We start from the raw sequence: 57671 nt of genomic DNA, 5'->3' as shown, positions 1-57671 counted from the left end.
TGGAGGACGTCCAGGATCGCCTTGACCCGCTCCTCGCCGTTGGCCTTCATCTCGATCTTCTCGCCCGACCGGCTGATCTCGCCGCCGACGCCCTTGAAGTCGAAGCGCGTGGCGATCTCGCGGGAGGTCTGGTTGATCGCGTTGTCGACCTCCTGCCACTCGACCTTCGAGACGATGTCGAAACTGGAGTCGGCCATTTGTGTTGGTCTCCTTGGGTACTGGCTGCACGGTCACTGCCCGGCCGTACGGCACGGGCGCCGCCCAAGCCTATCCAGCGCGGCCCGGCACCGCCCCGTCCGCCGCGGCCGGCCCGTGATCACGGCCCCGGCAACCGAGTGGCGAACCACCCCCATCCATCAGGTATTGTTTACCGCGTCGAACGGGGCAGCGCCCCGGGGGACGCCATCCTGGCTGGTTGCCCGAGCGGCCAAAGGGAGCAGACTGTAAATCTGTCGCGCAAGCTACGCAGGTTCGAACCCTGCACCAGCCACAGGATAGAAAACAGCCCCTGATCTGCGGAAACGCAGGTCGGGGGCTGTTTCGTTGTCGGCCGCCGGCGGCTCAGTGCCCGACGTCCACGCCCTTGGCGGACACCAGGTCGAGCCGGTCGACCTCGGTGGCGGAGAGGTACTGCTCCCGCTCGGCCAGGAAGGCCCTCACGTGGTCCTGCGACTCGTGCTCGTCGAAGGCGGCGCGGTCGCGGTAGAGCTCGTAGAAGATCCGCTCCAGCGGGCGCCCGTCCACGCGGTGGACGGCGTAGACCAGCGTGCCCGGTTCGCCGGCCCGGATCAGTGCGCCCGTCCGCCCGACCAGGTCGTCGAACGCGGCCGCCGAGGGCTCGTCCTTGCAGGTGAAGCGGACCATCAGACCGAACATGCCTCGTCCTTCCCCGTCGCCCAGGTGGCTGCGGCACCGGTGCCGCAGCCACGGAACGAAGATACGGCCCGCCACCCGGAGCGGGCCGGGGCGTTGACGGCGTGCTCGGCCGTTGCCGATCCGGTGTTCATCCCCCACCCCCCTCACCCACGGGGAGCGGGGCCTCGGCCGCGGCGTCTGGACGGCGCAGCCGCCCGTCCGGATCTACGACCAGGGGACGGGCGGCTGGTCGTCCGAGTCGAACGCCTTCGCCACCGGCACCGAGGGCTACGCCCGGTTCTTCCCGGAGAACCGCGCGAACCCGGTGCTGAACGGCCGCCTGGTCCGGGTGCACCGGAACGACCCGTACGTCGGCTCCAACTCGTACGACTCCACGGGGACGGACCTGAAGTTCTACGTCTCGAAGAGCGGTGGTTCGGGCAACAACGCGAGCGTCCAGTTCTCGGCCCGGGGCCGCTGACGCGAGCTCACCCGAGGGCGCGGCACGGGGGAGCCGCGCGGGCGGGCCGGGCACGGGGGTGCGGCCCGCCCGCGCGGCGTGCCCGGCATGCCGCGTGCCCGGTGGTCAGTCCTCCGGGAGGGGCTGCCGGGGCAGCGCCAGCGCCACGGTGTCGGCGAACTCGCGGACGGCGCTGGTGCGGGAGACCACCCGGCCGCGGTGGACCACCACCCGGCTGTGCCCGCCGGCCAGCACCCCGGCGAGCCCGTCGCCGCGGACCGCCAACAGCTCGGCGGGAAAGCCGGCGTCCACCCGGACGGGCGGCAGCCCCAGCACGGCCCGGGCCCGGCCGGCGACCGCGTCGTACGCCTCCTCCGGGCCCAGCGCGCCCGAGGACGCCAGCAGGAAGGCGGCCTCCAGCGGATCGGCCCGTCCGACCGGCGCCGCCAGATCCCGCAGCGCCCCGCTGCCCGCCGCCAGCGGCACCCGGGCCCGCGTCAACTCCCGCACCACGGAGGGCGGCAGACCGCCGGGCGGCCGCTCGACGCCGGCGCAGCCGCCGAACTGCGGCAGGCAGACCACCCGGACGCCCGCGTTCGCCAGCACGGTGGACGCGCCCGGCGCCAGTGCGTCGCACGGGCCCATCGTCACCCTCGGCCGCAACGGCGCGAGGACGCCCGCCATCCGGGCGAGCCGGCCCGGGTCTGCGCCCGAGCAGTGCAGGTCGACCGGGCGGTCCGCCCCGCGTGCGGCCTCCAGCAGCACCTGCACGTACCCGACCGGGTCGGGGTCGAGTTCCGGGCAGCCGCCCACCGCCGCGGCGCCGAGCCGGAGCGCCTCGCGCAGCTGCGCCCGGCCGTCCGCGCCGGCCCGGCCGGTGAGCAGCCGGGGCATGGCGACGGCCTGGAGTTCCACCAACCCGTGCAGCGCCCGTGCCGCGGTCAGGACCGCCTCCAGCCGGCCGAGCCCGTGCGCGTCGCCGATCCGCACGTGGGTGCGCTGGGCGGTGGCGCCGTAGGCGAGTGCGGTGAGGGCGGCCTCGGTGACCCGGCGGACGAGTTCCGGCGGGCCGTCCGGCGGCGGGCCGGGCAGGGCGGCGGAGAAGGCGGTGTCGTAGTGGGCGTGCGGCTCGGCCGGGGCGGGCAGCAGCAGGTAGCCCGCGAGGTCGATCCGTGTTCCGGCGGTGCCGCCCGCCGGGCCCGCCGCCGACGGCAGCGGGCCGAGCCCGCCCGGGGTGCCCACCGCCTGGATGCGCTCCCCGGAGATCCGGACGTCCACCAGCCGGCCGTCGGCGAGCCGGGCGCCGGTGAGCAGCAGGACGGGTTCCCGGCCGGGCGGCCCGCCGGCGGGTGCGTCTGCCCCGGTCATCCGCGTCCTCCAGACTCCGTGCCGGCCGCTGTCCGCCGCGGGCCGTGCCGCCCGGCCGGGGCGGACACGCGCGGGGCGGCCCCGCGCGGCCCGGGGTGTCCGGGGCCGCCGAGGCCTGCTGCTGGTCGAGCCTAGGACGCAGGCGCACGGTCGCCGCGGAGGCGGGGGAAAGTCGTATCGGTCGGGCCGTCGGGATGCGCGGCGCCTCGAACGGCCGCACGTCCGGCGGGCGTCCGTGCGGCCCGCCCCACCTGGGCTCTTCCGCGCCGGATACGGATTTCACCTCTGGCCCGGAACCGTGTAATCTCTTCCTCGTTCGCCCCTATAGCTCAGTCGGTAGAGCGTCTCCATGGTAAGGAGAAGGTCTGCGGTTCGATTCCGCATGGGGGCTCTGGTGAAAGTCCCTCCGCTCCGGCGGATGGTCGCTCATCAAAGCGGTGTAGCTCAGTTGGTAGAGCAAGCGGCTCATAATCGCTGTGTCACCGGTTCAAGTCCGGTCACCGCTACCCCGCGTAGTCGATCGGGGGGTCATCCTCCCGATCGGCTACACTTGTCTGTGTTCTTATTCGTTGTCCCAGGAAGGCACTCCCGTGGCTGCCACCGACGTCCGCCCGAAGATCACGCTGGCCTGCGTGGAGTGCAAGGAGCGGAACTACATCACCAAGAAGAACCGGCGCAACGACCCGGACCGTCTTGAGATGAAGAAGCACTGCCCGCGCTGCAACGCCCACACGGCGCACCGCGAGACCCGCTGACTTTGCCTCGACTCCAGGCCGCTCCCCCTCGCGGGGCGCGGCCTGGAGTCATTTCTGCATGTCTGCATGACGGTTGATCAGAGGAGTTGCCCATGCCGCTCGACCCCTCCTTCATCGGGCGGACCTACCCGCCCACTGCGCCGTACGAGGTCGGCCGGGAGAAGATCCGCGAGTTCGCCGTCGCCGTCGGCGACGCCAATCCCGCGTACACCGACCCGGAGGCCGCCAAGGCGTTCGGCCACCCGGACGTGATCGCGCCGCCGACCTTCCCGTTCGTCATCACCTACGCCGCCGCCGCACAGGTCGTGACCGACCCGGAACTCGGCCTGGACTACAGCCGGGTGGTGCACGGCGACCAGAAGTTCGCGTACACCCGCCCGGTGCGGGCCGGTGACCGGCTGACCGTCACCGTGACGATCGACTCGATCAAGTCGCTGGCCGGCAACGACGTGCTGTCGGTGCGCGGCGAGGTCGCCGACGAGTCCGGCGAGCACGTGGTGACGTCGATCATGACCCTGGTCGCGCGTGCGGCCGACGAGGCGGGGGAGTGAACCCGATGGCGATCAGCTTCGACGAGGTCGAGGTCGGTACCGAGCTGCCGGCGCAGTCCTTCCCGGTGACGCGCGCCACGCTGGTGCAGTACGCGGGCGCCTCCGGCGACTTCAACCCGATCCACTGGAACGAGAAGTTCGCGCTGGAGGTCGGCCTGCCGGACGTCATCGCCCACGGCATGTTCACCATGGCCGAGGCGGTCCGGGTCGTCACCGACTGGGTCGGCGACCCGGCCGCGGTGGTCGAGTACGGCGTGCGGTTCACCAAGCCGGTGCCGGTGCCGAACGACGGCGTCGGCGCGGTGATCGAGGTGTCCGGCAAGGTCGCGGCGCTGCTGGACGGCCGCCGGGTGCGCGTCGACCTGCTGGCGACCAGCGGCGGCCAGAAGGTGCTCGGCATGTCCCGCGCCGTGGTGCAGCTGGGCTGAGAGCGTGTCGGAGGGGCGGGCCTTGCCGGGCGGCGGGCCCGCCCCTCGTCGTTCGCCGCCACGGGAGTTCGGTCCGAGGGCCGTCGCCCGACGGCCGTTTCCGTTGCCAGTCCGCGGACATGACGTCCTCGATCCCCCTCCGTGCGGTGGTCGGCGCACAGCCGCGGGGTCGCCGCGGCGCGCTGACGTGACCATAACCAGGCGCCGGAGCGGGCGGCAAGGGGTCGTTGAACTCTGGACCATGTCGGCGGTGCCGGCCGTCCGGGCCGCCGTCCGCCCGCCGGCCGGACGCGCCAAGGCGCGTGCGTATTCGAAGCACGGGCCGGACGGCGCATCAATTTTCTTTTTACGGGCAGAGTTTCGGACCGATATTCCGTCCGGTCAGTACATTTCCTCGGCGTTGCAACCGCGTTGATTTACGCGGAGTTGGTTGCATGCGTGAATGCCACTCGCGTACGGTCCTGACCCGGGACGCGGCGGAACTGCCCGCTGCGCTCTCTCCGTCACCACTCAACCACTGAACGACCGCCCGCCGTACCGGAGTTGTCGCAGGCAGAGGCCTGTCGTCCGCCGGTCGCGGCCGGTCGCGCCATCGTGTGAAGAGCCCGGATTCCGTGTCTGCCGCGCGCCGTCGGCGCGTGATTCGGGCTGCCTTCCCGCAGTATCGGCTTTGCCGCCGATTTACCTGCGGGTGGCTCTCGGAAAATGTTCCGACCGGACGAAATCACCGTACCCTGGGGAAGGACCGACCGTGCCTGTCGTGACCGCCGTTGAGGCCCAGCAGTGGCTGATCGAGAAGATCGCCCACCGGCTCTCAGTGCCCTCGGAGGACGTTCCGCCGGAGACGTACTTCGACGAGCTCGACCTCGACTCGACCGAGGCGCTCATCCTCGCCGGGGAGATGGAGAACTGGCTCGGCTTCGAACTCGGGACCACCACCCTCTGGTACCACCCGAGCATCAAGGACCTGGCCGAGTACATCGCGGAGGAGTCCGCCGCACGCGCCGGGGAGAACCATGCGGCCTCGGCATGACGCCGGCCCCGCCGTCGTCCACCGGCTGACCGAGGCCGGCGACGGCCTCGGCACGGTCTTCCTCGTCCACCCCGGCGCACTCGCCGCCGGCGTCCACCGCACCCTCGCCGAGGCGCTGCCGCCCGGCACCGGACTGACCGTCCTCGACCTGTCGGGGCACCCCGCCTACTGGGAGGCCGCCCTCACCGGCGGCCGCGCCGACACCACCGTCGAGGAACTCGCCGACCGTATCGGCGGGGAACTCGAAGCCCTCGACGACGGCGGCCCGCGGACCCTGGCCGGCTGGTCCTTCGGCGGCGTGGTCGCCCAGGCCCTGGTCGAGCGGATGCCCGTCGGGCGGCGGCCCGACCGGCTCGTCCTGCTCGACAGCATCGCGCCCACCCCGGAGTACCAGCAGCCCGACGACGCCCTCGAACCGGCACTGCTGCTCGGCTGGTTCGCCATGTACCTGGGCGCCAAGCGCGGCCGGCCGGTCGACGTCGACCCACAGCTGCTCGCCGGCGGCGGCACCGAGGACGGCCTGCGCCACGTCCTCGCGGCCGCCGCGGCCGGCGGCGCCCTGCCCGCCGACACCGCACCGGCCGGCCTGCGCAAGCTCTACGACACCTACGTGGACGGGCTGCTGCGCAACAACCGGCTCACCGCCCCCTACACCGCCCGGCCCGCCACCGTGCCGCTGGTGCTCGTCACCGCCGAACGCAGCCTGCTGCCCGGCGACCGCACCCTCGGCTGGGAGCCGCTCGCCCCGCACGGGCTGGAGGTGCACCGCAGCCCCGGCGACCACTACACCATGCTCAGCCGGCCGGACGCCGCCGCCGTGATCGCGCGCCTGGTCCGCCCCGCCGCCGCACGGCGCGCACCCGCAACGAAGGTCTGACGCAGGCCCGTCCGTACGGGCCCGGCCGCCCGCAAGCCCAGGCCGGCGCCCGGCCCTCCGAGCCCGAGAGAGCCCTGCCGTGAACACCTCGAAGCCCACCAGCCCCCTGCCCGACGCGGATCTCGGCCGCCGGCTCGCGGACGAGCCGATCGCCATCGTCGGCCTCTCCGCGCTCTTCCCCAAGTCCCGCGACCTGCGGGAGTTCTGGGGCAACGTGATGTCCGCCGCCGACTGCATCGAGGACGTGCCGAGCACCCACTGGGACGTCTCCGAGCACTACGACCCGGACCCGTCCGCGCCCGACAAGACCTACGCCAGACGGGGCGGCTTCATGCCCACCGTCCCGTTCAACCCGATGGAGTTCGGGCTGCCGCCGACCACCCTGGAGGTCACCGACGTCCTCCAGCTGCTCAGCCTCGTCGTCGCCCGCGACGTGCTGCGCGACGCCGGCGCCGACCGGCCCTGGTACAAGCCCGACCGCACCGGCGTGGTGCTCGGCATCACCGGCGCCAACCAGCTCACCCAGCCGCTCTCCGCCCGGCTGCAGACCCCCGTGCTCAAGGAGGTCGTCCGCAGCTGCGGCCTCAGCGAGCGTGACGCCGAGGAGATCGCCGAGAAGTTCAAGCTCGCCTTCGCCCCCTGGGAGGAGAACTCCTTCCCCGGCATGCTCGGCAACGTCGTCGCCGGCCGGATCGCCAACCGGCTCGACCTCGGCGGCACCAACATGACCATCGACGCCGCCTGCGCCAGCTCGCTCGCCGCCACCAAGGCCGCCGTCAGCGAACTGCTGGAGCACCGCGCCGACACGATGATCGCCGGCGGCTGCGACGCCGAGAACACGATCTTCATGTACCTCTGCTTCAGCAAGACCCCCGCCTTCTCCAAGGCCGGCCGGATCCGCCCCTTCGACAAGGACGCCGACGGCACCCTGATCGGCGAGGGCATCGGCATGTTCGCGCTGCGCCGCCTCGCCGACGCCGAACGCGACGGCAACGAGGTCTACGCCGTCATCCGCGGCATCGGCTCCTCCAGCGACGGCCGCTTCAAGTCCATCTACGCCCCGCGCAAGGAGGGCCAGGCGGTCGCCCTGCGCCGCGCGTACGAGGACGCCCGCTGCACCCCCGACAGCGTCGAGCTCTTCGAGGCGCACGGCACCGGCACCGCCGTCGGCGACGCCACCGAACTCTCCGCCCTCGCCGCCGTCGTCGCCGACACCACCGGGGAGCGGCAGTACGCCGCGGTCGGCAGCGTGAAGTCCCAGATCGGCCACACCAAGGCCGCGGCCGGCGCCGCCGGCATGATCAAGCTGGCGCTCGCCCTGCACCACAAGGTGCTCCCGCCCACCATCAACGTCGACGAGCCCAACCCCGCGATCGACTTCACCGCCGGCCCGTTCTACGTCAACACCGAGAGCCGGCCCTGGATCAAGGACCCGCGGCGCACCGACCGCCGCGCCGCCATCTCCTCCTTCGGCTTCGGCGGCACCAACTTCCACTTCGTGCTCCAGGAGCACGGCGACGGCGATGACCTCAAGGTGATGTTCCCCGTCGCCCGGGTCCACCTCTGGCACGCCGCCGACCCGGCCGCCCTCGCAGCCCGGCTCGCCGACGGCGCCCCCGCCGCCGAGGGCCCCGCCCCCGCCGACCACGCCCGGCTCGCCCTCGCCGCCCGCGACGAGACCGAACTCGCCGAGCTGCGCGCCCTCGCCGCCGCCGAGCTGCGCGCCAAACCCGACGCAGCCGACTGGGCCCACCCCCGCGGACTCTGGTACCGCCGCCGGGCCGCCGACACCGGCAAGGTCGGCGCCCTCTACGCCGGCCAGGGCAGCCAGTACGTCAACCCCGGCCACCGCGCCGTCCTCGCCCTGCCGCCGCTGCGCGCCGCCTTCGACCGCGCCAACCGCGAGTTCGACGGCGCCGAACTGCTCTCCCGGGTGGCCTTCCCGCCGCCCGCCTTCTCCACCGCGGCCCGCACCGCCCAGGAGGAGTCGCTGCGCCGCACCGCGTACGCGCAGCCCGCGATCGGCGCGCTCGCCGCCGGCCAGTACCGCTACCTCGGCGAACTCGGCTTCGCCGCGGACGGCCACCTCGGCCACAGCTTCGGCGAGCTGACCGCCCTCTGGGCGGCCGGCGCCCTCACCGACGACGCCTACTTCGCCCTCGCCCGGGCCCGCGGCGCCGCCATGGCCCCGCCCACCGACCCCGGCTTCGACGCCGGCGCGATGGCCGCCGTCAGCGCCCCCGAGGCGAAGGTCGCCGAACTGCTCGCCGACCACCCCGAACTGGTGGTGTGCAACCGCAACGCGGCCGACCAGATCGTCGTCGGCGGCCCGACCGCCGCGGTGGAACGGCTGGTCGCCTCGGCGGCCGGAGCCGGGCTGCGGATCTCCCGGCTGCCGGTCTCCGCCGCCTTCCACACCCCCTTCGTCGGCCACGCCGTCGAGGCCTTCCGCGCCGCCGTCGACCAGGTGGAGGTCCGCCCGCCGCTGCGGCCCGTCTACGCCAACACCCCCGGCGGCCGCTACGGCGACGACCCCGCGGCCAACGCCGCCCTGCTCGCCGAGCAGCTGATCAACCCGGTGCACTTCGCCGACCGGGTCGAGGAGATGTACGCGGCCGGATTCCGCACCTTCGTCGAGTTCGGCCCCAAGGGCGTCCTCACCCAGCTGGTCGCCCGCATCCTCGGCGACCGCCCGCACCACGCCGTCCGGCTGGACGGCGGACCGGGCGCCGACGCCGACCTCGCCCTCAAGCGGGCCGTCGCCCAACTCGCCGTCCTCGGACTCCCGGTGTCCGTCGCCGACCGCTACACCGCGGCCGCGCCGGAGGCCGTCCCGAGCAAGGGCATGACGGTGCCGCTGAACGGCATCAACCACGTCTCGGACGCCCGCAAGGCCGCCTACCGCGAGGCCCTGGAGAACGGCTACCGGGTCACCCCGGCCACGGCTCCCGTGCCCGAGGTGACTGCTCCGGTCATGGGGCCCGTGGCCCCCGCTCCGGTCGCCGGGCCCGTGATCCCCGCCCCGACGGCAGTGGCGCCGCCCGCACCGCTGCCCGAGGCCCTGCCGCCGGAGCCCGCACCCGTCCCCCTCCCCGCGAGGAACGCCGTCCAGGAGAACGCACCCGTGGACCACGACCAGGCCGCCGCCGCGGCGTCCGACCGACTGCCCGAGCTGATCGCCGACCACCTCGCGCTCCACGACGACTACCTCAACGGCCAGCTGCAGAGCGCCCAGCGGCTCGCCGGCCTGCTGGAGAACGCCGCCGGACAGGGCCGGGTCGACGAGGTGCTCGCCGGCGTCACCGCCGTCAAGGAGCACGGCCTCGCCATCGGCCGCACCCACCTGCGGGCCAACGAGATCCTCCGCGACCTCGCCGCCCTGGAACTCGGCGGCGCACCGGCCGCGCCCGCCGGGCCCACCGCACCGAGCGCGCCCGCGCAGCCGCAGGCAGCGGTGGCGGCTCCGCCGGTCGCCGCCCCCGCACTGCCGGCCGCTGCCCCGGTCGCCGCCCCCGCACTGCCGGCCGCTGCCCCGGTCGCCGAGTTCGTGCCGGTGCCCGCCGCCGAAGCCCCCGTCGCACCGGCTCTGCGCGCTGTTGGAGGTGGTGGCGCAGAAGACCGGTTATCCGGCGGAGATGCTGGAACTGGGCATGGACGTGGAGGCGGATCTGGGGATCGACTCGATCAAGCGGGTCGAGATCCTCGGTGTCCTCTCGGAGCGGTTCCCGAGTGAGGTGCCGGTGGGTCCGGAGCAGTTGGGTGAGCTGCGGACGCTGGGGCAGAGATGCTGGAACTGGGCATGGACGTGGAGGCGGATCTGGGGATCGACTCGATCAAGCGGGTCGAGATCCTCGGTGTCCTCTCGGAGCGGTTCCCCAGTGAGGTGGCCGTCGGCCCCGAGCAGCTCGGCGAACTGCGCACCCTCGGCCAGATCGTCGACTTCATGACCGGCGCGATCGGCGGCAACGACACGCCCCCCGCCACCCCCGCCGTCACTGCCGTCACTGCCGCGCCCGAGGCGTCCGCCGCTCCCGCGCCCCGTCCGGAGCCCGCCGCGCCGAAAGCCGGAGCGATAGGCCGGGCGCAGGCCGCGCTCCTCGAACTCCCCTCCCCGGACGTGCTGGTGGACGCCTACCCGCAGGGCGCTGCGGCACTGCTCGTGGACGACGGCGGGGAGCTCGTGCCGCTGGTCGCCGAGCGGCTGCTGGCGCAGGGCCGGGCCGTCCGGGTGCTGCGGCTGCCGTCCGTCGCCCGCCGGATCGACGGCGTCGAGGACCACGCGCTCTCCGGCTGGGGCCCGACCGAACTCGCCGAGCGCACCGAGCAGACGCTGGAGGGGCCGGTCGCGCTGGCGGTGGTCTTCGACACCCGCCGGGACACCGAGTGGGCGGACGGCGTCCGCCGGCTCTCGCACGGGCTGCTGGTCGCCAAGCACCTGGTCGAGCCGCTGACCCGGGCCGCCTCGGCCGGCCGGGCGGGCTTCGTCACGGTGACCCGGCTGGACGGGGCCTTCGGCCTCACCGGCGTCGCCGAGGACCTCGTCCCCGCCGGCGGCTACGGCGGCCTGGTGAAGACGCTGGCGGTGGAGGCCCCCGAGCTGTTCTGCCGGGCCGTCGACCTGGCGCCCGGTGTCGCCGACCGCACGGCCGCGGAGCTGCTGCTCGCGGAGGTCTCCGACGCCTCGGCCGAGCCGGTGCAGGTGGGCCTGGACGGCCGCCGCCGGGTCGCCCTGACGCTCGCGGAGCGGCCCACCGGCCTGGCCTCCGAACCCGGTTCCGCCACCGCGGCCGAGCTCGGCCCGGACGACCTGCTGGTGGTCACCGGCGGCGGACGCGGCATCACCGCCCGCTGCGTCGCCGACCTGGCCCGTGCGCACCGTCCCGGCCTGCTGCTGCTCGGCCGGACCGAACTCGGCGAGGAGCCGGACTGGGCGGCCGGGGTGACCGGTACCGCCGAGCTGAAGGCCGCTGCTGTCGACCGGCTCAGGGCGGAGGGGGAGAAGCCCACCCCCAGGCGCGTCGAGCAGCTGTACCGGGCGGTGGTCGGCGAGCGGGAGGTCCGCGAGACCCTCGCCGAGCTGAAGGCCGCCGGCTCCGAGGCCGAGTACCTGGCGGTGGACATCACCGACGCCGCCGCCACCGCCGCCGCACTGGCCCCGTACGCCGGCCGGGTCACCGGTCTGGTGCACGGCGCCGGGGTGCTGGCCGACCAGTTGATCGCCAACAAGCGGGCCTCCGAGGTCGAGCGGGTCTTCGCGCCGAAGCTCGGCGGGCTGCGCGCGGTGGTGGAGGCGCTGCCGGCCGACCGGCTGCGGCACGTGGTGCTGTTCTCCTCGGTGGCCGGGTTCTTCGGCAACCAGGGGCAGTCGGACTACGCGATGGCGAACGAGGTGCTCAACGCCTGGGCGTCCTCGTTCCGGCGGCGGCACCCCGCGGCCCGGGTCAGCTCGCTCAACTGGGGTGCCTGGGACAGCGGGATGGTCTCGCCGCAGATCAAGGCGGTGTTCCAGGAGCGCGGCATCACGCTGATCCCGGTGGAGACCGGAACGGCCCTGTTCACCGGCCAGTTCGCGGCCGGGCGGACCGAGGACACCGTCACCGTGCTCGGCCCGACCACCCCGCTGTCGGTGCGCGAGCCGGCGGGGCCCGCCGCCGCGGTGGTGCTGGAGCGCCCGGCGGCCGCGCTGGCCGGCGAGCCGATCGTCGCCGACCACGTGATCGGCGGGGTACCGGTGCTGCCCGCGGCGCTCGCCCTCGGCTGGGCGGTCGGCGCGGTGGAGCGGCTCAGCGGCGGAACCGTCCGCCAGGTGCGGGACTTCGCGGTGCACAAGGGTGTCCTCTTCGACGAGGCGCTGCCGGAGCGGCTGCAGCTGGCGGCCACCCCGGCGGGCGACCGGGCCAGCACCGAGGTGGTGATCCGCTCGGTCGCCGCGGACGGCACCGTCCGCCCGCACTACGCGGCGACGGTGGTGCTCGGCAACGACCCGGCGACGGAGCTCAACCACCCGACCCTGGCCGGGCTGCCGGCCGCGGGCGGCGGACGCGACGCCGGCGGGTTCTACGCCGACGGCACGCTCTTCCACGGCGCCGCCCTGCAGGGCGTCCGGCGGGTGCTGGCCGAGGACGAGTCCCGGCTGGTGCTGGAGTGCGCGCTGCCCGAACCGGCCGCGGCCGCAGGGGCGTTCGCCGGTTCGCTGTACCGGCCCGGCACGACCGACCTGCTGCTGCAGGCGGGCCTGGTCTGGATGCGGCTGTTCCGCGCCACGGCGAGCCTGCCGCTCTCGGTGGCCCGCGCCGAACTGCACCGGGCACCCGCCGACGGCGAGACCTTCCTCGCCGTGGTCGAACCGGCCTCGGTGAACGGCACCTCGGCCAGCCTGACGGTCACCGCCGTCGGCCACGGCGGGCGCGTCCTCGCCCGGCTGAGCGGGGTCAGCCTCGTGTCGACCCCGCAGCTGGCCGCGAAGTTCGCCCGCAGCTGACGCACCCGACCCGGCAGGTCCGGCCGGCCGCACCCCAGCAGGCCGGCCGGACCGCCGCACGGACCGGAGGGACCACCGCTTCCATGAGCACGTACGCCATCGTCGGCCTGTCCTGCCTGTTCCCCGGCGCCGAGACGCCGGACCGGTTCTGGCAGAACCTCGTCAGCGGGACGGACAGCCGGGCCGAGGGCGGCCCGGAGGTCTTCGGACCGCCCGCCGACCCCCGCGACCTCGACCCGCAGCACCGCATCACCTGCACCCGCGGCGGCTTCGTCCGCGGCTTCGCCTTCGACCCGACCGGCTACCGGATCGCCGCCGAGCGCCTCGCCGGCCTCGACCGGGTCTTCCACTGGTCGCTGCACACCGCCCGCGAGGCGCTGCGCACCGGCGGCCACCTCGACCGCCCCGAGCTGCTCGCCCGGACGGGCCTGGTGCTCGGCAACTACTCGTTCCCGACGCCCGGTTCGGCCGACCTCAGCCTGCCGCTGGTCGAGCAGGCCGTCCGCACCGGCCTGCGCCGGGCCGGCCTCGACCTGCCCGGCCGCCCCGACACCGCCCTGCACCGCGACCCCGCCGACGCCCGGGTCAGCGGCGCCCCCGCCCGGATCGTCGGCGCCGCCCTCGGCCTCGGCGGCCCCCGCTACGCCCTGGACGCCGCCTGCTCCTCCGCGCTGTACGCGCTGAAGCTTGCCTGCGACCACCTCGCCACCGGCCAGGCCGACCTGGTGCTCGCCGGCGGCGTCTGCGCCCCCGACCCGACCCTGATCCACCTCTGCTTCTCCGACCTGCACGCCTACCCCGAGAACGGGTTCAGCCAGCCCTTCGACGCCCGCTCGGCCGGCATCCTCACCGGCCAGGGCGCCGGCATGGTCGCCGTCCGCCGGCTGGAGGACGCGCTGCGCGAGGGCGACCGCATCCACGCCGTCGTCGACGGCATCGGCCTCTCCAACGACGGTGGCGGCCGCCACCTGCTGGTGCCGGACGAGGCCGGCCAGCACCGCGCCTACGAACTGGCATACCGCGCATCGGGCCTCTCGCCCGCCGAGGTCGACTACCTGGAGTGCCACGCCACCGGCACCCCGATCGGCGACACCACCGAGGCCGCCTCGGTCGCCGGCTTCTTCGGCGCGCACGGCGAACTGCCGCTGCTCGGCTCGGTGAAGGGCAACATCGGCCATCTGCTGACCGTCGCCGGCCTGAGCAGCCTGCTCAAGGTGGTGCTCGCCATGGAGCACGGCCACCTGCCGCCGACCGTCGGCGTCACCGAGCCGGTGCCCGGGCCCGGCGGGGCGGCCGCGACCGCCCTGGTCCGCACCGGACGGGACTGGCCCGCCGCGGCCGGCGCCCGCCGGGCCGCCGTCTCCGCCTTCGGCTTCGGCGGGACCAACGCGCACGTGGTGCTCTCCGACGCCGTTCCGGCGCAGGCCGCCGACCGGGAGCCGACCGTGCTGCCGGCGCCCGACATCGTCGGCCTCGGCGCGCACTTCGGCGCCTTCGAGTCGGCCACCGCCTTCGAACGGGCCGTGCACGACGGGCTGGACTCCTTCCGCCCGCTGCCCGAACGCCGCTGGCGCGGACTGGAGGAGAGCACCGACGGCACCCTCGCCGCGGCCGGGGTCGGCCCCGGCACCCCGCCGGTCGGCGCCTTCGTCGACACCGTCGGCCTCGACCCGGTCGACCACCGGATCCCGCCCGCCGACCTGCGCAACTACAACCTGCAGCACGCGCTGATGTCCAAGGTCGCCGACGAGGCGCTCGGCGACGCCGGGTACAGCCGCACACCCGCCCCCGGCACCTCCGCACCCGAGGCCCGCCGGATCGCCGTCGTCATCGCCATGGAGATCGAACCCTCCGCCCACCTGCACCTGGCCCGCCACCGGATCGGCGCCCAGCTGCGCGAGCTGCTCGCCGGCACCGACCTGACGGACGCGCAGCGCGAGCGGCTCACCGCGATCGCCCGCGACGGCGTGCACGAGCCGATCGTCGCCAACGAGGTGCTCAGCTACATCGGCAACATCATGGCCAGCCGGATCTCCTCGCTGTGGAACCTCACCGGCCCGTCCTTCACCGTCTCCGCCGAGGGCGCCGGCACCGCGCAGGCCCTGGACACCGCCCGGCTGCTGCTGCTCGACGACAGCGTCGAGGCCGTCCTGGTCGGCGCCGTCGACCTCGCCGGCTCGCCGGAGAACCTGGTGCAGCGCACCGCCGCCCACGGCGCCCCCGCCACCGGCCCCGGCCTCGCCTTCGGCGCGGGCACCGGCGGCTGGCGGATCGGCGAGGGCGCCGGAGCGGTCGTCCTCACCCGCTCCGGCGAGGGCCGCAGACCCGCCTACGCCCGGCTGGACGCCGTCGCCGTCCGGCACGCCGCCCCCGTCGGGGGCGAACTGCCCCGGGCCGACGCCGGCGCGCTCGCCGAGGCCGCCGCCCTCGCCCACGACGCCGCCGGGATCACCGCCGCCGACATCGGCTACCTGGAGGCGCACGCGGCCGGCACCGCCGCCGAGGACGCCGCCGAACTCACCGCGCTGGCCGCCGTCCACCCCGCCGGCGCCCCCGGCCCGGCGCTCGGCAGCGCCCGCGCCCACATCGGCGACGCCCAGGGCGCCGCCGCGATGGCCGGCCTGCTGCGGGCCGTCCTCGCCGTCCACCACGGCTACCTGCCGGGCGTCCCCGGCTGGCAGCGGCCCGCCCCCGAACTCGCGGACCGGCTCGCCGCCACCGGCTGCCACCTCGCCGGCACCTCCCGCCCCTGGCTGCGCACCGAGCGGACCGGACGACGGCACGCCGCCGTCTCGTTCATCGCCGAGGGCGGCGCGCACGGCCGACTGGTGGTCTCCGCGGCGGCCACCAGCGGCGCCGTCGAGGAACGGGCCTGGCAGCGGGCCGGCGGCCCGGTGCTGCTCGCCCTCGGCGCGGACGACCCGGCCGAACTGCTCGCCTCGGTCGAACGCCACCGCGGCCTGCTCGCCGACGGCGCCGACCCGTACGCGCTCGCCCGGGCCGCCGCCGAGGCGCTGCCCGCCGGCACCCCGCGGGTGGTGCTGGTCGGCCGGGACGCCGAGGAGCTCGACCGCCAGCTCGCCGCGGCCGCCAAGGACCTGCCCGGCGCCTGGGAGCGCGGCGAGGAGTGGGCGACCCCGGCCGGCAGCTGCTTCACCCCGCGCCCGATCGGCCCGGACGGCAAGGTCGCGCTGGTCTACCCCGGCGCGGTCACCTCCTACCCGGGGCTCGGCCGGGACCTGTTCCGGGCCTTCCCCGGCCTGCTGGAGCGCTTCGAGGCCGAGGTCGAGCGGCCCGACGACACCTTCCGCGCCGCCCGGCTGCACCCGCGCACCCAGGTCGACCCGGGCCGCCGCGAACTCATGGCCCTGGAGGCCGAACTGGGCGAGGACCTGCCGTTCATGCTGGCCACCGGCACCACCTTCGCGATCCTGTACACCGACCTGGTGCGGGACCTGCTGGGCGTCCGGGCGCACGGCGCCTTCGGCTACAGCCTCGGCGAGTCCAGCATGCTGTTCGCCACCGGCGGCTGGCAGCGCGGTGCCCGCCGCGACGACCGGATCGGCGCCACGCCGATCTTCCGGCACCGGCTGAACGGACGGCGCACCGCCGTCCGCGAGCAGTGGGGCCTGGCCGACTCCGTCCCCGACTCCGCGGTCTGGGCCGGCCACGTGCTGCTCGCCGACGCGGAACGCGTCCGCGCCGCGCTCGCCCGCTACGACCGGGTGTTCCTCACCCACGTCAACACCCCGGGCGAGCTGGTGATCGCCGGCGATCCGGCGCAGTGCCGGGCGCTGATCGAGGAGCTGGGCTGCCCCGCGGCCCGGTCACCCGTCAACGGGGTGATGCACTGCCCGGTCGTCGACCCCGACCTGGACGGCCTCGCCGGGCTCAACGACCACCCAATGGGCTCCGCCGGCGGCCTGGAACTGCTCAGCGCCTACGACTACGGGCCCGTCCCCGCCCTGGACAGCGCCGGGACGGCCCGCCGGATCGCCCACACGCTGCGCTCCACGATCGACTTCCCGCGGCTGGTGCGGACCGCGTACGACCGCGGCTTCCGCTACTTCGTCGAGGTCGGCCCGGGCGCCACCTGCACCCGCTGGGTGCGTGAGACGCTCGGCGAAACCCCGCACGTCGCGGTCTCCGTGGACCGGCGCGGCGTGCCGACCGCCCGCACCGTCGCGCAACTGGCCGCCCGGCTGCTCGCGCACGGCGTACCGCTCGACCTCGTCGGCCTGCTCGGGCCCGCGCCGGCGGTGCCCGCCCGGCGCCGGGTGCCCTTCCCGGTCGGCGGCGGCGCGTCCGTCCCCGCCCGGATCGCCGCCGCGGCCGCCGAACTGCTGGCCGAGCCCGCCGCGGCACCCGGGCCCGCCGCCGCGCCGGAGCCCGTGCTCGCCGCGGTCGCCGCCGTTCCCGCCCCGTCCGCCGTCCGTGCGGCCGGCGGCGGAGACCCCCGCCTTCCGTTGCCGGCAGCGCCGTCTGGCCCGCCCGGACCGTCCCCCCTCTCGCCGGAGGAGCAGATGCCCGCCGATCCGACCCTCGCCGACCCCGAGGTCATCGCCTTCGACGGCGAGCCGATCTCCTTCCTTCCGTGGAGCGAGCCGGCCGCCGACGTCCCGCCCGCGCCACCGGCCCCCGCCGCACCGGCGGTGACCGCACCGCCGGTGACCGCACCGGCCGCGGCCGCGCAGCAGGCGGGCTACGGGGCCCAGGACCTCGTCCGCGAACTGCGCGACCAGCTGATGGCCACCCACTCGGTGGTGATGGAGACCCAGCGCGTCCTGCAGGACAGCACCCTGGCTCGCACCGAGGCGCTGCTCGACGGCCCGCCCGCCGACCCCGGCCCCCTGCCGGTACCCGAGCCGCAGGCCATCGAGCTCGCACCCCGGCTCGAACTGCCGCCCGCGCCCGTCCCGGCCGTGCCGGTGCCGGCCGCCCTGGAGCCGACCGCGGTCGTCCCGGCCGGGGAGCCCGGCGTCATCTGGGACGAGGACGACCTGCTCGCCTTCGCCACCGGCCGGATCGCCGACGTCTTCGGCCCGGCCTTCGCCGAGATCGACGGCTACGCCAAGCGCGTCCGGCTGCCCGCCCCGCCGTACCACTTCGTCACCCGGGTCACCGAGCTGCGCGCCGAGACCGGCGTCTACAAGCCGTCCTTCATCCGTACCGAGTACGACGTGCCGAAGGACGCCTGGTACGCCGTCGACGGCGGTGTGCCGCCGGCGGTCGCCATCGAGGCCGGCCAGTGCGACCTGCTGCTGATCAGCTACCTCGGCATCGACTTCCGCAACAAGGGCGAACGGGTCTACCGGCTGCTCGACTCCACCCTGGTCTTCCACGGCGACCTGCCACGGGTCGGGCAGACGCTGCGCTACGACATCTCGATCAACCGGTTCGTCACCCAGGGCGACACCACGCTCTTCTTCTTCAGCTACCTCTGCTACGCCGACGGCGAGCTGATCCTCGAACTCAAGGACGCCTCCGCCGGGTTCTTCAGCCAGGCCGAACTCGACACCCCGCTCGGCGTGGTCGTCACTGCCAAGGAGAAGGCCGCCCGCGCGGCCCTGACCAGGGCCTGGTTCAAGCCGCTCGCCCGGACGGAGAGGAACCACCTCACCGCCGCCGACCTCGACCTGCTCGCCCAGGGCCGCCCCGGCGAGGTCTTCGGCCCCGAACACGCCCAGGACGAGGGCCTCAACCCCGCGCTGCGCCTGCCCGACGCCCGGCTGCGGATGATCGACGAGCTGCGGATCGACCGCACCGGCGGCCCGCGCGGCCTCGGCGCCCTCACCGCCACCAAGCAACTGCAGCCCGACGCCTGGTACTTCGAGTGCCACTTCCCCGACGACCCGGTGCTGGCCGGCTCGATGGTCGCCGAGGGCGCCGTCCAGGCCCTGCAGACCTACCTGCTGCACCAGGGCATGCACCTGGTGCTGCCGGACGCGCGCTTCCAGACCGTCGTCGGCCTGCAGACCGAGGTGCAGGTCCGCGGCCAGATCACCCCGCAGCACCGGGAGATCCGCTACGAGATCGAGGTCATGGAGCTCACCCTGCTCCCGCGGCCCTCGGTGGTCGCCGACGTCCTGGTGTACCTGGGCGACAAGCCGGTGATCCGGATGCGCAACTTCGGCATCCAGATCCGCGAGAAGGAGGGCACCCCGTACCGGCCGGAGACCGGCGGCGTGCCGGCCTTCCTCGGCCGGCGCAACCGCTCCGGCGAACCCGCGATGATCAACGAGCTGCACCTGGCGCACGCCGCCAAGGGCGACCTCGGCACCGCCATGGGCCCCGAGTTCGACGTCTACCGGAACAGCCGCGCGCCGTACATCCCCAACGGGGACTTCCAGTTCGTCGACCGGATCATGCAGCTGAAGGGCGTCCGCGGCGACCTCGGACCCGGCTCGGAGATGGTCACCGAGTACGACTCCCCGGCCGACGCCTGGTACTACGCGCAGAACGCGCACCCGCACATGCCGAACTGCGTCCACATGGAGACCTCGCTGCAGGCCGCCATCCTGCTCGGCTACTACCTCGGCGCCACCCTCAAGCAGCCGGAGACCGAGTACGCCATCCGCAACCTGGACGGGCGGGCCACCCTGGTCAAGGACCTCGACCTGCGCGGCAGGACCGTCCGGCACCACTCCAAGCTGCTGATGACCAGCGCCGTCCAGGGCGCCGTGCTGCAGAAGTTCGGCTACGAGCTCTCCACCGACGGCGAGGTCTTCTACACCGGCGAGTCGCTCTTCGGGTACTTCAGCGACGCCGCCCTCGCCAACCAGGCCGGCCTGGACGCCGGGCAGTACGCCGCCCCCTGGATCGAACAGGAGAAGCCCGCCGCCGACCGCGTCCGGCGGATCGAACTCCCCGACGACGCTCCCGCCTTCACCGACCCGGCGGGCGGCCTGCTGCACCTGCCCGGCGGCCACTTCCACCTCGTCGACCGGGTCGACCTGGTCCGCGACGGCGGCCGGCACGGCAAGGGCTACCTGCACGGCCACCGCGCCGTGCGCCCCGACGAGTGGTACTTCGACTGCCACTTCCACCGCGACCCGGTGATGCCCGGCTCGCTCGGCGTCGAGGCCGTGCTGCAGGCCCTGCGGCTGTACGTGCTGGAGGAGGGCCTCGCCGAGGGCATCGAGCGGCCGCACTTCGCCCTCGCCACCGACGTCGAACTCGGCTGGAAGTACCGCGGCCAGATCCTCCGCCACGACGAGGAGCTCCGCTTCGACGTGCACGTCCGCGAGGTCCGCCGCGAGGACGGCCGGCTCGTCGTGGTCGCCGACGCCGACCTGTGGAAGCCCGGACTGCGGATCTACGAGCTCACCGGCGTGGCCGTCGAGGTCCGGTCCCAGTCGGCCACCCCCTGACCGCCCGCCCGAGGAGACGGAAGCCCATCATGAACCACCCCCAGACACCACTGCTCTGGCAGGGCGAGCAGTATCCGAGCACCGACCCGGCCGGGATCTACCAGGCCCTCGCCGACCTGGAACGCCCCTGCTTCGTCGTCCGCACCCCGCAGGGCATCGGCACCGCCGCGGGCGGCCGCGCCGTCCCGTCCGGCGGCCGCGGGAGCGGCCTGCCACTGCTCGCCGCTGCCGCACCGCTGCCCCCGCAGCGGCTCGGCTCGGCCGCCTTCCTCGCCGCGCACGGCGTCCGCCAGCCGTACCTGGCCGGGGCGATGGCCGGCGGCATCGCCTCCGCCGACCTGGTGATCGCCCTCGCCCGGCAGGGCTTCCTCGGCTCCTTCGGCGCCGCCGGACTGCTGCCGGAGAGCATCGCGAAGGCGCTCGCCCGGTTCGCCGCCGAGATCCCCGGCCTGCCCTACGCCGTCAACCTGATCCACAGCCCCAGCGAGGAGCGGCTGGAACGCGAGGCCGTCGAACTCTTCCTGCGGCACGGCGTGCGCTGCGTCGAGGCCTCCGCCTTCATGGCACTCAGCCCGCACATCGTCCGCTACCGGCTGGCCGGGCTGCGCCCCGGCCCGGACGGCCGCCCGGTCGCCGAGCACCGGGTGATCGCCAAGATCTCCCGCACCGAGACCGCCGAGCGGTTCATGCGCCCGGCCCCGGCCGCGGCCGTCAGCTCCCTGCTGGAGCAGGGCCTGATCACCCCGCTCCAGGCCGACCTCGCCAAGTACGTGCCGATGGCCGACGACATCACCGTCGAGGCCGACTCCGGCGGCCACACCGACCGCCGGCCGCTGCCCGCCCTGCTGCCCAGCATCCTGCGGCTGCGCGACGCCGTGCAGCGCGAGCACCGCTACCCGGCCCCCGTCCGGGTCGGCGCCGGAGGCGGGCTCGGCACCCCGTCCGCCGTCGCCGCCGCCTTCGCGATGGGCGCCGCCTACGTGGTCACCGGCTCGGTCAACCAGTCCTGCGTGGAGTCCGGCGCCTCCAAGGCGGCCAGGGCGCTGCTCGCCGAGGCCGGCATCGCCGACTGCGAGATGGCCCCCGCCGCCGACATGTTCGAACTGGGCGTCGAGCTGCAGGTACTGAAGAAGGGCACGCTCTTCCCGATGCGGGCCAAGAAGCTGTACGAGCTCTACCAGGCGTACGACGGACTGGAGGCGCTGCCCGAGGCCGAGCGCGCCCGGCTGGAGGCCCAGGTCTTCCGCCGCCCGCTCGCCGACGTCTGGCAGGAGTGCGTCGGCTACTTCGAGCGCCGCGACCCCGAACAGCTCGCCCGCGCCACCGGCAGCCCCAGGCGGCGGATGGCCCTGGTCTTCCGCTGGTACCTGGGAATGAGCTCGCGCTGGGCCGTCACCGGCGACCCCGACCGCACCCTCGACTACCAGATCTGGTGCGGCCCGGCGATGGGCAGCTTCAACGACTGGGTGACCGCCAGCTACCTCAAGGCACCCGGCAACCGCCGGGTCGCCGAGGTCGCCCACCACCTGATGCGCGGAGCCGCCTTCCACACCCGGATCGCCCAGCTGCGCACCGCCGGCGTGCACGTCCCGGCCGCCGCCGCGGACTACCGGCCCGTCCCGCTGGAGTCCGCCGTCACCACCCCGGAGGGCGTCGGATGACCGGCCCGCTCGACGGACCCGGCTCCGCCGCCGCACAGCTGGAACAGCTGCTCGGCCCCGCCGAGGACCCGGCCAACCCGTACGGCTTCGCCGCCGCCGCCCGCCGCGACGAGGCGGGGGAGTACCCCGAGGAGCTGGCCGCCGCCCTGCGCAAGGCCGGATTCCACCTCGACTACCTGCCCGCCGACCGGGGCGGCACCTTCCGCTCCTTCGACCGCAGCCTGCTGCTCGTCCGCACCGCCGCCCGGCGCGACCTCAACGCGATGCCGGCCACCATGTTCTCCATCACCGCCGCCACCTGCGTCCGGCTGCACGGCTCGCCCGCCCAGCAGCAGGAGGTCGCCGAACTGCTGCGCGGCGGCGGCGCGGTGGCCTTCGCCCTCTCCGAGGCCGAGCACGGCAGCGACCTGCTCGCCAACACCGCCCGCCTCGAACGCGACCCGGACGGCCCGGGCCTGCGGCTCACCGGCGAGAAGTGGATGGTCGGCCTCGGGCAGCGCTGCGAGGCCGCCTACGTGGTCGCCCGCACCGGGGAACGCGGACCGGGCTCCTTCACCGCCGTCCTGCTCGACCTCACCGACGCCGGCCCCGAACTCGACCGCGGCCCGGCCGTGCCGACCGGCGGCATGCGCGGCATCGACTTCGCCCACCTGCGCTTCGACGGCCTCCCCGTCCCCGGCAACCGGGTGGTCGGCCGCCCCGGCGAGGCCCTGGAGGCCGCGGTCAAGGCCCAGCAGGTCGTCCGGCTGATGTCCACCGCCGGCAGCCTCGGCTGCGCCGACACCGCCCTGCGGCTCACCCTCGGCTTCGCCGCCGAACGGCGCACCGGCCGCAGCCGCCTCCTCGACACCCCCCACCAGCGGCGGGAGTCCGCGATCGCCGCGGCCGCACTGCTCGCCGCCGACGCCGTCGCGCTGACCGCCGCCCGCGGCATCCACCTCGCCCCCGAGCAGTTCAGCATCTGGGGCTGCATCGCCAAGCACGTGGTCGCCGAGGCCGTGGAGGACGCGATCACCCGCTGCGGCGCCACCCTCGCCACCCGCGCCGTGCTGCGCACCGAGGGCCCCGGCGGCGGCCTCTTCCAGAAGCTCCAGCGGGACGCCGCCCTCGTCCGGGTCGTCGACACCAGCACCCTGGCCAACCTCCGCTCCTTCGCCGGCCAGCTGCCCGCCCTCGCCAAGGCCCCGGCCGGCCCGGCCGGGGACGCCGCGACCGTCTTCGCCCTGGACGCGCCGCTGCCGCCCTACGACCCGACCCGGCTCGACCTCAACGCCCGCGGCCGCGACCTGCCGACCGGCACCCTCGCCGCGATCGCCGGCCCCGCCGCGGCGGCCCTCACGGAGAGCGGCGCCCCGGAGACGGCCGCCCTCGCCGAACGCCTCCGGGACGCCCTGCGGGACCTGCCCGAGGAGGTCGAGCGGGCCGGCCCCGGCCTCGCCCTGGTCGACCTCGCCGAACGGTTCGCCTGGCTGCACGCCGCCGCCTGCTGCCTCCAGCTGTGGTGGGCGAGCCGCCACCTGCCGCTGCACGGGCAGCCGTCCGGCTCGACCGGCTGGCTCGGCGCCTGCCTCGGCTACCTGCTCGCCCGCGCCGGCGGCACCGACCCGCGCCGCACGGCCGAACCGCTCGCACCCGCCCTCGACACCGTGCTCGCGCTGCACCGGGAGAACCGGCTGTTCTCCGCCGTCCCCGTCCCGCTGGCCTGACCGACACCCCTGCACCCACGCGACCGATCCACGCGACCCGGAGGAGACCGGTGCCGAAGCCAGAACTCGACAAGCTCGCCGCCGAGCTGGAGGCCCACCTCGGCGACCCGCACGACCCGGCCGGCCGGATGCCGTTCGAGCGGATCCTCGACCACGACGAACGCGAGGAGTACCCCTACCCGTTCGTCAACCTGCTGCAGCGCTGGGGGGTCCACGAGTACAACATCCCCGCCGCCCAGGGCGGCCGGGCCGGCGACGTGGAGACCGGCTTCAACCTGCTGCGCCTCGTCGCCCGCCGCGACCCGACCACCGCCACCGCCCTGATCATCACCAGTCTGGCCTTCCTGCCCGCCTGGATCGCCGGCACCGACGGGCAGAAGCAGTACCTGGTCGACGCCATGAAGCGGGGCAGCCGCTACGCCTGGGGCCTGTCCGAGCGCAACCACGGCAGCGACGTGCTCGGCAACGAACTGCGGGCCGACAAGGTCGAGGGCGGCTACCTGCTCACCGGCGAGAAGTGGCTGATCGGCAACGCCCGCGTCGCCGACGGCCTCACCGTCTTCGCCCGCACCAAGGAGTCCGGCGGCCCCGCCGGCTACTCGATCCTGCTGCTGGAGAAGCGCCGCACGCCGGCCGGCTCCGTCGAGGAGCTGCCCAACGAGCGGCTGCACGGCCTGCGCGCCATCGACATGAGCGGCATCCGGGTGGACGGGGTGTTCGTCCCCGACTCCGCCCGGCTCGGCGCGGAGGGCGCCGGCCTGGAGATCGCCCTGCAGACCTCCCAGGTCGCCCGCACCCTGATCGGCTCCATCGCGCTCTCCGCGGTCGACACCGCACTGCGCGGCACCCTCGACTTCACCGAGCACCGGATCATCTTCGGCCGAGCCGTCAGCGACATCCCCTACTCCCGGCGGCAGTTGGCCGAGTGCTTCGCCGACCTGATGGTCGCCGACGCGGTCAGCCTCGGCGCCGTCCGCAGCCTCCAGCTCGTCCCGGAGCAGGCCAGCGTCTGGTCCTCGGTCACCAAGTACCTGGTGCCGACCATGCTGGAACGCACCATGTCCCAGCTCAACGTGGTGCTGGGCGCCCGCTTCTACCTCCGCGACGACCCGCACCACGGCATCCACCAGAAGATGCTCCGCGACCTGCTGGTGGCCAACTTCGCCGACGGCAACACCGTGGTCAACCTGAAGAACCTCGCCCTGCAGCTGGACGGACTGCTCGCCGCCGCCGTCGAGCCGCCCGCCGGTGCCGCCGCCGCGGCCGAGGAGCGGGTGGCCGACCTGTACGGCATGGACCGGCCGCTGCCGCTCTACCGCCCCTGGGACCAGGAGCTGTTCAGCCGCGGCCGGGACGACGCCCTGCTCGCCGCGCCCGCCTCGCTCGCCGCCCTGCGCCGCCTCGCCGACGGGGCCGGGAACACCGGGACCGCCGAGGGCGACCGGCTGCGGCGCGCCGCCGACACCGCCGCCGAACTCCTCGGCCGCGCCGCCGCCCTGCACGCGCGCAGCCGCACGCTCAAGACCGGACTCGGCCGCGAGTACGGCCAGTCCGCCGAACTCTTCGACCTCGCCAAGGAGTACTGCCTGCTGCACGCCGTCGCGGCCTGCGTGCACACCCACGTCCACTCCGCCGCCGCGATGGAGGACCCGCTGCCCAGCGGTGCCCTGCTGCTGCTCCAGCTGGAACGGCTGCGCCGGCACTGGTACCCGCACGAGGCCGTCACCGACGCCGCCGACGTGGACGCGGTGATGGCCGTGCTGCGCCGGCTGCACCGCGGCGACCGGCTGTTCTCGTACTGGCAGTTCCGGCTGGCCGCGCGCACCGGGCCCCGCCCCGGCGCGCAGTGACCCCCCGCCCACCCGCACCGCAGCGGAAGGAGAGCCGCATGCCACCGCACCCGGGCGCCCGCGCCCTCTGCCCGTCCTGCCGGCGAAGCGGCCGGCCCGACCGTCTCGACCCCGACCTCAAGGTCTGCCCGCCGTGCCGGGAACGGCTGCGCTGGGAGATGTCCGAGTGGCTGAAGCAGCTGGTCGGCATGGGCGTCCTCGGCACCGTCCCGGAGCCCCGGGAGCCCCGGGTCCACCGCGGCCGGAGGCGCGATGCCCGCGCCTGACGGACACCTCTGGCTGCTCCCGGAGGCCGCCGCCGAGTCCTTCGCCGCCCGGCACGGCGGCCCGGCCCTGCTCGGCCCCGAGGAGCGGACCCGGCTGGCCCGGCTGCGCGGCGAGGGCGCCCGGCGGCGCTTCCTCGGCGGCCGGGTGCTCGCCCGGTACGCGCTGAGCGCCCGTTCCGGCCGCCCGCTCGGCGGTTGGCGGGTGCGGACCGCCCCGGACGGCCGTCCGGAGCCCGAACCGTCCGCGGACGGCCTGCGGTTCAACCTCTCGCACACCGACGGGATGGTCGCCTGCCTGGTGACCTCCGGCCGCGGCTGCGGGGTGGACGTGGAGCCGGCCGCGGCCGGCGCGGACGCCGTCCGCCACCTGCCGCGCTGGTTCGCCGAGGCCGAGCGGGCCGCCGTGGACGCCGCCCCGGCGGCCGAGCGGGCGGCCCGGGTCGCCGCGTACTGGGTGCTCAAGGAGGCCTACCTCAAGGCCGTCGGCACCGGGCTGCGGCGGGAGCTCGCCAGCTTCTCCTTCACCCCGCCGGAGAGCCGGCCGATCCGGGTCACCGACCCCGCCCGGCCGGCCGCGGAGAACGCCGCCTGGCACTTCGAACTGCTCCACCCCGCACCGGGATTCGTCCTCGCCGCCGCCGTGCAGGACGGCCGGGGCGGCCGCATCCACCGCACCCTGATCGCCCCCTAGCCAGCTAAGGACCCCTCATGTCTGCAACCGCCAAGCCCCGGGTCGCGGTCGTCGGCGCCGGCGTGGCCGGCCTGTCCGCTGCGTACCGGCTCCGCGAGCACGCCGAGATCACCCTCTTCGAGCAGGACGACCGCGTCGGCGGCCACGCCCACACGATCGAGGTCGAGGACGCGGGCCGCGTGCTCGGCATCGACACCGCCTTCGTGGTCTTCAACGAGCCCAGCTACCCCAACCTCAGCCGCTTCTTCGGCGAGCTGGGCGTCGCCACCCGCCGGCACGAGGGCGGCTTCAACTTCTTCGACCTGGACACCGGCCTGCAGTACGGCACCGCCGAGATGGCGCTGCCCGAGGAGGAGGTGCTGGCCCGCTACCCGGCGGAGTTCCGCACCATCTGGAGCGAGGCCCGGCGCTTCCACCAGGAGGGCCGCAAGGACTTCCTGCGCAAGCGCACCGACCTGCCGCTGGGGGAGTACCTGGACCGCGGCGGCTACAGCGCCGAGTTCCGGTACGGCTACGTGATCCTGCTGTGCACGGCGGTCTGGTCGGTGCCGGCCGAGCTGATCTGGGAGATGCCGGCCACCACGGTGATCGCCTTCTTCATGGCGCACGACGAGGGCGGCCTCGGCGGGCAGCGTGTCGACTGGCGGACGGTGGAGGGCGGTTCGGTCCAGTACGTGCGGAAGGCGCTGACCGCGATCGACCCCAAGCTGCGGCTCGGCGAGCGGGTGCTGTCGGTCACCGAGCAGCCGGACGGGGCCACCGTCACCACCGCCTCCGGCGCCGAGCGCTTCGACCACGTGGTGGTCGCCGCGCACGGGGACCAGGCCCGCGCCCTGCTCACCGAGCCCAGCCCGCTGCAGCGCGAGACGCTGGCCCGGATCCGCTACAACTCCTCCGTCGCGGTGCTGCACACCGACCCGGCGGTGATGCCCGCCGACCGCTCCCGCTGGGACAACTGGAACTACGGCAAGGTCGTGGTGGACGGGGAGGTCCGCCCGTACGTCGCCTACTACATGAACCGGCTGCACGGCTTCGAGTCGGCGAAGGACTACGTCGTCACGCTGGACTGCCCGCTTCCGGTGCGCGAGGAGTCGGTGATCCGCGAACTGCACTACGAGCACCCGGTGATCGACCTCGACCTGCGCACCCTGCAGAAGACCGTCTACCGGGTCAACGAGGGCACCCGGATCAAGCTCTGCGGCTCCTACTTCCACTCCAAGCAGCTGCACTGGGACCAGATCGGCTCGCACGAGGCGGCGTTCTCCTCCGGCCTGGAGGCGGCCGAGCAGCTGCTGCGGGAGCTCGGCCGTTGAGGCGTTCCCCGAAAGAGCTGGCATTGGAAAGCGCCACTCTCTATAGTGGATAGCGCAAGGTTCCACTATCGGTTTCGGCGGGCCCTCGTGCGGGGTTCGCCGATCGGCGGCCGAGGAAGGCTGACCCCATGCCTACGCTCCCCTGGACCACCCCGAACGCTCCTCGGCCGCAGACCCGGGCCGTGGTGATGGCCTCCCGCTTCGAGGTCCGCTCGCTCGCCGACGTGCCGCGCTTCTTCTGGAAGTCGCTGGCCGCCTGGCGGCAGGTCCGCACCGCGCCGGGCGCCGTCGGCGCCTCGCTCATCGCCCAGCCGCTCAAGCGCACCTTCTGGACGCTCTCCGCCTGGGAGTCCCGGGAGGCGCTCTACGCCTATGCCAAGGCCGAACCGCACTACTCGATCATGACCTCGCTGCGGTCGACCATGGACAACTCCACCTTCACCTTCTGGGACGTGCCGGTGGAGGAGCTCCCGATCACCTGGCCCGAGGCCAGGCGCCGGCTCGCCGAGCAGCGGCAGGCCGACGCCGCCCCGGCCGAAGGCGCCGCCGGGGCCTGACCGCCGCCGCTCCTCCCGGGCGGGCCGCACCCCGGCCCGCCCGGACCCCGCCCCGCCGTGACCGATCTGCCGTGGCCGATCCGCTGCGCCACGACCGAAGGAGAAATCTGTCATGTCCTCGACAGGATTGCGGTCCGTCCCGGCCGGGGGCCTCCCCGCCGAGGGCGGCGGCCGCACCGTCCCGCTCTGGCTGTCGATCGTCGCCTGCAGCGTGCCGATGTTCATGGTCGCGCTCGACAACCTGGTGGTCTCCACCGCCCTGCGCACCCTGGCCGTCGACCTCCAGGCCGACACCCGCGACCTCCAGTGGTTCGTCAACGCCTACGTCCTCAGCTTCTCCTGCCTGCTGCTGATCGGTGCCGCGCTCGGTGACCGCTTCGGACGCCGGAAGGTTTTCGTCATCGGCATCGCGATCTTCACGCTCTCCTCGATCGCCTGCGGCCTCGCCGACACCAGCGCCGAACTCATCACCGCCCGCACCGTCCAGGGCTTCGGCGCCGCCGCCGTCATGCCGCTCTCGCTGACCCTGCTCTCGCAGGCCGTCCCCGAGCGGCTGCGCAGCCTCGCCCTCGGCCTGTGGGGCGCGGTCAGCGGCCTCGCCATCGCGCTCGGCCCGGTGGTCGGCGGCGCCGTCGTCGACGGCCTCGCCTGGGAGTGGATCTTCTGGATCAACGTGCCGGTCGGCGTGCTCGCCGTCCCGTTCGTCCTCAAGGTGCTGAAGGAGAGCCGCGGCGAGCGCGCCGGCCTCGACCTGCTCGGCATGCTGCTCGCCTCGGCCGGCCTGCTCGCCCTGGTCTGGGGCATCGTCAACGGCAGCGAGGACGGCTGGACGGACGGCCGCATCCTCGGCGCCTTCGCCGCCGCCGCAATCCTGCTGACCGCCTTCGTGCTCTGGGAGCGCCGTGTCGAGCACCCGCTGCTCCCGCTCGGCTTCTACCGCGTCCGCGCCTTCACCCTGACCAACGTCGTCTCCGCCTCGATGTACTTCGGCGTCTTCGGCTCGATCTTCTTCCTCTCCCAGTACCTGCAGATCGCGCCCTACCGGACCCCGCTGCACGCCGGCGTGCTCACCCTCGCCTGGACCCTGATGCCGATGTTCATCGCCCCGGTCGCCGGCGCGCTGACCGACCGGGTCGGCGGCGGACGGCTGATGGCGCTCGGCCTCTTCCTGCAGGCCGCCGGCCTCGCCTGGATCAACCTGGCCGCCACCGACGACACCCCCTACTCCCACCTGGTCGGCGCGATGCTGGTGGCCGGGGCCGGCATGGGCTTCGCCATCGCCCCGACCGCGGCCGTGGTGCTCGGCGCGGTCGGCCTCGAGCACCGAGGCAAGGCCTCCGGCGCCAACACCACCGTCCGGGAGATCGGCGGCGCGCTCGGCATCGCCGTCCTGAGCAGCGTCTTCCTGGAGTACGGCAGCCCGGCGAACGCCCAGGAGTTCGTCAAGGGCCTGCACCCCGCGGTCTGGGTCGGCGTCGCGGTGGTGGTGTTCGGCGGAGTCTGCGCCCTGTTCATCCCGCGTCCGCCCCGCCCGGCCGCCGAGCCGGCCGCGGCCGTCCCCGCGGACGAGCCCGCCCCCGTCAACGCCTGACGGGCCGCACGACACGAACGCCGCAGGCCCCCGGGAGTCCGGGGGCCTGCGGCGTTCACGGGCTCAGTCGCGGGCGGCCTCGAAGGCGCGGTGCGAGGCGTCCGCCTGGGCGAGCCGGCGCATCGCCCCGATCAGGGCGTCGCCGAGCACGGTGCCCAGCACCGCCCCCTCCACCTTGCTGTCCAGGCCCTCGCGGCGGCCGATCAGCGCCAGCTCCGCGGTGGAGAGCCGCGCGGCGGCGGCCGCGTAGTCGTCGAAGACGTCGAGCAGGTCGTCCTGCCCGAGGTCCCGGAGGGTCACCACCAGCTGGGCCAGCGCCTGCCGGGCCGGGTTGCCCGGCTTCACCTCCCAGCCGTGCCGCTCGACGAGTTCCTCCACCAGCTTCTCCGCGCCCTCCCAGGCGTCCGGGTCGGCCGGGGTCACCGCCGGGGTGACGGCGGCCTGGGCGATGCCCAGCACCTGGTGCAGGCTGTTGCCGGGCTCGTCGATCGCCTGCAGCACGTCGCGGGTCGCGGCCACCGAGAGCTTGCCGACCTCGACCATCGCCCGCACCAGCTTCAGCCGGTGCACGTGGGGCTCGCCGTACTGGGCCTGGTTCGGGCTGGTCAGCTCGCCGCCGGGCAGCAGCCCCTCCCGCAGGTAGTACTTGATGGTCGGAACCGGCACCCCGGTCCGCCGGCTCAGCTCTCCGATGCGCATGGCGTCCCGTCTGGTCGAGGGTCGGACGGTCCGCGCGGCGGGCGGCGGACCAATATGGATAGCATACGTCTCCACTATCGGTGTCCGCCCGGGAACCGCGGGCACCCGCGCCGGGCCGGCCGCGGCCCCGTATACCGTGGTGGGCGTGCAGGTACTCCAGAACGCCCCGCTCGCCCCGCTGACCACGCTCCGGCTCGGCGGCCCCGCCCGCCGCCTCGTCACGGCCACCACCGACGACGAGGTCGTCGCGGCCGTCCGCGAGGCCGACGCGGCCGGCGAGCCGCTGCTCCTGCTCGGTGGCGGCTCCAACCTGGTGATCGGCGACGCCGGCTTCGACGGCACCGTCCTGCGGATCGCGACCCGCGGCTTCGCGCTGGACGGCACCCGCCTGGAGCTGGCCGCCGGCGAGGTCTGGGCCGACGCGGTGGCCCGCACCGTCGGGGCCGGCCTGGCCGGCGTCGAGTTCCTGGCCGGCATCCCCGGCTCGGCCGGCGCCACCCCGGTGCAGAACGTCGGCGCGTACGGCCAGGAGGTCGCCGAGACGATCACCGAGGTCGTCGCCTACGACCGGCAAGCGAGGGAGACGGTCACCCTGACCGACGCCGAGTGCGCCTTCTCCTACCGGCACAGCCGCTTCAAGGCGGACCCGCACCGCTACGTCGTGCTGCGGGTGCGCTTCGACCTGGAGGACGCCGCCGGACTGTCCTCCCCGGTCAAGTACGCCGAGGTCGCCCGCACGCTCGGCGTCGGGCCGGGGGAGCGGGTCGACCTCGCCACCGCCGCCGACACCGTGCTCAAGCTGCGGGCCGGCAAGGGCATGGTGCTGGACCCGGAGGACCACGACACCTGGTCGGCCGGCTCCTTCTTCACCAACCCGGTGCTCACCGCCGAGCAGTACGCGGCCTTCACCGCCCGGCTCGACGGCCTGGCCGCCCCCGCCTTCCCCGCACCCGACGGCTGCACCAAGACCTCCGCCGCCTGGCTGATCGACAAGGCCGGCTTCACCAAGGGGTACGGCACCGGCCCGGCCACCCTCTCCACCAAGCACACCCTGGCGCTCACCAACCGGGGCTCGGCCACCACCGCGGACCTACTGGCGCTGGCCCGCGAGGTCCGCGACGGCGTGCGCGCCGCCTTCGGCGTGGAGCTGGTGAACGAGCCGGTGATGGTCGGCGTCGCCCTCTAGCCCGGCCCGGTCGGCCGGGGCCCCCGCGCCGGCCAGCCAGCCGTCGATGTCGGCCAGCAGCTCCTTGCGCACCGACTCGGGCGCGAGCGAGCCGCGCACCGACTGCCGCGCCAGTTCGGCCAGCTCGGCGTCGGCGAAGCCGTGCACCGTCCGGACGAGCTCGTACTGGGCGGCCAGCCGGGAGCCGAAGAGCAGCGGGTCGTCCGCGCCGAGCGCCATCGGCACCCCGGCGTCGAAGAGCGTCCGCAGCGGCACGTCCTCGGCGCGCTCGTAGACGCCGAGCGAGACGTTGGACGAGGGGCACACCTCGCAGGTGACGCCCTTCGCGGCGAGCCGCTCCAGCAGCCGTGCGTCCTCCGCGGAGCGCACGCCGTGCCCGATCCGGCCGGCGCCCAGGTCGTCCAGGCAGTCCCGGACGGACTCCGGCCCGGACAGCTCGCCGCCGTGCGGGGCGGCCAGCAGGCCGCCGTTGCGGGCGATCTCGAAGGCGCGGTCGAAGTCCCGGGCGAACCCGCGGCGCTCGTCGTTGGAGAGGCCGAAGCCCACCACGCCGCGGTCGGTGTAGCGGACGGCCAGCCGGGCGAGGGTGCGCGCGTCCATCGGGGACTTCATCCGGTTGGCCGCGACCACCACCCGCATGCCCACCCCGGTGGCCGCCGAGGCCTCCCGCACCGCGTCGAGGATCAGCTCCAGCGCCGGGATCAGGCCGCCGAGCCGCGGCGCGTACGAGGTCGGGTCGACCTGGATCTCCAGCCAGCGGGAGCCGTCCCGCCGCTCGTCCTCGGCGGTCTCGCGGACCAGGCGCCGGATGTCGGACTCGTCGCGCAGCACCGAGCGGGCGGTGTCGTAGAGGCGCTGGAAGCGGAACCAGCCGCGCTCGTCGGTGGCCCGCAGCCTGGGGGGCTCGCCCGAGCTCAGTGCCTCCGGCAGCCGCACCCCGTGCTTGTCCGCCAGCTCCAGCAGCGTGGCCGGGCGCATCGACCCGGTGAAGTGCAGGTGCAGGTGGGCCTTGGGCAGGAGGGCGACGTCACGCGGGGCTGAAAGGCGATCCATCCACCGATCCTGCCGCATTCCGGCGGCGAACGGGAACCGCCCCCAGAACATCCCTCGAAAGAATGAGTTTCAACGAGGTGTCAGGGGGCGGTCCGCCAGGTCCGGGCGAGCGTCAGTCGCGGGCCTCGGCCAGCAGGCGCTGGATCCGGGTGACGCCCTCGACCAGGTCGGCGTCGCCGAGCGCGTACGACAGCCGCAGGTAGCCGGGGGTGCCGAAGGCCTCGCCCGGGACGACCGCGACCTCGGCCTCGTCCAGGATCAGCGCGGCGAGCTCGGAGGAGTCGGCCGGGCGCCGGCCGCGGATCTCCTTGCCCAGCAGGCCCTTGACCGACGGGTAGACGTAGAAGGCGCCCTCGGGCTCGGGGCAGACCACGCCGTCGATCTCGTTGAGCATCTTCACGATCAGGCGGCGGCGGCGGTCGAAGGCGGCCTTCATCTCGTCGACGGCCGACAGGTCACCGGCCACCGCGGCCAGCGCGGCCACCTGCGCGACGTTGGAGACGTTGGAGGTGGCGTGCGACTGCAGGTTGGTCGCGGCCTTCACCACGTCCTGCGGGCCGATCAGCCAGCCCACCCGCCAGCCGGTCATCGCGTAGGTCTTGGCCACGCCGTTGACCACGACGCACTTGTCACGCAGCTCGGGCAGCAGGGCCGGCAGCGAGGTGAACTCGGCGTCCCCGTAGACCAGGTGCTCGTAGATCTCGTCGGTGAGCACCCACAGGCCGTGCTCCAGCGCCCAGCGGCCGATCGCCTCGGCCTCCTCGCGGGTGTACACCGCGCCGGTCGGGTTGGAGGGCGACACGAAGAGCACCACCTTGGTGTTCCCGGTGCGGGCCGCCTCCAGCTGCTCCACCGAGGCCTTGTAGCCGGTGGTCTCGTCGGTGACGACCTCGACCGCCACACCGCCCGCGAGCTGGATCGACTCCGGGTAGGTGGTCCAGTACGGCGCCGGCACGATGACCTCGTCGCCCGGGTCGAGGATCGCGGCGAAGGCCTCGTAGATGGCCTGCTTGCCGCCGTTGGTCACGAGCACCTGGGAGGCGTCCACCTCGTAGCCCGAGTCGCGCAGCGTCTTCGCGGCGATCGCGGCCTTGAGCTCGGGCAGACCGCCGGCCGGGGTGTAGCGGTGGTTCTTCGGGTCCTGGCAGGCGGCGACGGCGGCGTCGACGATGTAGCCGGGGGTCGGGAAGTCGGGCTCGCCCGCACCGAAGCCGATGACGGGGCGGCCGGCCGCCTTGAGGGCCTTGGCCTTGGCGTCCACGGCGAGCGTGGCGGACTCCGCGATGGCGCCGATCCGGGCGGACACCCGGCGGTCGGCGGGACGGACGTTGGCGGGGGTGGAAGCGCTCATGCCTGCATCGTCGCAGAGTGGGCACCGCCCGGGCAGGACGGTTCCAGCATGCGTACCGGGCGTCCCACGATGTGTCCGTGCAGGCCCGGCGGCGGGGACCGCGACGGGGCCGTCGGGAAATGAGGTTCGACCAAACGCCTCGGAACCCGTATGCTCGACGACCGATGGCCCCCACGGACCGCAGCGCCGATGCGTACACCACGCACCGGTCCGGATGCGGTAGGTTGGGGTCGACTCCGGGGCCGCGAGGCACCGTAGGGCACTAGCTCAATTGGTAGAGCACCGGTCTCCAAAACCGGCGGTTGGGGGTTCGAGTCCCTCGTGCCCTGCTGCTTTTTTCGTACCGAGCCCGTTCGCTCCACAGAGCGAGCGGGCTTGATGCGGAGAGGGCCCCGTCAAGCAATGCACTTCGCCGGACCGGCGCGCCCACCCGGGCACGCTTCTCGGCAGGACCCGGATTCAGGTGAGGACGAGTGACGGAGACCACGGGCTCCACCGCAACGCCTGAGAGCGGCAACCCCGAGGGTGCCGACGGCGCTGCCGCCACGCCTGACGAGGCGCTCTCCCGCCGCGACCGCAAGCGGGCCCGCAAGGCACAGGGCGGCGACCGCAAGTCGGGCAAGCGCGGCAAGAAGGGCCTCTTCGCCCGCATGGCGGTCTTCTACCGCCAGATCATCGCCGAGCTCCGCAAGGTCGTCTGGCCGAGCCGCGGCGAGCTGCTCCAGTACACCACCGTCGTCGTCGTCTTCGTCGTCACGATCATGCTCGTGGTCTACGGCCTCGACACCGCCTTCGCCAAGCTCAGCCTGCTGGTCTTCGGCTGACCCCCGCGCCCGACCCGGCGCGACTTTCCTCCGCGGACGCCTCCGGCCCGACCGGCCGGTGAGCGACGTCCGGACACCCGCCCGACCCGTCCCGCGCACCTGACGCCGGTGCCCCGCCCCCCTGGGACGGGAGACCGGTTCGGGCTTTCGGCGCCGAGCGGGCGGGCCAGCTACCGTTGACTCGGTACTGTTGAGGTATCCGTTACACATCCCAGGAAAGAAGCAGCGCCCGTGTCTGAGTCCCCCCTGTACGACGCCGACGAGACCGTCCGCGACGCGGACGTCGCGGCCGAGGCCGCCGACGCCGAGGCTGCGGAGCAGATCCTCGACGCCGCCGACGCCGACGAGGACGAGGTCGAGGCTGCGGACGAGGCGGAGGCGGGCGAGCCGGCCGAGGCCGCCGCGCTGCACGAGGTCGCCGAGACCGAGGCCGCCGCCGAGGAGGCGTTCACCGCCGAGGCCGAGGAGGCGGAGGCGGAGGAGAGCGACCCGGTCGCCGAGTTCCGCGAGAAGCTCCGCCTCGCGCCGGGCGAGTGGTACGTCATCCACACCTACGCCGGGTACGAGAACCGCGTGAAGCAGAACCTGGAGCAGCGCTCCGTCTCGCTGAACGTCGAGGACCGCATCTTCGAGTCGGCCGTGCCGCAGGAAGAGGTCGTCCAGATCAAGAACGGCGACCGCAAGACCATCCGTCAGAACAAGCTCCCCGGCTACGTCCTGGTCCGCATGGAGCTGGACGCCGAGTCCTGGGGCGTCGTCCGCAACACCCCGGGCGTCACCGGCTTCGTCGGAAACGCCTACGACCCGTACCCGCTGACGCTGGACGAGGTCGTCAAGATGCTCGCCCCGGACGTCGAGCGCGCCGCGGCCAAGGAGGCCGGCAAGGCGTCCCCGGTCCGCCCGGTCGAGGTCCAGGTGCTCGACTTCGAGGTCGGCGACTCGGTCACCGTCACCGACGGTCCGTTCGCGACCCTGCAGGCGACCATCAACGAGATCAACCCCGACTCGAAGAAGGTCAAGGGCCTGGTCGAGATCTTCGGCCGCGAGACCCCGGTCGAGCTGTCGTTCGACCAGATCCAGAAGAACTGACGCAGATCTTCGGATTCGGGGCGGGGCGCAGGCCCCGCCCCGAATCCGTTTTGGTCCAGGACCGCATCAGCGGTTAGCCTGGTCCGATGTGTGTGCTGGCGGCCGGGTGTCGCCCCGGCCGATGCCCACACCGAAATCACCTCTCGGAAGGACCCGGAGAGACATGCCTCCCAAGAAGAAGAAGGTCACGGGGCTTATCAAGCTCCAGATCAACGCCGGTGCGGCGAACCCGGCCCCGCCGGTCGGCCCCGCGCTGGGTCAGCACGGCGTCAACATCATGGAGTTCTGCAAGGCCTACAACGCCGCGACCGAGTCGCAGCGCGGCATGATCGTGCCGGTGGAGATCACGGTCTACGAGGACCGCACCTTCACCTTCATCACGAAGACGCCGCCGGCCGCGCGCCTCATCCTGAAGGCCGCCGGCATCGACAAGGGCTCCAGCGAGCCGCACAAGACCAAGGTCGCCAAGCTCACGGCTGCCCAGGTCCGCGAGATCGCCACGGTGAAGCTCCCCGACCTGAACGCCAACGACCTGGACGCCGCGTCGAAGATCATCGCCGGCACCGCCCGGTCGATGGGCATCACCGTCGAGGGCTGATCAGCCCAGTCGTCCCCGTGGTAGGGCCCAGCGCGGCCCGTTCCCACCACGAACTCCATCACCTTCAGGAGCAGCAGTGAAGCGCAGCAAGGCCCTCAAGGCCGCGGACGCCAAGGTCGACCGCAGCCGCATCTACGCCCCGCTCGAGGCCGTCCGCCTCGCCCGGGAGACCTCGACCACCAAGTTCGACTCGACCGTCGAGGTCGCCATGCGCCTGGGTGTCGACCCGCGCAAGGCCGACCAGATGGTCCGCAGCACCGTCATCCTCCCGCACGGCACGGGTAAGACCGCTCGGGTCCTGGTCTTCGCGACCGGTGACCGTGCCGAGGCCGCGCGTGCTGCCGGCGCCGACATCGTCGGCTCCGACGAGCTGATCGACGAGGTTGCCAAGGGTCGCCTGGACTTCGACGCCGTCGTCGCCACCCCGGACCTCATGGGCAAGGTCGGCCGCCTCGGCCGCGTGCTCGGTCCCCGTGGCCTGATGCCGAACCCGAAGACCGGCACCGTCACCCCGGACGTCGCCAAGGCCGTCAACGACATCAAGGGCGGCAAGATCGAGTTCCGCGTCGACAAGCACTCGAACCTGCACCTGATCATCGGTAAGGCCTCCTTCACCGACGAGCAGCTGGTCGAGAACTACGGCGCCGCGCTCGAGGAGGTCCTCCGGGCCAAGCCGGCCGCCGCCAAGGGCCGCTACATCAAGAAGATCGCGTTCTCGACCACCATGGGCCCGGGCGTCCAGGTGGACCCGAACCGCACCCGCAACCTCCTCGTCGAGGAGGACCCGGCCGCCGTCTGAGCCACCGTGCTCCGGCAGTAGCCGCGTCCTGGGCGCACCGCGCAGTCCGCACCGACGGGCCCGCACCCCCCACCGGGGGTGCGGGCCCGTCGGCCTTGGTGCGCGCCGGCGCCGGCGCGCACCAAGGCCGGGGTCAGGGGCGGCCGGACGCCGCGGCGGCGGGCATGGCAGGGTGAAGGGCAGCGGACGAGGGCACGGACGGGCGAGGAGGCGGGGATGGCGGGACGGGCGGTGCGCCGGGCGGCGGTGGCCGCGGCACTGGCCGCGCTGCTGACCGCCTGCGGCAGCGGCTCCGGCGGCGCCCCCGCGGCCTCGCCGAGCGCCTCCGCCGACCCGACCGTGCTGGCCACCCCGACCGACCGGTCGCCGCACGGCGTGCTGCTCTCCGCCCAGCTGGCCGTGCACGGTGCCCGGCGGGCCCGCTTCAGCGGCAACCTCGGCTCGGACACGGTCGCGGGCCTGCTCTTCTGGGCGCCCAAGACGGTGCTGCAGCTCAAGCGCCCCGGCACCACCGAGGAGGTCGTGGTGCTGGACACCACCGCCTACCGCGGCGGGGACGCCGCCACCGCGGGCCGGCTCGGCGGGCGGCACTGGGAGAAGTTCACCGGCGTGCCCGGCGCCGACGGCCAGCGCGCCGTCCCGTACGCCGGCACCGTCGACCGGCTCAACCCGGTGGTGGCGCTGACCGCGGCGGTGGCCGCCCCGGCGCCCGGGCGGATCGGCGAGGAGGAGATCGACGGCACCGCGGTCGTGCACTACCGGGTCGCCACCACGGTCGCCGACTACGCCGAGGCGCAGACCCAGTTGCCGACCGCCCGGCGGGCCGCCCTGCGTACCGCGCTCGGGGACGGCGGGGTGATCACCCTCGACGTGTGGCTGAACGACCGCGACCAGCCCGTCCAGCTGCAGCGCACCGGCTCCGGCGCGGCCGAGCGGGTCTCCGACACGCTGCGCTTCGACGAGTTCGGCGGCCCGCTCTCGGTGCAGGCGCCGGCGGAGTCCGACACCGCCGACGCGGGGGACCGGAGCCTGCCTCCGCTGTAGCGATCGCCCGATTTGGTCGATGCGCCTGGAGTCCAGTACGGTGGTGCCTGCCGAAGACCGCTGGTTGTCGTCCGCTTCCTTTCGGGGGCGGGGCGACCGAAGGATCTGCGACTCGTCGCAGGCAGCCCGCGCAGGAGTGTTTGGAGCTTGGACTTCCGCCCGTCGTGATTCGTCGCGCCGGACGTCGAGGTCTTTCAGAGCCCCGTGCGCCTGCGCACCGGGGCTCTCATCGTTTCTGCTGAGGCTTCCTTCGAACCGGCGTGTCGAGGCGTTGAATGGTCGACTGCTCCAAGGTCGGCCCGACTTCGACATCACGGAAGGAGGCGTAAGCCTATGGCAAGGCCCGACAAGGCTGCTGCCGTCGCCGAGATCACGGACAAGTTCCGTGGCTCCTCCGCGGCGCTGCTGACCGAGTACCGCGGTCTCACGGTGAAGCAGGTCAAGACCCTGCGTCGCTCGCTGGGTGAGAACGCCGAGTACGCCGTGGTGAAGAACACGCTGACCAAGATCGCGGCCAATGAGGCCGGGATCTCCGAGCTGGACGACCTGTTCGCCGGCCCGACGGCAGTCGCCTTCGTCACCGGTGACCCGGTGGAGTCGGCGAAGGCTCTGCGTGACTTCGCCAAGGACAACCCCGCTCTCATCATCAAGGGCGGTGTCCTTGACGGTAAGGCGCTGTCCGCCGATGAGATCAAGAAGCTCGCGGACCTCGAGTCCCGCGAGGTGCTGCTCGCCAAGCTGGCGGGTGCCCTGAAGGCCAAGCCCTCCCAGGCTGCCGCGGTCTTCCAGGCCCTGCCGTCGAAGCTCGTCCGCACCGTGGACGCGCTGCGCGACAAGGTCGAGCAGGGCGGTGCCGGTACGCCGGCTCCCGCCGAGGACGCGGAGTAATCACTCCCGCCCTCTAGCGGGCCCGTAGTACGCCCGCCAATCCGTACATCCGGCACCACCTGCCGATTTAGTGGAAGGACGCCAATCATGGCGAAGCTGACCCAGGACGAGCTGCTCGCGCAGTTCGAGGAGATGACCCTCATCGAGCTCTCCGAGTTCGTGAAGGCCTTCGAGGACAAGTTCGACGTCACCGCTGCCGCCCCGGTCGCCGTTGCCGGCATCGCCGGCCCGGCCGCCACCGAGGCCGCTGTCGAGGAGCAGGACGAGTTCGACGTCATCCTCGACGGTGCCGGTGACAAGAAGATCCAGGTCATCAAGGAGGTGCGCGCCCTGACCTCCCTCGGCCTGAAGGAGGCCAAGGACCTCGTCGACACCGCTGGTGCCAAGGTTCTCGAGAAGGTCAACAAGGAGGCCGCCGAGAAGGCCAAGGCGCAGCTCGAGGGCGCGGGCGCCAAGGTCACCGTCAAGTGACCCCTCCCCGGCCCTGAGGGCCGGGAAGTGCCTCCACGCCCCCGCTGAGGGGGCAGGGAACGCGGGCCGGGCCGGCCATCCGCAAGGATGGCGGGCCCGGCCTCTTCGCGTCTCCGGGGCCCGGTGCGTCCGGGCCGGCCGTGAGCGCCCGCTCCTTCCGGACACCTGCACAGGGCCCGCCCGTTGTGCGCTCGGCCACTGTCGGTGGCGGCCGGTAGGGTGATCACTGTCCTCGCGGGCGGCTCCGACCACGGGATCTGTAACGCTCCCCGGGCCGCCGACGATGTGGCAGGCGAGGTCCGCACTCCGGTGGGGGCCTTGACGAACGGCAGCGGGCGCGCGATTCTCAAGGCGCGCGCCGCGCTCGGCACGTCCGCCCCGGTTGGAGCGGCTCCGGATGCATATTCGGTGGCCCCAGCGGGAAGTGACTCCGGGTAGAGGTGCGGTGGCCCGGGAGTGCCCGGGCCGTCGGTTGTACGAGGGCAGGGCACCCCCTGCGGCACGGCTCCCCGGCGGGGGCCGGAGGCGCACGGGATGCGACCGGAGGGAGCGTCCGATTCGGTCTCCGAATCAGGGCTTGTCAGCAGTGTCGCCTTTGGCTACACTGTCCCTTTGCGCTGCCTGTTAGCTGCTCCGTGACTCGTCGCCCGGAGTCTGCGCTGCCCTGAAGGGGTCTGGCTCCGCCTCCGTGAACCGGTACTGACCTGGGGATTCTTCTCCCGGGTCGGCGGTGGTCCCGGTGGTGGCACCGGTCCCGTCTCGGCCCGGCCGGTACGCGCGTAGTGAGCTCCGAGCCCTCGGAAGGACCCCCCTCTTGGCCGCGCCGCGCAACGCCTCGAACAATTCCGCCGCATCCACCGCCCCGCTCCGCGTTTCGTTCGCGAAGATCAAGGAGCCCCTCGAGGTCCCGAACCTCCTGGCCCTGCAGACCGAGAGCTTTGACTGGCTGCTCGGCAATGCGGCCTGGAAGTCCCGGGTCGAGGAGGCGCTGGACAACGGTCAGGACGTCCCCACCAAGTCCGGTCTGGAGGAGATCTTCGAGGAGATCTCGCCGATCGAGGACTTCTCCGGGTCGATGTCGCTGACCTTCCGCGACCACCGTTTCGAGCCGCCGAAGAACTCCATTGACGAGTGCAAGGACCGCGACTTCACCTACGCGGCCCCGCTCTTCGTCACCGCCGAATTCACCAACAACGAGACCGGCGAGATCAAGTCCCAGACGGTCTTCATGGGCGACTTCCCGCTCATGACCCACAAGGGCACGTTCGTGATCAACGGCACCGAGCGCGTCGTCGTGTCGCAGCTGGTCCGTTCCCCGGGCGTCTACTTCGACTCCTCGCTGGACAAGGTGTCCGACAAGGACATCTACTCCGCCAAGATCATCCCCTCCCGCGGTGCCTGGCTGGAGATGGAGATCGACAAGCGCGACATGGTCGGTGTCCGCATCGACCGCAAGCGCAAGCAGTCGGTCACCGTGCTGCTGAAGGCCCTCGGCTGGACCAACGAGATGATCCTCGAGGAGTTCGGCCAGTACGAGTCGATGCGCGCCACCCTGGAGAAGGACCACACCCAGGGCCAGGACGACGCGCTGCTCGACATCTACCGCAAGCTGCGTCCGGGCGAGCCGCCGACGCGTGAGGCCGCGCAGACCCTGCTCGAGAACCTCTACTTCAACCCCAAGCGCTACGACCTGGCCAAGGTCGGCCGCTACAAGGTCAACCGCAAGCTCGGCAACGGCGAGTCCCTGGACTCCGGCGTGCTCACCGAGCCGGACATCATCAACACCATCAAGTACCTGGTGAAGCTGCACGCCGGCGAGACCGAGTGGCGCGACGACGAGGGCCGCGACATCGTCATCGAGGTCGACGACATCGACCACTTCGGCAACCGGCGCCTGCGCAACGTCGGCGAGCTCATCCAGAACCAGGTCCGTACGGGTCTCGCCCGCATGGAGCGCGTCGTGCGCGAGCGCATGACCACCCAGGACGTCGAGGCCATCACGCCGCAGACCCTGATCAACATCCGGCCGGTCGTCGCCTCCATCAAGGAGTTCTTCGGCACCAGCCAGCTGTCGCAGTTCATGGACCAGACGAACCCGCTGTCGGGCCTGACCCACAAGCGCCGCCTGTCCGCGCTGGGCCCCGGTGGTCTGTCCCGTGAGCGGGCCGGCTTCGAGGTCCGTGACGTGCACCCCTCGCACTACGGCCGCATGTGTCCGATCGAGACGCCGGAAGGCCCGAACATCGGTCTGATCGGCTCGCTCGCCTCGTACGGCCGGGTCAACGCGTTCGGCTTCATCGAGACGCCGTACCGCAAGGTCGTCGACGGTGTGGTCACCGAGCAGGTGGACTACCTCACCGCCGACGAGGAGGACCGCTACGTCATCGCGCAGGCCAACGCCCCGCTGACGAACGACCTCCACTTCGCGGAGCCCCGCGTCCTGGTCCGCCGCCGCGGCGGCGAGATCGACTACATCCCGGGCACCGAGATCGACTACATGGACGTCTCGCCGCGCCAGATGGTGTCGGTCGCGACCGCCATGATCCCCTTCCTCGAGCACGACGACGCCAACCGCGCGCTCATGGGCTCGAACATGATGCGCCAGGCGGTGCCGCTGCTGAAGAGCGAGGCCCCGCTGGTCGGCACCGGCATGGAGTACCGCTGCGCGGTCGACGCCGCCGACGTCATCACCGCCGAGAAGGCGGGTGTGGTGCAGGAGGTCTCGGCCGACTACGTCACCGTGGCCAACGACGACGGCACGTACACCACGTACCGCGCCGCCAAGTTCACCCGCTCGAACCAGGGCACCTCCTTCAACCAGAAGGTGCTCGTGGACGAGGGCGCCCGCGTCGAGGCCGGCCAGGTGCTGGCCGACGGCCCGTGCACCGACCAGGGCGAGATGGCGCTCGGCAAGAACCTCCTCGTGGCGTTCATGTCGTGGGAGGGCCACAACTACGAGGACGCGATCATCCTGTCGCAGCGCCTCGTCCAGGACGACGTCCTCTCCTCGATCCACATCGAGGAGCACGAGGTCGACGCCCGTGACACCAAGCTGGGCCCCGAGGAGATCACCCGGGACATCCCGAACGTCTCCGAGGAGGTCCTCGCCGACCTCGACGAGCGCGGCATCATCCGGATCGGCGCCGACGTCGTCACCGGCGACATCCTGGTCGGCAAGGTCACCCCGAAGGGCGAGACCGAGCTGACCCCCGAGGAGCGCCTGCTCCGCGCGATCTTCGGTGAGAAGGCGCGCGAGGTCCGCGACACCTCGCTGAAGGTGCCGCACGGCGAGTCCGGCAAGGTCATCGGCGTCCGCGTCTTCGACCGCGAGGAGGGCGACGAGCTTCCCCCGGGCGTGAACCAGCTGGTCCGCGTCTACGTCGCCCAGAAGCGCAAGATCACCAACGGTGACAAGCTCGCCGGCCGTCACGGCAACAAGGGCGTCATCTCCAAGATCCTGCCGGTCGAGGACATGCCGTTCCTGGAGGACGGCACCCCGGTCGACATCATCCTGAACCCGCTGGGCGTCCCGTCCCGAATGAACCCGGGACAGGTCCTGGAGATCCACCTCGGCTGGCTCGCCCAGCAGGGCTGGGACGTCTCCGGCCTCGCCGACGAGTGGGCCCAGCGCCTGCAGGAGATCGGCGCCGACCAAGTCGTCGGTGGCACCAACCTCGCCACCCCGGTCTTCGACGGCGCCCGCGAGGACGAGATCACCGGCCTGCTGGACAACACCACGCTCACCCGCGACGGCGAGCGCCTGGTGAACTCCACCGGCAAGGCCCGGCTGTTCGACGGCCGCTCCGGCGAGCCGTTCCCGATGCCGGTCTCGGTCGGCTACATGTACATCCTGAAGCTGCACCACCTGGTCGACGACAAGCTGCACGCCCGTTCGACCGGCCCGTACTCGATGATCACCCAGCAGCCGCTCGGTGGTAAGGCGCAGTTCGGTGGTCAGCGATTCGGTGAGATGGAGGTGTGGGCCCTCGAAGCGTACGGAGCCGCGTACGCGCTGCAGGAGCTGCTCACCATCAAGTCCGACGACGTCCTCGGCCGCGTGAAGGTCTACGAGGCCATCGTCAAGGGCGAGAACATCCCCGAGCCCGGCATTCCCGAGTCCTTCAAGGTGCTCATCAAGGAAATGCAGTCGCTCTGCCTCAACGTGGAGGTGCTGTCCTCGGACGGCCAGTCCATCGAGATGCGGGACTCCGACGAGGACGTCTTCCGTGCGGCCGAGGAGCTCGGCATTGACCTGTCCCGGCGCGAGCCGAGCAGCGTCGAAGAGGTCTGACGGAGGCCGGGCCGGCTGCTCCTCGTGAGCAGGAGCAGCCGGCCCGCCCCCAGGCCCCCCTCAGACCACAGACAAACTCTCGATTCACGAAAGAGGGCTTGACGACCAGTGCTTGACGTCAACTTCTTCGACGAGCTCCGTATCGGCCTGGCCACCGCCGACGACATCCGCCAGTGGTCCCACGGCGAGGTCAAGAAGCCGGAGACCATCAACTACCGCACCCTGAAGCCCGAGAAGGACGGCCTCTTCTGCGAGAAGATCTTCGGCCCCACCCGGGACTGGGAGTGCTACTGCGGTAAGTACAAGCGCGTCCGCTTCAAGGGCATCATCTGCGAGCGCTGCGGCGTCGAGGTGACCCGCGCCAAGGTGCGCCGCGAGCGGATGGGCCACATCGAGCTGGCCGCCCCGGTCACCCACATCTGGTACTTCAAGGGTGTCCCGTCCCGCCTGGGCTACCTGCTGGACCTGGCGCCGAAGGACCTCGAGAAGGTCATCTACTTCGCCGCCTACATGATCACCTGGGTCGACGACGAGCGCCGCCAGCGCGACCTCCCGTCCCTGGAGGCGCACGTCTCCGTCGAGCGCCAGCAGATCGAGAACCGCCGCGACGCGGACCTCGAAGGCCGTGCCAAGAAGGCCGAGTCCGACCTGGCCGAGCTGGAGGCCGAGGGCGCGAAGGCCGACGTCCGCCGCAAGGTGCGCGAGGGCGCCGAGCGCGAGATGAAGCAGCTGCGCGACCGCGCCCAGCGCGAGCTGGACCGCCTCGACGAGGTGTGGACCCGCTTCAAGAACCTCAAGGTCCAGGACCTGGAGGGCGACGAGCTGCTCTACCGCGAGCTGCGCGACCGCTTCGGCACGTACTTCTCCGGCTCGATGGGCGCCGCGGCGCTCAAGGACCGCCTGGAGTCGTTCGACCTGGCGGAGGAGTCCGAGCGCCTTCGCGAGATCATCCGCACCGGCAAGGGCCAGAAGAAGACCCGTGCGCTCAAGCGCCTCAAGGTCGTCTCCGCGTTCCTGCAGACCACCAACAAGCCCAAGGGCATGGTGCTGGACTGCGTGCCGGTCATCCCGCCGGACCTGCGTCCGATGGTGCAGCTGGACGGTGGCCGCTTCGCGACCTCCGACCTGAACGACCTGTACCGCCGCGTGATCAACCGCAACAACCGCCTGAAGCGCCTCCTCGACCTCGGTGCCCCCGAGATCATCGTGAACAACGAGAAGCGCATGCTCCAGGAGGCCGTCGACGCGCTCTTCGACAACGGCCGCCGCGGCCGCCCGGTCACGGGCCCCGGCAACCGTCCGCTGAAGTCGCTGTCCGACATGCTCAAGGGCAAGCAGGGTCGTTTCCGTCAGAACCTGCTCGGCAAGCGCGTCGACTACTCGGCCCGTTCGGTCATCGTCGTCGGCCCGCAGCTCAAGCTGCACCAGTGCGGTCTGCCCAAGGCCATGGCGCTGGAGCTCTTCAAGCCGTTCGTGATGAAGCGCCTGGTCGACCTGAACCACGCGCAGAACATCAAGTCGGCCAAGCGCATGGTCGAGCGCGCCCGCCCGGTCGTGTGGGACGTCCTCGAAGAGGTCATCGCCGAGCACCCCGTCCTGCTGAACCGTGCGCCCACCCTGCACCGCCTCGGCATCCAGGCCTTCGAGCCGCAGCTGGTCGAGGGCAAGGCCATCCAGATCCACCCGCTCGTCTGCACCGCGTTCAACGCGGACTTCGACGGTGACCAGATGGCCGTCCACCTGCCGCTCTCCGCGGAGGCGCAGGCCGAGGCCCGCATCCTGATGCTGTCCTCGAACAACATCCTCAAGCCGGCCGACGGCCGTCCGGTCACCATGCCGACCCAGGACATGGTGCTCGGTCTGTTCTTCCTCACCTCGGACCGCGACGAGGTGAAGGGCGCCGGCCGCTCCTTCTCCTCGACCGCCGAGGCGATCATGGCCTTCGACGCCCGCGAGCTGGACGTCCAGGCCTCGATCGACCTGCGCATGCCCGCCGGCACGGTTCCGCCGCGCGGCTGGCAGCCGCCCGTCGACCCGGAGTGGACCGACGGCCAGACCGGTTGGACGGAGGGCGAGCCCTTCCGTATCACCACCACCCTGGGCCGCGCGCTCTTCAACGAGCTGCTGCCCGAGGACTACCCGTTCGTCGACTACGAGGTCGGCAAGAAGCAGCTGTCGGCCATCGTCAACGACCTGGCCGAGCGCTACCCCAAGGTCGTCGTCGCCGCGACGCTCGACAACCTGAAGGCGTCCGGCTTCCACTGGTCGACCCGTTCCGGTGTCACCGTCTCGATCTCGGACGTCATCGTCCCGCCGAGCAAGCCCCAGATCCTCGAGGGCTACGAGGCGCAGGCGGAGAAGGTCCAGAAGCAGTACGAGCGCGGTCTGATCACCAACGACGAGCGCAAGAGCGAGCTCGTCGGCATCTGGACCCGGGCGACCAACGAGGTCGCCGAGGCCATGGCCGTGAACTTCCCGAAGACGAACCCCATCTTCATGATGGTCGACTCGGGTGCTCGCGGAAACATGATGCAGATGCGTCAGATCGCCGGTATGCGCGGTCTGGTGTCGAACGCCAAGAACGAGACGATCCCGCGTCCCATCAAGGCGTCCTTCCGCGAGGGCCTGTCCGTGCTGGAGTACTTCATCTCCACCCACGGTGCCCGTAAGGGTCTCGCCGACACCGCCCTCCGTACCGCCGACTCCGGCTACCTCACCCGTCGTCTGGTCGACGTCTCCCAGGACGTCATCATTCGCGAGGAGGACTGCGGCACCGAGCGCGGCCTGAAGCTGTCGATCGGTTCCGTGGGCGCCGACGGCGTGCTGCGCAAGGCCGACGACGTCGAGACCAGCGTCTACGCCCGAATGCTCGCCGAGGACATCACGGTCGACGGCAAGCTGCTGGCCACGGCCAACACGGACCTCGGCGACGTGCTGATCGACGAGCTGATCCGGCACGGCATCAGCGAGGTCAAGACCCGCTCGATCCTCACCTGTGAGTCGGCGGTCGGCACCTGCGCGATGTGCTACGGCCGCTCGCTGGCCACCGGCAAGCTGGTCGACATCGGTGAGGCGGTCGGCATCATCGCCGCCCAGTCCATCGGTGAGCCCGGCACCCAGCTGACGATGCGTACCTTCCACACCGGTGGTGTGGCCGGTGACGACATCACCCAGGGTCTGCCGCGTGTCGTCGAGCTCTTCGAGGCCCGCACCCCCAAGGGTGTGGCCCCGATCTCGGAGGCGCAGGGCCGCGTCCGGATCGAGGACACCGAGAAGACCCGCAAGATCGTCGTCACCCCGGACGACGGCAGCGACGAGATCGCCTACCCGGTCTCCAAGCGCGTCAAGCTCCTGGTGGGCGAGGGCGAGGCGGTCGAGGTCGGCCAGAAGCTGACCGTCGGTGCCACCAACCCGCACGACGTCCTGCGCATCATGGGCCAGCGTGCTGTCCAGGTCCACCTGGTCGCCGAGGTCCAGAAGGTCTACAACTCGCAGGGTGTGTCGATCCACGACAAGCACATCGAGATCATCATCCGGCAGATGCTCCGCCGCGTGACGATCATCGAGTCGGGCGACGCCGAGCTGCTCCCGGGCGAGCTCGTCGAGCGCGGCCGCTTCGAGCAGGAGAACCGCCGCGTGGTGTCCGAGGGCGGTCACCCCGCCTCCGGCCGTCCGCAGCTCATGGGTATCACCAAGGCCTCGCTGGCCACCGAGTCCTGGCTGTCGGCCGCCTCCTTCCAGGAGACGACCCGGGTGCTCACCGACGCGGCGATCCACGCCAAGTCGGACCCGCTGCTGGGCCTCAAGGAGAACGTCATCCTCGGTAAGCTCATCCCGGCCGGTACGGGTCTGCCCCGCTACCGCAACATCCGGGTCGAGCCGACCGAGGAGGCCAAGGCCGCCATGTACTCGGCCGTCGGCTACGACGACTACGACCTGTCGCCCTTCGGCGCCGGCTCCGGCCAGGCGGTCCCGCTGGACGACTACGACTACGGCCCGTACACCGGCTGAGTCCGCAGGTCCTGAACGCCGCAGGGCGGCCACCCCGAGAGGGGCGGCCGCCCTGCGGCGTTCCCGCGTCCTCGCCCGGTGCGCCTCCCCCGCGCGGGGGAGGCGGCAGGACCGCTCCGGCGGGGGATCCGGAGGGGCCTCCCGACCGGGCAGTGTGGTCCCCGCGGCGGTCCGGACGGTCCGGGCGGCCGCGGGGGGAGGACCGCATGAACCGTCCACTGGCCAAGGTGCTGCTGTACGCGGCGGTGACCGTGCTGGCCGGGGCCGCCCTGGGTGGCTGCCTCGCCGAGGACCACCGGCGGGACGTCGGCTACCGGGTCACCGAGCAGGTGCGCACCCTGGTGATCGAGGGGGAGACCGGGGACGTCGAGGTCACCGGCGGCGCCACCGGGATCGAGGTGACCGAGCAGCAGACCTACCGGGAGTCCGCCCCCGAGGCGAGCCACACCGTGGCCGACGGCACGCTGACCCTCTCCTACCGCTGCCCGGACGGCGACTGCGGGGTCGGCTACGAGGTCCGGGTGCCGGCCGGCACCGTGGTGAAGGTGCACGACTCCACCGGCAGCATCCGGCTGACCGGCCTGAGCGGCGAGGTGGAGGCCCGGACCGGCACCGGCGGGATCACCGCCGCCCTGAGTTCACCGGTGGTCCGGCTGGCTGCCGAGACGGGGGACGTCTCGGCGGCCCTCGACGGCGGGGTGCACCGGGTGGAGGCGGTCAGCGGCACCGGCGACGTCCGGGTCCGGGTGCCCGGGGGCCGCCCGTACGCGGTGGACTCCGCGAGCGACACCGGCGCGGTGAAGGTGTCGGTGGACCGCTCGGCGGGCGCCGGGAGCAGCATCACGGCCCGCACCGGGACGGGCGACGTGACGGTGGAAGGTGTCTGAGCCGCCGCCGGTACGACATGATCGTTCCGGGACGGGTCACGGGGGAGGTTCGGGGATGGGGGCGTGGACGGCGTACGTCCGGGCGGGGACGGCCGCCCTCGCCGACCGGTGGCGGTCGGGTCCCGGCCGGACCGCTCCGTACCCGGTGGACACCGGCCTCGCGCTGGCCGCAGCGGCGATCTCGGTCTGGGCGGTGTTCTGCGACGGCCGCGGATGGCCCTGGTGGGTGTACCTGCTGGTGGTCGCCGCGGCCGCGCCGCTGCCCTGGCGCCGCCGGGCGCCGTTCACCGTCTGGCTGGTCAGCGGAGTGTTCTCGCTGACCCAGTCGATCGTCGCGCACTCCGTCGCGCCGCAGATCCCGCTGCACCAGGTGCTGACCGTCTACACCGTCGCCGACCGCGGCCGGGACTGGCAGCGCTGGCTGATGCTGGCGATCCTGGTGCCGGCCAACATCCTGGGCACCCGCTCGCCGAACGGCATGCTGTTCAGCCTGCTGATGTCGGTGGGAAGCTTCATCCTCGGCTCGCTCACCCGCGAACTGCGCCGCCGGGCCCGGGTCGAGGCCGAACGGGCCCGGGCCGAGGCGGAACGCGCCCGGGAGGCCGCGCTCCGGGCCGCCGGAGAGGCCGGCCGGGCGGTGGCCGAGGAGCGGGGCCGGATCGCCCGCGAGATGCACGACATCCTCGCCCACGCCGTCTCCCTGATGGTCATCCAGGCCGAGGCCGGCCCGCTGGTCGTCCGCAGCGACCCCGACCGGGCGATCCGGACCTTCGACACCATCGCCGACTCCGGACGGGACGCGATGGTCCAGCTCCGCCGGGTGCTCGGCGTGCTGAAGGAGGACGGGGCCCGCCCCGAACTCGCCCCGCAGCCCGTCCTCGCCGAGCTGCCCGCGGTGGTCGACCGGGTCCGCGACGCGGGCATCACCGTCCGGGCCGAGATCGAGGAGCACGGGCCGGCCGACGTGCAGGCGGCGGCCTACCGGATCGTCCAGGAGGCGCTGACCAATGTGCTCAAGCACGCCGGTGCGCGGCGGGTGAGCGTGCGGGTGGGTGTGCGGGGCCCGGCGCTGGAGGTCGAGGTCGCCGACGACGGCCGGGGCGTGCCTCCCGCCCACGGTGACGCGCTGCCCGGCGGCCGGGGGCTGATCGGCATCCGCGAGCGGGCGGCCGCCTGCGGCGGCAGCGCCGAGGCGGGGCCGCGGCCCGGTGGCGGCTTCCTGGTGAACGCCCGTCTCCCCCTCGACATCTGACCCAAGGAGTGACACGCAGTGGTGATCCGTGTGGTCGTCGCGGACGACCAGGAGCTCGTCCGGGCCGGCTTCGGCATGATCCTGGACGCACAGCCGGACATCGAGGTGGTCGCCGAGGCCGCGGACGGCGCCCAGGCGGTCGAGGCCGTGCGCGAGCACCGGCCCGACGTGCTGCTGCTGGACGTCCGCATGCCGGTCATGGACGGACTGGAGGCGGCCCGCCGGGTCTGCGCCGACCACCCCGGCACCAGGGTCGTCATGCTGACCACCTTCGACATCGACGACTACGTCTTCGACGCGCTCTACGCCGGGGCCAGCGGCTTCCTCCTCAAGGACGTCCGCCGGGACGACCTCACCCACGGCGTCCGTGCGGTCGCCTCCGGCGAGGCGCTGCTCGCGCCGTCCGTCACCCGGCGGCTGATCGGCGAGTTCACCGCCCGCAGGGCGGGCCCGTCCGCCCCGGTGCGGCCGCCGTCCCGGCTGCTGCAGCAGCTGACCGGCCGGGAGGCGGAGACGTTGCGGCTGCTCGCCCGCGGACTCTCCAACGCGGAGATCGCCGCCGAACTCACCGTCAGCGACCACACCGTGAAGACCCACGTCTCCAACCTGCTCGCCAAGCTGCAGCTGCGCGACCGCGTGCACGCCGTCGTCTTCGCCTACGAGTCGGGCACGGTGGTCGCGGGAGAGGCCTGACGGCCGCGGCCGGCTAGTGCATGCGGAAGACCGGGCCGCGGGGGGTGAAGGGGAGGGTGGCGCCGCGGGGGACGAGGTAGGCGTGCTCGCGGCGGATCCGCAGCACGTCGCACTCGGCGTCGGTGATCACCAGCAGCGGGGCGCCGGGCGGGAAGTCGTCGGCGCGTTCCAGTAGGTCGATGCCGGGCTGCAGGACGGTGCCGCCGCGGCCCCGGACGCGGACCCGGCCGGCGATCTCCTCCGGCGGGAGGAAGCCGGCGTCGTGCGGGGCGGCGTCGCAGAACACCACCCGGGCGGCGGCCACGTCCCGGGCGGCCGCGTAGGAGGCGATCGCGCCGAGGGCCTTGCCGAGCAGCGGCCGGCTCATCGAGCCGGAGGTGTCGAGCACGACCCCGAAGGTGCACCGGGCGACCTCCTCCTCGGGCCGCCACCGCCCCGCCCGCGGGATGTCCGGGGTGGCCGACTGCCGGCGCGAGGGCCGGGCGTAGCTGCGCACGGTCTCCGGGGACGGCACGAACTCGTCGAACCAGCGGGCGAGCCGCGCGTCCCAGGGCAGCGGCGGGTGGGCGAGGGCGCGGATCTCCTCGACCAGGCCGGCGGGGAGGGTGCCGCGCTGCCGGGTGTGGAGTTCGAAGCCCTGCTGCAGGCCGCGCCGGTAGAACCCGTCCAGGTCGACGTAGTCGTGCGGGCGGCCGAGCGGCTCGCCGAGCACGTCGGGCCGGCCCTTCCCGGCGAGGGTGGCGAGGCGGCGGATCCGCCGCTGGTCGCGGACGATCCGGTCGTACACCTCCTCGGCGGAGAGGCCCTTCAGCTGCGGGTCGTGCAGCAGGCCCTCCGGCATGTCGCCGACGCCCATCTCGACCAGCCAGCCGTTCACCACGAAGTCGCAGGCGACGTTGAAGAGGTACGGGTCGCGGGCGCCCGTCCGGTCGCCGTGCCGCAGGGCGGCGTGCAGCATCTCGTGGCCGAGGACGAACCGCCACTCCTCGTCGGTCAGGTGCAGCAGCGGGTTGACGTAGACCTCGCCGGCCGCGGCGTTCACCGCGGCGACGGAGATCCCGTGCGCCCGGGCGAGTTCGACGTCGGCGACGACGGTCATGCCGGCCGCGATGCCGCCGAGCAGCGGGTAGGAGGAGACGAACCAGTTCAGCGCCCGGATCCAGGGGCGCTGCGGTTCCCGGGCGTCGGTGAGGCCGGCCCGGCGGCCGCCGGCGACGTCCATCGCGGCGGAGACCGTCCGGGTGAGGGCGGCGGCGAACGCGGCCGTCCAGTCCGTCGGGTCCCGGTGTCCCTGCCAGGGCACCAGCAGTTGGTCGGCGAGGCCCGGGCCGCAGGCGCTCGGGACGTCCGGCACCCCGTCGCGGCGCCAGCGCTCGGCGAGTTCGTCCTCGTCGCCGGCGGGCAGCGACCGCGGCGGGTCGAACGGGCAGCGGCCGACCTGGAAGGTCGCCTGGAAGCGGTGGACGGCGGCGCAGCGGGCGGCCCGCAGCGCGTCGTCGGCCGGTGTGCGCCGGCCGTTCTCGGCGGGCACGTGGCCGAAGCCGAGGTGCAGCAGGCAGTGCGTCAGCACCCAGGCCCACTCGGCGGGTTCGGCGCGTCGCCGGACGTCGGCGTGCACGGTGCCGTTGGAGTCGACGACCGCCCAGCCGCCGGGCGGGACGGTCCCGCAGTCGGGGTCGGTGCAGATCCGGGCATCGATCGCGTCCAGGGCGTGGTTGGCCACCACCAGCGCGAGTCCGGCCCGGAAGGCCTCGGTGGCCGGGTCGGGACGCTCCTCGGCGTCACGGCCGCCGGCCCGGCGCTTCGCGGCGGACCTGCTCACCGCCGGGCCTCGACCAGCCGCGGCATGTCCCGGGCGGCCTCGACCAGGAACCAGGACGGCAGCACCGGGTTGCCGTCCTCGCCGTCCGCGATGACGGTCTGGGCGACCTCGACGGAGATCTCGGCGAGCTGGACGAGCAGCGACTTCGCCCGGTACGCGGTGCGCCGCAGCTGCTCGGAGGCGTGCTCCTTGCGGGCCGGGAGCTCCTTGACCAGCCGCCCGCGGAAGGCGTCGGCGAGGTAGTAGAGGAGGTCGCGGTCCTCCGGCCGGCCCGGCCAGCGCGCGTCGCCCTTGAGGATGGCGTCCAGCCCGTACGCATTGCGGACGATCTTGGCGTAGCCGCAGAAGGCCACCGCGTGCTGCGGGGTGAGCAGGCCGTGCGCGACCACCTGCAGCGCCGCCTCGTCCAGGGCCGGGCCGAAGGAGTGCAGCGCGTCGGAGAGCATGTGCCAGGAGCGCGGCGTGGAGAAGGGCTCCTCGGTCTTCGGCGGCGCCGACCACAGGTGGTCCGGCCGGTCGGTGAGGTGGTCCAGCACCCACGGGTGGATGCTCGCCCCGGCCGCCCAGGCCAGCCAGTCGGTCGCGCTGGCCCGCAGGTGCACGTGGACCAGCCGGTTGACGAGCGCGGAGGCCATCGGCCGGGCCAGCGCGCCGTCGGTCGCCCGGTTGCCCGCGCCGATCACGATCGAGCCCGGCGGCAGTTCGTAGGAGCCGATCCGGCGGTCCAGGATCAGCGAGTAGAAGGCCTTCTGCACGTCCGGCGAGGCCGCGTTGAGCTCGTCGAGGAACAGGCAGTACGGCTCGTCGCGGGCGATCGACTCCGGCGGGCAGAACCGGGACCGGCCCTCCGCGGTCAGCTGCGGCACGCCGACGAGGTCCTCCGGCGCCAGCTGGGTGCCGATCAGGCTCACGCACTCCAGCCCCAGCGAATCGGCGAACTCCCGCACCAGCGAGGACTTCCCGATGCCGGGCGCACCCCACAGGAAGACCGGGCGGACGGTCGCCAGACCCAGCAGCAACTCGGGCACCTGGGACGGCGAGACGGTGACGGCACCCTGCACAGGACTCCTCACGACGGGTGGCGGGGGTTGCGTGCCAGTGTGCGCACCGGCCGCGGTGCGGCGCACCGGATTTTCCGCGGCGCTCCCGCCATCCGGTGCAACCCGGCGGATATCGACCTGGTCTCAGGATCCCCGTCCGATCACGCACGGCGCAGGACGTCCCTAGCCTCGACGGAGACACCCCGTCTTCTTCCTGTCGAGTGAGGCACGTTGTCCAGCTCACCGCCGAGCACCCCCGACACCGACGCGCCGAAGGTCCAGCAGATCTTCCGCTACCTGGCGGAGGCGGGGGAGAGCCGGGTCAGACCCGTCCGCACCCTCGACCACGCCCGGCAGGTGCTCTGGCTGTCCGACCTGCCGTACGAGGCACCGGAACTGCAGTGCTTCCTCGCCTCGCCGACGGCCTCCGCCGACCGCGGCTGGCTCACCGTCGAACGCCCCGTCCACCGCGAGATGCCCCCGCCCGGACCCGGCCTCACCGCCCTGCTGGACACCGCCGATCCCGCGGTGCACGAACCCGAGGACCCGCCGCGGCTGCGGCCGCCGGCCGACGGCGACCCGGCGGACCCGCCCCGGGAACCGCTGGAGGCCGAGTACCGCAGCTGGCTCGCCGAGTGGACCGCCTGGGCCGAGTGGCGCCGGCGGACCCGGCCGCTGCGGAACCTCTACGAGGCGCTCTACCGGATGCACGAGGACGCGACGGCACTCGGCGAGAGCTACGAACTGGTGCTCTGCTTCGGCTACCTCACCTGGTCGGTCGAGGGGGAGCCGATCCGCCGGCACCTCCTCGCCGCCCGCGCAGGCCTCGAACTCGACCCCGGCACCGGAACGCTGACGCTCCGCCCGGACCCGGACGCGCCCGGCCCGGAGCTGGAGGAGGGCATGCTCGATGCCGGCCAGAAGGTCCGCGGCGACACCCGGGAGGCGATCCGGCAGCACCTGGAGGAGGCCGGCGCGCTCACCGGCCCCGACGACCTCGACCGGCTGCACCGCGCCCTGGAGGTCTGGGCGATCGCCGCCCACCCCGACGGCCGCTACCTGCGGCAGGAGGCCCAGCACCGGCCGGTGTCGCTGAGCGAGCCCCGGGTCAGCTTCGCGCCCGCCGTGGTGCTCCGCGAACGCAGCCGCCGCACCGGCATCGAAGCCCTGCACGGCATCGCCCGGGCCATCGCCGGCGGCGCCGAACCCACCGACCTGCTGCGCTTCGTCGCCGGCGGCGAGACGGACGGGGACACCGGGCCCGAGACCGCCGGCACCCCCGCGGGCCGCCTCGACGGGGGCGACCCCGAGACCTACTTCGCGCTGGCCTCGAACGAGGAGCAGCGGACGATCGCCGAGCGGCTGCGGACCAGCCGACTGGTGGTCGTCCAGGGCCCGCCCGGCACCGGCAAGACCCACACCATCGCCAACCTGGTCACCGACCTGCTGGCACACGGCCAACGCGTCCTCATCACCAGCCACACCGCACGCGCGCTCAAGGTGCTGAAGGACAAACTGCCGCCGAGCATCCGGGAGTTGTGCGTCAGCCGGACCGACGACGGCCTGGTGGCCCAACAGGAGCTGCGCGGCTCCGTCCAGGCGATCCTGGAACGCCAGGGCCGCTACGAGCGGAGCGACTACGAGCGCCGCATCGCCGACAACGAGCACCGGCTGCGCCGGGCCCGCATCGCCCAGGCCACCGCGCTCACCGAACTGCGGGCCGTCCGCGAACGGGAGACCTACCGCCACCCCGAGGAGATCGGCGACTACCGGGGCACCCTCCAGGAGATCGCCCGCCGCCTCGCCGAGGAGCAGGCCCGCCTCGGCTGGCTCGGCCCCGTCCCCGAGCCCCAGCCGCAACTGACGGGAGAGCAGGTCCGGGCGTTGCGGACGGCCGCCGGCCGGTTCGGCCCGGCCGAACGGGCCGCGGTGGCGGACGTCCGTGCGCTGCCCGCAGCGGACGAACTGCCCGGCGCCGCCGCCTTCGAGCAGGCGGTGCTGGCCGTGCGGAGCGCCGAGGAGGGGCTGGCGGCCCTGCACGGCAACGACCTGGCCGCCCGGCTGGACACCGCAGTGTCCCGGCTGCCCGCCGCGGCCCAGCACACGGCCGCCGCCGCCCTGGAGGCGTTCACCGCCGCCCGGACCGGCATCGAGGCGACCCTGCCGCCCTGGGCCGGACCGCTGCTCCAGGAGGCGGTCACCGGACAGGTCTGGCAGCTGCGCGGACGCCACGCGGCCACCGCGCAGGCACTCGCCGGGGTGCGCACCGCCACCGCGGCCCTCGGCGGCAGCCGGGTCGACGGCCTGGACGGCTACGACGTCGCCACCGCCCACGGCCTCGTCACCGCGCTGCGGGACGGCCTCGCCGCGGGCGAGAAGCTGCGCGGCGCGCTCGGCATCCGGACCAGGCTGCGCAAGGCGGTCGGCGACTTCCCCGAGAAGGCCCGGGTCGACGGCGCCGCCGCGGACACCCCCGAGGCGGTCGCCCGGCTCGCCGCCCGGATCGAGGTCGAACGCCACCTGCAGGACGTCGAGCGGGAGTGGGGCCGGGCCGCACCGCCCTGGCAGGCCCTCGCCCGGCGCACCGCCGGCCTGGAGGCCGAGGCCGCGGCCCTGGACGCTCTGATGGCCCTCGCCGCCCGGCGCAGCGACCTGGTCGCCGCACTCGCGGCCGTCCCCGAACTGACCGTCCAGCCGTGGCAGCACGCCGACACCTGCGCGGCCCTGCGCGACCTGCTGCGGGCCCGCGCCACCCTGCGGGCCGCGGAGGAACCCCGGATCCGGCTGGCCGCGGCCGAATCCGCCCTCGTCGCCTGGGCCGACCGGCCCGACACCGCGGCCGCGCCGGTCACCGCGCTGCTGGCGGCCCTCCGTACCGGGCAGGTCGCCCGGTACGGCGCACTGCTGACGGAACTCGCCGCACTGCGCGAGGCGCTCGCCCTCGATCACGCCTTCGCCGCCGCCCGGACCCCGGTCGAGCGGGTGCTGCCCGCACTGGCCGCCCGGCTGGCCGAGGAGCCGGACGACCCGCGCTGGGAGACCCGGCTCGCCGCCTTCGAAGAGGCCTGGGCGTGGTCCGCCTGGTCCGCGCGGATGCGGGACCTCACCGACCCGGGCGCCGAGCAGAAGCAGCGGGCCCTGCTGGCGGAGGCCGACGGCGACATCCGGATCGCCCTGGAGAGACTGGCCGCGGACCGCTCCTGGTACGGCTGCCTGGAACGGCTGACCGACGCCGAGGCGGTCGCCCTGGCCTCCTACCAGCAGAGCGTCGCCCGCTTCGGCAAGGGCACCGGCAAGTACGCGCACCGCTACCGCCGGCAGGCGGTCGAGAGCCTGCGGGAGTGCCAGGCCGCCGTGCCGGCCTGGATCATGCCGCTGTACCAGGTCACCGCCACCGTCCCGATGGACCGGCCGGGCCGCTTCGACGTGGTCATCATCGACGAGGCCAGCCAGTCGGGCCCGGAGGCCATGCTGCTCGCCTGGCTCGGCCGGAAGATCATCGTCGTCGGCGACGACAAGCAGGTCAGCCCCGCCAACGTCGGACTCGACCAGGACCGGCTCTTCCAACTGCAGAACCGCCTGCTGGACGGCCTCCCGGCGGTGCGCCGCAACCTGTTCAGCCCGATGGCCAGCTTCTTCGACATCGCCACCGGACTCGCCGGCGGCCGCGGCCGGCTCATGCTCCAGGAACACTTCCGCTGCATGCCGGAGATCATCGGCTTCTCCAACGAGCTCTCGTACCACGGCCGGCTGCAGCCGCTCCGGCAGTACGGCGCCGACCGCCTGCCGCCCGTCCGGACGGTGTACGTCCCCGGCGCCACCCTCCTCGGGACGGGCCAGAAGCAGCGGAACCCCGAGGA

38 protein-coding genes, 4 tRNA genes and 2 pseudogenes (2 of these 44 cut by a window edge) are annotated in these 57671 nt (G+C 73.4%); 36 read left to right on the top strand and 8 right to left on the bottom strand.

Translation table 11 applies throughout. The features are described 5' to 3' along the window. Positions 1–197, bottom strand: partial view of a YajQ family cyclic di-GMP-binding protein gene (locus tag IE98_RS0103330; RefSeq protein ID WP_030263698.1) — the 5' portion only. It extends 292 nt beyond the left edge of the window; 197 of the gene's 489 nt are visible here — the first part of the coding sequence; the start codon lies at positions 195–197; the stop codon falls past the left edge of the window. 212 nt (positions 198–409) lie between these two features. Here IE98_RS0103330 and IE98_RS0103325 point away from each other — a divergent pair. Continuing rightward, a tRNA-Tyr gene (locus IE98_RS0103325) sits at positions 410–490 on the top strand. A 71-nt stretch (positions 491–561) separates the two neighbouring features. Here the strand turns inward: IE98_RS0103325 and IE98_RS0103320 are convergent. Beyond that, positions 562–876: a putative quinol monooxygenase gene (locus IE98_RS0103320; RefSeq protein WP_030263695.1), complete on the bottom strand. Its 315-nt coding sequence runs from the start codon at positions 874–876 to the stop codon at positions 562–564. A gap of 112 nt (positions 877–988) precedes the next feature. On the opposite strand from IE98_RS0103320, the gene IE98_RS0103315 reads away from it, so the two are divergent. Beyond that, positions 989–1336: a hypothetical protein gene (locus IE98_RS0103315; RefSeq protein ID WP_030263691.1), complete on the top strand. Its 348-nt coding sequence runs from the start codon at positions 989–991 to the stop codon at positions 1334–1336. A 105-nt stretch (positions 1337–1441) separates the two neighbouring features. Here the strand turns inward: IE98_RS0103315 and IE98_RS0103310 are convergent, their stop codons facing one another. Beyond that, the gene (locus IE98_RS0103310; protein WP_030263687.1) at positions 1442–2683 is read right to left on the bottom strand and encodes a hydrolase; all 1242 of its coding nucleotides are present in this window, start codon (positions 2681–2683) and stop codon (positions 1442–1444) included. A 318-nt stretch (positions 2684–3001) separates the two neighbouring features. On the opposite strand from IE98_RS0103310, the gene IE98_RS0103300 reads away from it, so the two are divergent. From IE98_RS0103300 to IE98_RS0103220, 19 genes and pseudogenes are all read left to right on the top strand, one after another. Further along, positions 3002–3074, top strand: a tRNA-Thr gene (locus IE98_RS0103300). Positions 3075–3116: 42 nt separating this feature from the next. Then, a tRNA-Met gene (locus IE98_RS0103295) sits at positions 3117–3189 on the top strand. Positions 3190–3273: 84 nt separating this feature from the next. After that, entirely contained in the window at positions 3274–3438 is a 165-nt protein-coding gene (gene rpmG / locus IE98_RS0103290) for a 50S ribosomal protein L33 (protein WP_004571794.1), read from the top strand. A 92-nt stretch (positions 3439–3530) separates the two neighbouring features. Then, the gene (locus IE98_RS0103285) at positions 3531–3989 is read left to right on the top strand and encodes a MaoC family dehydratase N-terminal domain-containing protein (protein WP_030263680.1); all 459 of its coding nucleotides are present in this window, start codon (positions 3531–3533) and stop codon (positions 3987–3989) included. A 5-nt stretch (positions 3990–3994) separates the two neighbouring features. After that, complete coding sequence (locus IE98_RS0103280; RefSeq protein WP_030263677.1) at positions 3995–4417, top strand: MaoC family dehydratase; 423 nt, start codon at positions 3995–3997, stop codon at positions 4415–4417. Between the two features lie 760 nt (positions 4418–5177). Further along, on the top strand, positions 5178–5450 hold the full coding sequence (locus IE98_RS0103275; RefSeq protein ID WP_234443387.1) for an acyl carrier protein: 273 nt from the start codon (positions 5178–5180) through the stop codon (positions 5448–5450). Next, on the top strand, positions 5434–6327 hold the full coding sequence (locus IE98_RS0103270) for an alpha/beta fold hydrolase (protein ID WP_052390058.1): 894 nt from the start codon (positions 5434–5436) through the stop codon (positions 6325–6327). The genes IE98_RS0103275 and IE98_RS0103270 overlap by 17 nt, the downstream gene beginning before the upstream one ends. Positions 6328–6406: 79 nt before the next feature. After that, positions 6407–9895: pseudogene (locus tag IE98_RS50415) on the top strand (beta-ketoacyl synthase N-terminal-like domain-containing protein); the annotation flags it as partial. Positions 9896–9962: 67 nt separating this feature from the next. Beyond that, a pseudogene (locus tag IE98_RS51835) lies at positions 9963–10046 on the top strand (hypothetical protein); the annotation flags it as partial. Between the two features lie 65 nt (positions 10047–10111). Beyond that, positions 10112–12808 (top strand): SDR family NAD(P)-dependent oxidoreductase, encoded by a 2697-nt coding sequence (locus IE98_RS50405; RefSeq protein ID WP_267882311.1) that lies wholly within the window; start codon positions 10112–10114, stop codon positions 12806–12808. A gap of 83 nt (positions 12809–12891) precedes the next feature. Next, positions 12892–20178: a beta-ketoacyl synthase N-terminal-like domain-containing protein gene (locus tag IE98_RS49975; RefSeq protein ID WP_030263669.1), complete on the top strand. Its 7287-nt coding sequence runs from the start codon at positions 12892–12894 to the stop codon at positions 20176–20178. A gap of 29 nt (positions 20179–20207) precedes the next feature. Next, on the top strand, positions 20208–21839 hold the full coding sequence (locus IE98_RS0103255) for a PfaD family polyunsaturated fatty acid/polyketide biosynthesis protein (RefSeq protein ID WP_052390057.1): 1632 nt from the start codon (positions 20208–20210) through the stop codon (positions 21837–21839). Next, on the top strand, positions 21836–23545 hold the full coding sequence (locus tag IE98_RS0103250) for an acyl-CoA dehydrogenase (RefSeq protein WP_030263664.1): 1710 nt from the start codon (positions 21836–21838) through the stop codon (positions 23543–23545). The genes IE98_RS0103255 and IE98_RS0103250 overlap by 4 nt, the downstream gene beginning before the upstream one ends. A 50-nt stretch (positions 23546–23595) precedes the next feature. Beyond that, positions 23596–25395 (top strand): acyl-CoA dehydrogenase, encoded by a 1800-nt coding sequence (locus tag IE98_RS0103245; protein WP_030263663.1) that lies wholly within the window; start codon positions 23596–23598, stop codon positions 25393–25395. A gap of 38 nt (positions 25396–25433) precedes the next feature. Next, positions 25434–25661: a hypothetical protein gene (locus IE98_RS0103240; protein ID WP_030263660.1), complete on the top strand. Its 228-nt coding sequence runs from the start codon at positions 25434–25436 to the stop codon at positions 25659–25661. Next, entirely contained in the window at positions 25648–26352 is a 705-nt protein-coding gene (locus IE98_RS0103235; RefSeq protein WP_030263657.1) for a 4'-phosphopantetheinyl transferase family protein, read from the top strand. The genes IE98_RS0103240 and IE98_RS0103235 overlap by 14 nt, the downstream gene beginning before the upstream one ends. 17 nt (positions 26353–26369) lie before the next feature. Then, on the top strand, positions 26370–27665 hold the full coding sequence (locus tag IE98_RS0103230; RefSeq protein ID WP_030263653.1) for an NAD(P)/FAD-dependent oxidoreductase: 1296 nt from the start codon (positions 26370–26372) through the stop codon (positions 27663–27665). A gap of 128 nt (positions 27666–27793) precedes the next feature. Next, a complete protein-coding gene (locus tag IE98_RS0103225) occupies positions 27794–28222 on the top strand; it encodes a DUF3291 domain-containing protein (protein ID WP_030263648.1) in 429 nt (142 codons plus the stop codon). A 112-nt stretch (positions 28223–28334) separates the two neighbouring features. Next, on the top strand, positions 28335–29813 hold the full coding sequence (locus IE98_RS0103220; protein ID WP_052390056.1) for a DHA2 family efflux MFS transporter permease subunit: 1479 nt from the start codon (positions 28335–28337) through the stop codon (positions 29811–29813). A gap of 63 nt (positions 29814–29876) precedes the next feature. Here IE98_RS0103220 and IE98_RS0103215 read toward each other — a convergent pair whose 3' ends face one another. Next, entirely contained in the window at positions 29877–30512 is a 636-nt protein-coding gene (locus IE98_RS0103215; RefSeq protein WP_030263645.1) for a MerR family transcriptional regulator, read from the bottom strand. Positions 30513–30657: 145 nt separating this feature from the next. Between IE98_RS0103215 and IE98_RS0103210 the strand changes: the two genes are divergently transcribed. Continuing rightward, positions 30658–31698, top strand: coding sequence for a UDP-N-acetylmuramate dehydrogenase (locus IE98_RS0103210; protein ID WP_030263643.1), 1041 nt, complete (start codon positions 30658–30660; stop codon positions 31696–31698). On the opposite strand, the gene IE98_RS0103205 is transcribed toward IE98_RS0103210, so the two are convergent. Both IE98_RS0103205 and IE98_RS0103200 read right to left on the bottom strand, forming a co-directional pair. After that, the gene (locus tag IE98_RS0103205) at positions 31603–32751 is read right to left on the bottom strand and encodes an adenosine deaminase (RefSeq protein WP_078660737.1); all 1149 of its coding nucleotides are present in this window, start codon (positions 32749–32751) and stop codon (positions 31603–31605) included. The genes IE98_RS0103210 and IE98_RS0103205 overlap by 96 nt on opposite strands. Before the next feature lie 112 nt (positions 32752–32863). Beyond that, positions 32864–34102: a pyridoxal phosphate-dependent aminotransferase gene (locus tag IE98_RS0103200; protein ID WP_030263637.1), complete on the bottom strand. Its 1239-nt coding sequence runs from the start codon at positions 34100–34102 to the stop codon at positions 32864–32866. Positions 34103–34358: 256 nt separating this feature from the next. On the opposite strand from IE98_RS0103200, the gene IE98_RS0103195 reads away from it, so the two are divergent. The 13 genes from IE98_RS0103195 to IE98_RS0103135 all read left to right on the top strand — a co-directional run bounded on the left by IE98_RS0103195 (position 34359) and on the right by IE98_RS0103135 (position 50949). Continuing rightward, positions 34359–34431: transfer RNA gene (locus tag IE98_RS0103195), tRNA-Trp, on the top strand. Positions 34432–34575: 144 nt separating this feature from the next. Next, the gene (gene secE, locus IE98_RS0103190) at positions 34576–34926 is read left to right on the top strand and encodes a preprotein translocase subunit SecE (RefSeq protein WP_030263633.1); all 351 of its coding nucleotides are present in this window, start codon (positions 34576–34578) and stop codon (positions 34924–34926) included. A 231-nt stretch (positions 34927–35157) separates the two neighbouring features. Beyond that, the gene (gene nusG, locus IE98_RS0103185; RefSeq protein WP_030263631.1) at positions 35158–36015 is read left to right on the top strand and encodes a transcription termination/antitermination protein NusG; all 858 of its coding nucleotides are present in this window, start codon (positions 35158–35160) and stop codon (positions 36013–36015) included. 163 nt (positions 36016–36178) lie between these two features. Then, the gene (rplK, locus tag IE98_RS0103180; protein ID WP_030263630.1) at positions 36179–36613 is read left to right on the top strand and encodes a 50S ribosomal protein L11; all 435 of its coding nucleotides are present in this window, start codon (positions 36179–36181) and stop codon (positions 36611–36613) included. A 76-nt stretch (positions 36614–36689) separates the two neighbouring features. Then, the gene (gene rplA / locus IE98_RS0103175) at positions 36690–37412 is read left to right on the top strand and encodes a 50S ribosomal protein L1 (RefSeq protein WP_030263626.1); all 723 of its coding nucleotides are present in this window, start codon (positions 36690–36692) and stop codon (positions 37410–37412) included. A 216-nt stretch (positions 37413–37628) separates the two neighbouring features. Continuing rightward, complete coding sequence (locus IE98_RS0103170) at positions 37629–38456, top strand: hypothetical protein (protein ID WP_030263624.1); 828 nt, start codon at positions 37629–37631, stop codon at positions 38454–38456. A 333-nt stretch (positions 38457–38789) separates the two neighbouring features. Further along, positions 38790–39344 (top strand): 50S ribosomal protein L10, encoded by a 555-nt coding sequence (rplJ, locus tag IE98_RS0103165; protein WP_030263622.1) that lies wholly within the window; start codon positions 38790–38792, stop codon positions 39342–39344. 87 nt (positions 39345–39431) lie between these two features. Beyond that, entirely contained in the window at positions 39432–39815 is a 384-nt protein-coding gene (rplL, locus tag IE98_RS0103160) for a 50S ribosomal protein L7/L12 (protein WP_030263621.1), read from the top strand. 814 nt (positions 39816–40629) lie between these two features. Next, positions 40630–44106, top strand: a complete 3477-nt coding sequence (rpoB, locus tag IE98_RS0103155) for a DNA-directed RNA polymerase subunit beta (RefSeq protein ID WP_030263619.1) — start codon at positions 40630–40632, stop codon at positions 44104–44106. Between the two features lie 108 nt (positions 44107–44214). Next, positions 44215–48117: a DNA-directed RNA polymerase subunit beta' gene (locus IE98_RS0103150; RefSeq protein ID WP_030263617.1), complete on the top strand. Its 3903-nt coding sequence runs from the start codon at positions 44215–44217 to the stop codon at positions 48115–48117. A 206-nt stretch (positions 48118–48323) separates the two neighbouring features. After that, entirely contained in the window at positions 48324–49004 is a 681-nt protein-coding gene (locus tag IE98_RS0103145) for a hypothetical protein (protein ID WP_030263616.1), read from the top strand. Between the two features lie 55 nt (positions 49005–49059). After that, positions 49060–50256 (top strand): sensor histidine kinase, encoded by a 1197-nt coding sequence (locus IE98_RS0103140; RefSeq protein WP_030263614.1) that lies wholly within the window; start codon positions 49060–49062, stop codon positions 50254–50256. Positions 50257–50274: 18 nt separating this feature from the next. After that, positions 50275–50949 carry a response regulator gene (locus tag IE98_RS0103135; protein WP_030263611.1) on the top strand — a complete coding sequence of 225 codons (675 nt, stop codon included), beginning with the start codon at positions 50275–50277 and terminating at the stop codon, positions 50947–50949. 13 nt (positions 50950–50962) lie between these two features. Here the strand turns inward: IE98_RS0103135 and IE98_RS0103130 are convergent, their stop codons facing one another. Together IE98_RS0103130 and IE98_RS0103125 are read right to left on the bottom strand one after the other, a co-directional pair. Beyond that, positions 50963–52771 carry a DUF2201 family putative metallopeptidase gene (locus tag IE98_RS0103130; RefSeq protein ID WP_030263607.1) on the bottom strand — a complete coding sequence of 603 codons (1809 nt, stop codon included), beginning with the start codon at positions 52769–52771 and terminating at the stop codon, positions 50963–50965. Further along, on the bottom strand, positions 52768–53832 hold the full coding sequence (locus tag IE98_RS0103125) for an ATP-binding protein (protein ID WP_030263605.1): 1065 nt from the start codon (positions 53830–53832) through the stop codon (positions 52768–52770). Before IE98_RS0103125 ends, IE98_RS0103130 begins: the two co-directional genes overlap by 4 nt. 210 nt (positions 53833–54042) lie before the next feature. On the opposite strand from IE98_RS0103125, the gene IE98_RS0103120 reads away from it, so the two are divergent. Then, positions 54043–57671: the 5' portion of an AAA domain-containing protein gene (locus IE98_RS0103120; RefSeq protein ID WP_030263603.1), read on the top strand. 1480 nt of this gene lie beyond the right edge of the window; only the first 3629 of its 5109 coding nucleotides appear in the window; the start codon lies at positions 54043–54045; its stop codon lies off the right edge, out of view.

This window comes from Streptomyces sp. NRRL B-24484, assembly GCF_000717715.1.
GTDB lineage: Bacteria > Actinomycetota > Actinomycetes > Streptomycetales > Streptomycetaceae > Kitasatospora.
This window is presented reverse-complemented; position numbering and strand designations above follow the sequence as displayed.

What these genes read in the sequence shown, in the direction of transcription:
- rplJ (WP_030263622.1), top strand. Translation starts at nt 38,790, where the DNA reads ATGGCAAGGCCCGACAAGGCTGCTGCCGTCGCCGAGATCACGGACAAG.
- IE98_RS0103140 (WP_030263614.1), top strand. Translation starts at nt 49,060, where the DNA reads ATGGGGGCGTGGACGGCGTACGTCCGGGCGGGGACGGCCGCCCTCGCC.
- IE98_RS0103220 (WP_052390056.1), top strand. Translation starts at nt 28,335, where the DNA reads ATGTCCTCGACAGGATTGCGGTCCGTCCCGGCCGGGGGCCTCCCCGCC.
- IE98_RS49975 (WP_030263669.1), top strand. Translation starts at nt 12,892, where the DNA reads ATGAGCACGTACGCCATCGTCGGCCTGTCCTGCCTGTTCCCCGGCGCC.
- IE98_RS0103235 (WP_030263657.1), top strand. Translation starts at nt 25,648, where the DNA reads ATGCCCGCGCCTGACGGACACCTCTGGCTGCTCCCGGAGGCCGCCGCC.
- IE98_RS0103205 (WP_078660737.1), bottom strand. Translation starts at nt 32,751, where the DNA reads ATGGATCGCCTTTCAGCCCCGCGTGACGTCGCCCTCCTGCCCAAGGCC.
- IE98_RS0103200 (WP_030263637.1), bottom strand. Translation starts at nt 34,102, where the DNA reads ATGAGCGCTTCCACCCCCGCCAACGTCCGTCCCGCCGACCGCCGGGTG.
- IE98_RS0103255 (WP_052390057.1), top strand. Translation starts at nt 20,208, where the DNA reads ATGAACCACCCCCAGACACCACTGCTCTGGCAGGGCGAGCAGTATCCG.
- IE98_RS0103170 (WP_030263624.1), top strand. Translation starts at nt 37,629, where the DNA reads ATGGCGGGACGGGCGGTGCGCCGGGCGGCGGTGGCCGCGGCACTGGCC.
- rplK (WP_030263630.1), top strand. Translation starts at nt 36,179, where the DNA reads ATGCCTCCCAAGAAGAAGAAGGTCACGGGGCTTATCAAGCTCCAGATC.
- IE98_RS0103310 (WP_030263687.1), bottom strand. Translation starts at nt 2,683, where the DNA reads ATGACCGGGGCAGACGCACCCGCCGGCGGGCCGCCCGGCCGGGAACCC.
- IE98_RS0103240 (WP_030263660.1), top strand. Translation starts at nt 25,434, where the DNA reads ATGCCACCGCACCCGGGCGCCCGCGCCCTCTGCCCGTCCTGCCGGCGA.
- IE98_RS0103285 (WP_030263680.1), top strand. Translation starts at nt 3,531, where the DNA reads ATGCCGCTCGACCCCTCCTTCATCGGGCGGACCTACCCGCCCACTGCG.
- IE98_RS0103250 (WP_030263664.1), top strand. Translation starts at nt 21,836, where the DNA reads ATGACCGGCCCGCTCGACGGACCCGGCTCCGCCGCCGCACAGCTGGAA.
- IE98_RS0103270 (WP_052390058.1), top strand. Translation starts at nt 5,434, where the DNA reads ATGCGGCCTCGGCATGACGCCGGCCCCGCCGTCGTCCACCGGCTGACC.
- IE98_RS0103280 (WP_030263677.1), top strand. Translation starts at nt 3,995, where the DNA reads ATGGCGATCAGCTTCGACGAGGTCGAGGTCGGTACCGAGCTGCCGGCG.
- IE98_RS0103230 (WP_030263653.1), top strand. Translation starts at nt 26,370, where the DNA reads ATGTCTGCAACCGCCAAGCCCCGGGTCGCGGTCGTCGGCGCCGGCGTG.
- IE98_RS50405 (WP_267882311.1), top strand. Translation starts at nt 10,112, where the DNA reads ATGCTGGAACTGGGCATGGACGTGGAGGCGGATCTGGGGATCGACTCG.
- rplL (WP_030263621.1), top strand. Translation starts at nt 39,432, where the DNA reads ATGGCGAAGCTGACCCAGGACGAGCTGCTCGCGCAGTTCGAGGAGATG.
- IE98_RS0103225 (WP_030263648.1), top strand. Translation starts at nt 27,794, where the DNA reads ATGCCTACGCTCCCCTGGACCACCCCGAACGCTCCTCGGCCGCAGACC.
- IE98_RS0103320 (WP_030263695.1), bottom strand. Translation starts at nt 876, where the DNA reads ATGTTCGGTCTGATGGTCCGCTTCACCTGCAAGGACGAGCCCTCGGCG.
- IE98_RS0103215 (WP_030263645.1), bottom strand. Translation starts at nt 30,512, where the DNA reads ATGCGCATCGGAGAGCTGAGCCGGCGGACCGGGGTGCCGGTTCCGACC.
- IE98_RS0103145 (WP_030263616.1), top strand. Translation starts at nt 48,324, where the DNA reads ATGAACCGTCCACTGGCCAAGGTGCTGCTGTACGCGGCGGTGACCGTG.